Genomic DNA, 57671 nt, shown 5'->3' with positions numbered 1-57671 from the left:
ACAGTTGGGAATCCTCGTGATTGGATTCTTGTTGATACGTAGCGCTAAATTCCTATTGCGCCGGCGCTGGCCAGCGTGGCTGAGTACGTGGGATCTGATGGCACCGCTCTTTTTGCTGTGTGCAATCATCTTGATTCCGGCCGGTGCAGGCATCATTATGCCTTGGCTAGTCATCGGTTGGATGGCGATTGGCATTATCGTAACGCTCATGCAGGCCATCCGTAATCACGAAATTCTGTACAATACTTTTTTCAAAACCTTTTGGCGGTTAACCGACTTATATTGGTTGCTAGGGTTCGGGGTGTGCTTCCTGCTTGTAATTAGTTAGCGAAATGTATAAATATTAATATTTTTGATTATTGAATCAATAATTTAGCTAAATGTAAAGGGCTTCCAGCCGCGGTGAACAGATGTTCGCTGCGGCTTTTTTCAACTTTCGTGGGAAATTTATAAAAATTCGGAAACGTTGTGGTAGAAAGTGGGGGCATGTGGTAAACTTGACAATAGTTACAAATAGGGGGTAATGGCCATGTTCATGGGCGAATTTGAACATTCAATTGATACCAAGGGCCGGCTCATTATCCCCGCAAAATTTCGGGAACAGCTTGGCGAACAATTCGTGGTGACTCGCGGGATGGATGGTTGTTTATTCGGCTATCCCATGTCCGAATGGTCAGCATTGCAAGAGAAATTGAAAGCCTTGCCAGTGAATCGTAAGGATGCACGAGCTTTTGTCCGGTTCTTCTACTCCGCTGCGACGGAGTGCGAGCTGGATAAGCAGGGGCGGATCAACCTGCCCAAGTCCTTACAAGAACACGCTGCGTTGACGAAACAATGTGTCATCGTGGGTGTTGCTAATCGCTTTGAAATTTGGAGTCAAGAACGGTGGGATCAGTTCTCTACCGCCGCCGAAGAAGATTTCGACGATATTGCCGAAAATTTAATCGACTTCGGGATGTAGCTTAGGAAGGGAGAGTGTTCATGGAAGACTTTCATCATGTAACGGTTTTGTTAAATGAAGCGGTGGCGGGACTAGCCATTAAGCCAACGGGCACTTACGTTGACTGCACTCTCGGTGGTGGCGGCCATAGCCAACACATTCTGGAGCAGTTAACGACGGGTCACTTGTATGCATTTGATCAAGACCAAACAGCCATTGATTACAATCAAGAACATTTAAAACAATACATTGAAGCAGGAAAGTTAACGTTTATCAAGAGTAACTTTCGCCAAATCAAAGAAGAACTCAATGCTCGGAACATCACCGAGGTCGACGGGATTCTTTACGACCTCGGCGTTTCTTCGCCACAATTTGACGAAGCCGACCGAGGATTTAGCTATCAGCATGACGCCCCACTGGATATGCGAATGGATCAAAGCGCTAAGCTAACCGCGTGGATTGTGGTTAACGAATGGTCCTTCAACGATCTGATGCGCATTTTCCACCGGTATGGCGAAGAAAAATTTGCCAAGCCGATTGCTCGGGCGATTGAACGTCATCGAGCCACGGCGCCCATTGATACGACAGGCCAATTAGTCGAGATCATCAAGGAAGGGATTCCCGCAGCTGCACGACGGCACGGTGGTCACCCAGCTAAGAAAGTCTTCCAAGCCATCCGGATCGCTGTCAACGATGAGTTGGGGGCGTTAGAGGATTCGCTGGAACAGGCCATTGATTTACTAGCACTCCACGGTCGGGTCAGCGTGATTACCTTTCAATCGCTGGAAGATCGCTTAGTTAAGACGATGTTTCGTGAGAAGTCATCGTTGCCGGAACTCCCCCACGGTATTCCGGTCATTCCTGACAACTTGCAGCCAGACTATCAACTCGTTAACCGCAAGCCCATCACACCGTCAGAAGAAGAATTAGCGGCTAATCACCGTGCACATAGTGCCAAGTTACGCGTTTTAGAAAAAGTTAAAGATTAAAACCAATCACTAAATATTGACATAGGAAGATGATCAATTATGGCGCAAAACAATCTAGCTGAAGCGGTTCCACTAACTGCGGAACCCCAACAACGCCCAAACATAGAACGTCCGCAACGACAGGCGCGACCCCAAGCTCAACCAGCGGGGGACCCTAATCGTCAGAAGTTACCGGTTTCTAAATTTGAAAAGTGTTTGCTGACTGCGTGCGGCTTAATCTTAGCCGTATTAATGGTCTGTGTCGTCTCTGCGAAGATCGCGATGAGCAATACTCAGCACGAACTCCAGAGTGTGAACAATGCCGTGACTACCTATACCAATCGTAATACCAATGATCAACAACAAATAAATGAGTTGCAGAGTCGGAGTCGGCTTGATAAGATTGCTAAAAAGCAAGGTCTGTCTCTCCAAAACGACCGTATAAGGAATGTTAACAAATAATGAAAGATCCAAATAAGCGACAAATGATGAATAAGCGCCCCCGCAGGAACCGGAAGTATGTTGGCCAGTTTCTGTTTTTCCTTTTCATTGCGGTCTTTATCCTCATCGTTGGTCGCTTTTCATATATCTCCATTGGCAAAAATGTACAGAACGTTAACTTAAGTGCCTCCGCGCAGAAACTTTACACAGCCAACGAAACACTCAAGGCGAAGCGGGGGACGATTTATGATGCCAATGGGCAGGCGATAGCCGAGGATACCAGTGTCTACTCGTTATACGTCGTGCTAGATAAACGTCAAAAGAGTATCGACGGTCAGAAACTGTACGCAACGAATAAAGAAAAAATTGCTCGGGTATTGGCTGAGCACTTACCGATCAGTCAAAAAAAGGCGCTCGAAATTCTTAATCCGCGTTCTGGTCATCCATTTCAGGTTGAATTTGGGGCCGCGGGTCAGAATATTTCGTTAACCACCAAACAGAAAATTCAAAAGGAACATTTGAACGGGGTCAACTTTATCCAACAAGAGTCGCGCCTCTATCCCAATGGGACGTTTGCGTCGCATTTAGTGGGGCTGGCGCAACCCAAGACGAACAGTGACGGTCAGACGACCCTCACCGGTTCCATGGGGATTGAGCAGGCCTTTAATAAGCAGCTGACGGGGACCAATGGTTCTCAGAAGATCAAGAAAGATATGTACGGGTATCAGTTGCCCGGAACCAAGCAGAAGTCCAAGAAGGCCAAGAATGGGGATAATGTGTACACCACTCTTGATACGCGGCTCCAGACGTTATTAGAGACGGAAATGAGCAGTGTTCAGGGCCAGGTCAAAGCTAACTCGATGAACGCCGTCTTGATGAACGCTAAGACGGGGGCCGTGCTGGCTGCAACGCAGCGGCCGACGTTTAACGCCACGACCAAAAAGGGAATTGATCAGATCTGGCGGGATACGCTGGTCCAAGATGCTTACGAGCCGGGGTCAACGATGAAGATCTTCACGCTGGCTTCGTCGATTGACAGCGGCAACTACAATGGCAATGCGACCTACCAATCAGGGAGATATGCCATTGGCAACCAGACCGTGCCTGACTGGAATACGTCCGGCTGGGGAACCATCACCTATAACAAAGGGTTTGCGCTGTCGAGTAACGTGGCAATGGCCCATTTGGAACAACAAATGGGGGCCAAGACTTGGAAGAAGTACATCGACCGATTCCGCTTCCTTAAGAGCACGAACTCCGGGTTACCGGGTGAGCTTAGCGGGAGCATTGCCTTCCAGCGGCCCATCGAGCAAGCAGATACCGCTTTTGGTCAAGGGATTCAAGTTACGGTCTTTCAGATGCTACAGGCGTTAACGGCGGTCAGCAATGATGGTAAGATGATGAAGCCGTACGTGATCAGTAAGGTGACGGATTCTAATACGAATAAGACGGTGCAGAAGTATTCACCTAAAGTTATGGGTAACCCCATTTCCGCTAAAACGGCAAAATCTGTCCGAAAACATATGGAAGATGTTGTCTATAAGAGTTATGGTATTGGGAGTGACTATAAAATGAGTGGTGAGCGAGTGGCCGTTAAGACGGGGACTGCTCAGGTCAGCAATGGCCGTGGTTATTTATCCGGCGATGACAACTATCTCTATTCTGTTGCGGCAATGGTGCCGGCGAGCCATCCTAAGTACGTGATGTACATTACGATGAAGCAGCCCCATCTGGGCAGCAAGACGGCGACACAATTGCTGGCGTCGATCATGAAGCCAGTGATGGCCCGCGCCTTACAGGAAGATGCGGAAACCAAGACGACGGCGGAGACCAAGATGCCAAGTGTGACGGGCAAGTCGATTACGTCGGCGACGAGCGCACTGACCAAAGCCGGTGCGACGGTGACGACCTTAGGGAACGGGCGTCACGTGACGAAGCAATCCGTTGCTGCTGGTACCACGCTGTATAAGAATCAACGCGTCTTCTTAAACACTGGCGGGACAGTTGCTTTGCCTAGCCTGACCGGTTGGTCCAAGGGCGATGTGGTAAAATTAGCTCAGATCGAAGGCCTGAAGTTAAACGTCATTGGTGACGGATACGTGACCAAGCAGAGTATCAAGGCTGGAACGACGGTAGCTGCTGGCGCAACACTCACAGTTACTTTGAAACAAAATAAATAAGAATGAGGATTGAGAAAGAGACATGATGAATGTAGGTTTGCCCTTGTTGGGTGGTTTTATAATTACCGTGGCATTTATGCCATCGCTGATTCGCTACTTTAGAGCACGGCATGAAGGCCAAATGATTCGGGAAGAAGGCCCCACTTGGCACGAGAAAAAGTCGGGAACCCCGACGATGGGGGGACTTCTCTATATCATTGCGATCGTGGTCATGACGCTGGCAACTAGCTGGGCGTTAGCACCACATCACGTCTTATCAACGACCTGGATTTTATTGTTCATCCTCGTGCTGTACGGTGCTTTGGGGATGTGGGACGATAGCATCAAGTTGTTCCATCGACAGAATGAAGGCCTCAAAGCCTGGCAGAAACTGCTCGGGCAAATCGTGGGTGCTTTAATTCTATTCTGGGTTTATATCCATGAACAGTTGCCGATGGCGCTTCATATTCCGGGTCTAGGCGAGTGGCACATGGGTGGCTGGTACGCCGTATTTATCATTATTTGGTTGGTAGGTTTCTCCAATGCCGTTAACTTAACGGACGGCTTGGATGGTCTGGTTAGTGGTTTGGCAAGTATTGCCTTCGCTGCTTATGGCATCGTCGCCTATCAACAACATCAGATTAACATTGCTATCTTTTGTTTTGCCGTAGTCGGCAGTCTTCTCGGTTTTCTCATCTTTAATCACAAGCCCGCCAAGATTTTCATGGGTGACACAGGTTCATTGGCCCTAGGCGGGGCTTTAGCGGCAGTGTCAATTCTGTTACATCATGAATTGTCATTGCTGTGGATTGGCCTGATCTTTGTGATTGAGACGGCGAGTGTTATGTTGCAAGTTGCCTCGTTCAAGTTGACAGGCAAGCGGATTTTCCTGATGAGTCCCATTCACCATCACTTCGAAATGAAGGGGTGGAGCGAGTGGAAGATTGATCTCACGTTCTGGGGAATCGGTTTGGTTACCGCGTTGACGGGTGTCTGGACGATCCTTGCAAAGTAACAATTGACGACTAATGGGCTAGCTTGCTCGTTAGGGCGAAGCTAGCCTTTTTTAGATTGGCGGTCACAGTTGAGCGGCTGACGGTTGGGTTTGAGTGGCTATTGCCAATTTTGCCGGCGAATATCGAAGATTTCTTGTAGATTTTGGCAGATTTAGTGAGATCAGCGGTCTAACCTGATAAACTAGAGATAGTGTTAAATTTAGGATACTTATGTTTTACAGGCGGACGAAGTGGTGTGGTGCACCGTCAATCGGTGGCGTAACGACACTAATAGTCCGTGTGAACAATTTATCAAATACGAGTAACGCTAAAAATGAATGGAGAGCGAACGGCTTTATGAAGCAGATCACGACATATGCAGGGAAGAAAGTTCTCGTCTTGGGATTGGCCAAGAGTGGAACTAATGCAGCAAAATTATTAAAACGTTTGGGGGCTACGGTCACCGTCAGTGATGTTCAACCACTGGAGAAGAACCAGGATGCGCAAGAATTACAAGCGGCGGGGTTCAAGGTGATTTTGGGTGAACAAACACCAGATCTGTTAGATGCCGGTTACGACTTAATGGTTAAGAACCCGGGGATTCCGTATGATGTTCCGGTGGTTAAACGCGCATTAGAATTAAAGCTGCCAATTATTTCAGAAATGGAATTAACCGGTGAAGTGGCGGAAGCGGAACTAGTCGCGGTCACAGGAAGTAACGGCAAGACCACCACGACGACGATGATTCAGAAGATGCTGGATCACGATCGTCTGGCGGGACGCGCAGTGTATGCCGGTAATATTGGGGTACCTGCTAGTAAGGTTGCCCAAGAAGTTACCGCTGACGACACGTTAGTTCTGGAAGTGTCCAGCTTCATGCTAGTGGGGACGACTGAATTTCACCCCCACATTGCCGTGCTCACCAACATTTTCTCCAATCATTTGGACTATCACAAGACGCGGGCTAACTACGTGGCAGCCAAAATGAAGATTACGGCTAATCAGACCGCCGATGATTACTTCGTGGTGAACTTTGACAATCCAGAATGGCGGCAGTTAAGTCAGCAATCCGCTGCCAAAGTGGTGCCGTTCTCCCGCTTAGACAATAGCCAAGACGGGGCTTATGAAGCCGATGGCGACTTGTACTTCCGCGGCGAAAAGATTATGGCCGCTAGTGAGATTAAGGTTCCCGGCGATCATAACGTCGAGAACGCACTGGCTGCGATTGCCGTGGCTAAGATTAAGGGTGTCAGCACGGCCGCGATTGTTAGCGTACTGAAGAGCTTCGGCGGGGTGCGTCACCGGACACAATATGTTTTGGAAGCGGAGGGTCGTCAATACTACAACGATTCTAAAGCAACCGATATGGAAGCAACTGAGATGGCCTTAAAGGGCTTCAAAGCACCAGTCGTCTTACTTGCCGGTGGGCTGGACCGTGGCTATACTTTTGAGAAATTAGTGCCATCACTAAAAGCACACGTGAAAGCCATCGTACTCTTTGGTCAGACAGCCAAGTTGCTGGAAGATGCCGCCAAGCAGGCTGGTATCAAGACGATTAAGATGGTTGAGAATGCAGAGACCGGTGTGCCGGTAGCTTACCAATTGAGTGCACCCGGTGATATCATTCTCTTGTCACCAGCCAATGCGAGCTGGGATCAGTACCCGAATTTTGAGGTTCGTGGCGATCGCTTTATCAAAGCTGTGGAGAACCTAACGGGTAAGCAGGAGGAAAAGTAAATGCGACTAATCGTATCAGGTGGGGGTACCGGCGGACATATTTACCCGGCGTTAGCCCTGATTAAAGCCTTAAAAAAACGTGATCCTAACGCTGAGGTCCTTTACGTCGGATCTGAACGTGGATTGGAGAGCAGCATTGTCCCAGCGAAAGGCATTGCGTTCAAGTCTACTAGAATTCAAGGATTTAAACGGTCACTATCCTTGGAAAACTTTAAGACCGTCTATCTCTTTTTAAAGAGTGTTCACGAAACCAAGAAAATCATTCGTGAATTTAAACCGGACGTGGTTGTCGGTACCGGTGGCTACGTGTCCGGTGCCGTGGTGTACGCCGCAAGTCGGTTGCATGTCCCCACGATGATTCACGAACAGAACAGCGTGGTGGGGGTAACCAACCGTTTCTTGAGTCGCTACGTTGATCGGATCGCCTACGTGTTTGACGCGGCGTTGGATCAATTGCCAGCCAGCAAGATGGTGAAGACCGGGAACCCCCGGGCCCAAGAAGCCGCTGAAGTGGTCAGCCACTTTAGTTGGCAGGACTATCACCTGAAGAACGATGTCCCAACGCTGTTAATCTTTGGCGGGTCCCAAGGGGCGCTTAAGATCAATGCGGCAACGGTCGCGGCGATCCCGGCGTTTAATCAACGTGACTATCAAGTGGTCTTTGTCACGGGTCAGAAGCGTTACGACGGGGTGATGGACCAACTGAAGAATACGTCGATTGGTGAGAATGTGGTGATCAAGCCTTACATCGCCAATATGCCAGAAGTGCTGCCGAAGGTTTCAGCCATTGTCGGTCGAGCCGGGGCGACGAGTATTGCGGAAATTACGGCTGATGGGATTCCATCCATCTTGATTCCTAGTCCTTACGTGACGGCGGATCACCAGACTAAGAATGCCCGGTCATTGGCGAATGTTGGTGCCGCTGAGATTATCAAGGAAGCAGATCTGACGGGCGATACACTGGTTGCGAAGGCCGATCAGTTGATGACCGACGAGAGCTTACGTCAGGATATGGCGACGGCTTCTAAGCAACTAGGAGTCCCCGACGCTGCGGACCGGGTCTTAGACGTGGTGCTTTCACTCAAGCGTGACTAGCACGCTAATCCAGTAAGCGGGAGGTGTGCGGCTGTGAAGTTTCGTTTGAACCGCAACGACAAGAAACAACAGGAAACGTTGACGCCCTGGGAGAGTTATCAGAAGAAAGCAGCGGCCCAGCGGCGACAAGCACGTGCGCCTAAATGGATCCATCAGGCAAAACGAATCGGGGATAAGTTGCCGCGGTTGAAACACCAACGCAACCGTAAGCTCGCGCGACGCCTCACGATATTGTTAACCAGCTTTGCCGTGGTCATTGGGATCATGGTGTATCTGATTTCACCGCTCAGTCATTTGAGTTCGGTGACCGTCCGCGGTGCCCACGCGTTAAGTGCTCAGCGGGTCCAGCAGGCGACGCAGGTACGTCCCGGTGATTCGATTTTTAAAGTACTGGGGCACACACAACGGCTGGAACAACAAGCGCCGCGCCGTAATTCTCGCCTGAAGAAAGTGACCATTCGATTTAAACGGCCCAATCGGGCAACCATTCAGGTCACGGAGTATGCGACTGCTGGTTACGTCATGAAGCAGAATCGTTATTACGAAGTTTTAGAAAACGGGGTTGTCAGTGGGCAGTCCGTCACTCAGCCTAAGAGTGGGACGCCAGTGTATGGGAGCTTCAAAAAATCGCAGACCCTTCATCGCATGATTCTCCAGTATGCCAAACTTGATTCGGAAATTAAACGAAATATCAGTGAAATTCATGATGCACCGAATAAGGACGATCCTAACCGGGTCCATCTCTTCATGAACGATGGCAATGAGGTCTATGCTAGCATCCCGACATTTGCCCAGAAGATGGCTTACTATCCGGGGATTGCGGCGAAGATGAAGCAAAAAGGTGTGGTCAATTTGGAGGTTGGGGCGTACTCATACCCCTTTACAAAATAATTCATTTTGATTGCAACGGCGAAAAAGCGTCAATTAGGCTTTTTCAACCCCTAGTAAATGTGGTAAACTGAAAAATAATTAGGGGAAAAAGCGAATTCATGCAGTGTTGATATTAGATTAACTTAGGAGGTTCCTTTTTCTATGGATAATTCAGGGATGTACGTTGGTCTCGATATAGGAACCACCTCAATAAAAGTCATTGTTGCTGAGAATGTTAAAGGGCAAATGAACGTTATTGGTGTGGGAAATGAACGTTCGAATGGTGTCAGCCGCGGAGTCATCGTGGATATTGACAAGGCAGCTGAAGCAATTCAGCGCGCCGTTCGACAAGCCGAAGAGAAGGCCAGCATCGAAATTCACGATGTGATTGTGGGAATTCCCGCAAATATGTTAAAAATTGAACCATGTAGTGGGATGATCGCCATTGACGATCAATCGCGCGAGATTACGGGGCGTGACGTCCAAACGGTCGCCAATGCTGCGTTGATCCAGAGCTTACCACCAGAGCGCGAGGTCGTTGACATTTTAGCCGACGAATTCGTGGTTGATGGTTTTGACGGGATTAAAGATCCTCGCGGCATGGTGGGGGTTCGTCTGGAGATTCACGGGACGTTGTTTACCGGACCGAAGACGATCATGCACAACACCCGTAAAGCTGTCGAACAAGCCGGCCTTAACCTGCGGGGAACAGTTATTAACCCGATGGCTCAAGGTATGATGGTGATGAACGATGGTGAGCAGGACTTTGGGACGATTCTCATTGACCTGGGTGGTGGTCAGTCGACTGCCGCAGTCATTCACGATCATCAGTTGAAATACATTGATGTCGATCAAGAAGGCGGTCAATTTATCACTAAAGATATTTCGGTCGTTCTCAACACATCTCTGGATAGTGCGGAAAAGCTTAAGCGCGATTATGGCTACGCTGATTCGACGCAAGCCAGCGACGAGGATGAATTTCCGGTTGACGTGGTCGGCCAAAGCCAACCAACGCCAATCTCGGAGAAGTATTTGGCCGAAATCATCGAAGCTCGGCTCGATCAGATCTTCCAGCGATTACGTTCAAATTTAGACAAAGTCCAAGCCTTAGATTTACCGGGGGGTATTGTGCTGACGGGTGGCGTTGCTGCGTTGCCTGGCATCACCGACTTGGCAACGGATGAATTTGGCACTAACGTCCGGGTCTATGTCCCAGATCAAATGGGACTCCGGCACCCGTCATTCACTTTGGCACTAGCCTTAGTGAAGTACTTTGGGGGATTGAGTGAGATTGATCTGCTCATCAAGAGCGCCTTAACTGGGTCCACTCAATTAGCCGATGAAACGGATGAGATTCGGTCACGTGAGGCTGCTAAGGAAGCAGCTGATGCAGCGGCCAATCAGTCGATGCAGGCTCCGAAGACCAAAAAACCAAAAGAAAAGAAAAAGCGAACTGAAGGGTTCCGGAAGTTCTTTAGCGACTTCTTCGACTAACGCGAGATGGAGGAAAACACAAATATGGAATACTCACTAGATTCAGCGCAAAATCACGGCGCGAATATTAAAGTTATTGGTGTCGGTGGCGGGGGTAACAACGCCGTCAACCGAATGATCACTGAAGATGTTAAGGGCGTCGAATTTATCGTTGCTAACACTGACGTTCAGGCTCTAGAGGCTTCTAAAGCTGAAACCAAGATCCAACTTGGGCCGAAGCTGACTAAGGGGCTAGGTGCCGGCGCCAACCCTGAAATCGGGGCTAAGGCGGCCGAAGAAAGTGAAGAACAAATCACGGAAGCCTTAGAAGGGGCCGACATGGTCTTCGTCACTGCTGGGATGGGCGGTGGTACCGGTAACGGTGCCGCACCAATCGTGGCTAAAATCGCCAAGGACAGTGGTGCACTGACTGTTGGGGTTGTTACCCGGCCATTTAGTTTTGAAGGCCCACGGCGGGGTCGTTTCGCCGCTGAAGGGGTCGCAGCCATGAAGGAAAGCGTAGATACGCTGATCGTGATTGCCAACAACCGGTTGTTAGAGATTGTCGATAAGAAGACGCCAATGATGGAAGCCTTCCAGGAAGCCGACAATGTCTTACGTCAAGGGGTTCAAGGGATCTCTGACTTAATCACGAGTCCTGGTTACGTCAACTTGGACTTTGCGGACGTCAAGACAGTCATGAAGGATCAAGGGGCTGCCCTGATGGGAATTGGGTCTGCTAACGGTGAAAACCGGACGGAAGATGCCACTAAGAAGGCCATTTCATCACCATTACTGGAAGTGTCAATCGACGGTGCCGAACAAGTTCTGTTGAACATTACTGGGGGCCCAGACTTGTCCTTATTCGAAGCACAAGCTGCCTCACAAATTGTCTCTGATGCCGCAACGAGTGACGTCAACATTATCTTCGGGACCTCAATTGATGAAGAGCTCGGCGATGAAGTTCGGGTGACGGTAATTGCCACCGGGATCGACAAGAAAAAAGAAGAACGTGAAGCCTCACAACACAGTCGAGTAGCTCGGCGTGAAGCCAACCAACCTTCTCACGGTACGGATACGCAAAGTCAATCATCTGCCAAGGATAATGATCAAGATCCATTTGGCAACTGGGATATTCGCGAACCAGCGCACCGGCCAGAACCTAAGCCAAGTTCATCTCGTGATGAATTTGCGGGGGTTGATAAGCCAGACTTTAATATCTTTAACCCAAGTTCAAACAATGATAACGCAGCTGACGATGGTAATAAGGGCGAAGATACGCCACCATTCTTCAAGCGGCGTCGCAAGTAGTTACGTTCCGGTAGTGATCGTTATGAGAGGAGTGGCCAAACATGGCGGAGAAGTTTAGTCTTAGCAAATTTTTCGGTGTGAACGATGATTATGACGACGACTATCAGGAACCTGAAGCTCCTGTAGCAAAATCAACGTCAGCTGCCCCAAGTCGACCGGTAGATAGTCGAAAGGTGGTTGCCATGCGCAATGCAAAACCCAATGCCAGTCACATTGCAATTTGTGAGCCGCGAATCTATTCCGATGCTAAGTCAATTGCCAAGCAAATCACGAGCGGTGATGCCGTGATCGTGAACTTTGCTAGGGTTGATGAGTCTCAGGCACAACGCATCGTGGATTTCTTGAACGGAACCGCATTTGCAGTGGGTGGCGAGATCAAACGGATTGGTGAACAGATTTTTCTGTGCACCCCGCATAACTTTGAAGTGAGCGGAGACGTCGCAGCTAATTTAGGAACGCAGTTTACGAAGTAAAGGAGCGACGCCTTGTTAACAATAGTGAATTTAATATTTCAAGTCCTCGGCTGGGCCGTTAGCGCTTATATCATGTTGATTGTGGTCTACGCGTTAATGAGCTGGTTACCAGGGGCTTACCAGTCAAAACTCGGTCAATTTATTGGCCGGTTGGTCGAACCATTCTTAAGTTATTTTAACTTTATTTCGGTAGGGCCACTGGGGTTTGGTCCGGTTGTTGCCATTATTGTGTTATCACTGGTGCAATACGGTCTACAATACTTACAGTACATTGTCTTGAGTTTACTGGTCTAGCCAGTTGAGGGGAGGTTTAAGACGTGGATGAGAACGTCATGCAACATTTTCGGCCCGACGAGGCACCCTTTATTGATGCTGTCGGTGGCTGGCTGCAACAAGTAGCGGACGAATACCGTCCGGTCCTCACGCATTTCTTGAACCCACGGCAAGTGTACATTGCCACCACGTTAGCGCATCGGGCTGACGTTAAAGTCCAGTTTAGTGGTGGGCATGAGTTGGCAGAGATGCAACGGGCGTTGTTTTACCCGGATTACTATGAGCCTGAAGCGAAGGATTTTGAATTAACCTTGTTGCGGGTCGATTATCCGGTGAAATTTGCGACGTTACATCATAGCCAAATCTTGGGCACACTACTTGGCTCGGGCATCGAAAGAGAAATTCTGGGAGATATTTTGACGGACGGTACCACGTGGCAAGTGGTAACCGAAGCGTCGATGGCAGATTATCTCACAGGTCAGGTGGATCATATTGGCCGTGTTAAGGCGCGATTGGTGATCAGTGAATTTGCGGCACTGATTGCGCCCATTGACGAGTGGGAAGCCGAATCGGCGACCTTATCGTCATTGCGGCTGGATAATATCGTGGGGACCGGTTTCCATTTATCCCGGCACCGCGCGAAGGAACTGATTGAAGGCAATCACGTCCGGGTCAATTGGACGGAGACACTCAAGCCGGATTACGAACTGGATGTTGCCGATATTGTTTCGGTTCGCGGGTTTGGTCGGGTTCGGCTGGACGAGGTTGCTGGTCGTACGAAAAAGGAAAAAATTCGGGTCACCCTAGCGGTGTTGAAGAAATAGATGCGGAGGGAACACAATGGTACTAAGTCCATTAGACATTCATAATAAAGAGTTTGGCACGAAGATGCGTGGTTACAACGTTGATGAAGTCAACGATTTCTTAGATCAAGTTATCAAGGATTATCAGATTACTTTGAATCACAATAAAGACTTGGAAGAACAATTGGATGCAGCTAATGAGAAGCTCAAGTATTTTAACGACTTGAAGGACTCCTTGAACCAATCCATCTTGGTGGCCCAAGAAGCTGCGGACAAGGTTAAGGCCAATTCGCAAAAGGAATCTGAGATCATTATCAGAGAGGCTCAAAAGCAGAGTTCTGATATTGTTTCGGAAGCCACGAATAAAGGTAATCAGATTATGACGGAAGCGTCCAAGCGGGCTAAGAAGTTAGCCGTGGAGACGGATGACTTGAAGAAGAGTACCCGTGTGTTCCGCCAACGCCTGCAAGTCATGCTGGAAAGTCAGCTGGAAGTCGTTAAGTCCAATGACTGGGACAGTTTGCTTAAAGAAGGCTCAATGTCGAGCTATGAGGAAATCAAGAAGGTCGTCGGGGAGCGACTTGACAACGAGGGCGCGCAAGGCGTAAACTCAGACTCATCGCAGTCAAGCGATACAGAGTCAACTGTGACGGAGACCCCGGTACAAGAGGGCCCAGTTACGGATTCGAATGATGATAATGGTGAGACCGTTGTGATTTTCCCAGATAACGATCAACCACATTTTGATCAAAATAACTAATAATGGCGGAGAAATAAGCCAACTAAACGGATGGTACTAGCGAGTTAGCGACGGTGGAAGGCTAACACCCACTCTGTTTAGACGGTATCACTCTCTAAGTCCCATGGCTGAACCGATGGTAGGCTGTGGCGGATGTACCCCGATACGGTACCTTGAGGGAAGGTGCGACCATCGCATCTTCTAAAATTGGGTGGTACCACGAACGACTTCGTCCCTAGCGACGGGTCGTTTTTTGTTTGTCGTTAAGGTGATGTGTAATACTCCCTATGTAGCCGCGAGTGAGTCCAAATTTGGCGAACGGTAAGGCGTTAGGGTAAGGCGCTAGAAATTATCCGGATGGTTGACCGGTGAGCTGAGGCCAGAAACAGCAATGGCTTGAGCTCACCGGTTCACCGACCGTGAGACTAGAGTAATTAGAAGGAGGAAATGACGGTATGCGAGTGAAAGACACATTGAACTTGGGCAAGACCAAGTTCAAGATGCGTGGCAATTTGCCGGTCAAGGAAGTTGAACGACAAAAAGTCTGGGCTGAAAACAAGATTTACGAAGCCCGCCAAAAATTAAACGAGGGGAAGCCAACGTTTATTCTGCACGATGGCCCGCCATACGCCAATGGTCCCATTCACATGGGTCATGCGTTGAACAAGATTTCCAAGGATATCATTGTGCGTTACAAGTCCATGAGCGGCTATCGGGCACCATATGTTCCCGGATGGGATACTCATGGGTTGCCTATTGAACAACAATTGACCAAGGCTGGTTACGACCGTAAAAAGATGTCCACGGCTGAGTTCCGGGACCTTTGCCGCGAATACGCGTTGAAGCAAGTTAACCTGCAGCGTGATGGTTTCAAACGCTTGGGTGTTTCTGCCGAATGGGATAATCCTTATTTGACATTAAAGCCAGAGTTTGAAGCGGCTGAAGTTCGGGTCTTTGGTGAAATGGCCAAGCGTGGCCTGATCTACAAGGGGAAGAAGCCCGTCTACTGGTCATGGTCTTCCGAATCAGCAATGGCGGAAGCCGAAGTTGAATACCACGATGTGACGTCACCATCTGCATTCTATGGTGAAAAGGTGATCGACGGTAAGGGTGTCTTAGACGACGATACTTACCTGGTGGTTTGGACGACGACGCCTTGGACCATTCCTGGTTCTGAAGGAATCACGATTGATGCTGGTATTGAATACGCCGTTGTTCAGCCGGCTGGTGAAGACCGGAAGTTTGTGTTAGCCAACGAATTAGTGGCTGAAAACGCAGAACGCTTTGGTTGGAAGGACGTTAAGGTCTTGAAGACCGTGATGGGGCAAGACATGGACAACATCATTGCCCAACACCCATTCATTGCGGACCGGAAGCTAGTGGTGATGCTCGGCGACTTTGTGACCACTGATTCTGGGACTGGTCTGGTTCATACGGCACCAGGTTTAGGTGAAGATGACTTCAACGTTGGTAAATTGTACAACTTACCAGTCTTAGTTCCCGTAAATGACCAAGGTTACATGACGGAAGAGGCTGGTCCGGATTTCGCGGGTGTCTTCTATGAAGATGCCAACCAAATTGCGTTGGACAAGTTAAAGGCCAACAACGCCTTGCTTGACTACATGCCTTACGAACACAGTTACCCATTTGATTGGCGGACGAAGAAACCAGTCATCTTCCGGGCAACCCCACAATGGTTTGCTTCCGTGGACAAGATTCGTGATGAAATCTTAGCAACCTTGAAGGACGTTAAATTCCAGCCAGACTGGGGTCAACGGCGGTTAGCTAACATGATCAAGGACCGTGGCGACTGGGTTATCTCCCGTCAACGGGTCTGGGGTGTGCCATTGCCAATCTTCTATGGTGAAGACGGTGAAGCCATCATCACGCCGGAAACGGTGGATCATGTGGCGGACTTGTTTGGTCAATATGGCTCTAACATTTGGTTCAAACGTGATGCTAAGGACTTATTGCCTGAAGGCTTCACGAGCGAACACTCGCCCCACGGTGAATTCACCAAGGAAACTGACATCATGGATGTTTGGTTCGACTCCGGCTCGTCTCATCAAGGGGTCTTGGCAGAACGTGATTACCTCGACTTCCCAGCAGATCTTTACCTGGAAGGTTCCGACCAATACCGTGGCTGGTTTAACTCTAGTTTAATTACCAGTGTGGCCGCAACGGGAAAGGCGCCTTACAAGCAGGTTGTCTCCCAAGGATTTACGTTGGACAAAGACGGTCACAAGATGTCCAAGTCCTTAGGAAATACGATTGCGCCTGATGAAATTATCAAGAAGATGGGGGCAGATATCGTTCGCCTCTGGGTCACTTCGGTGGATTCATCAGCTGACGTGCGGGTGGCGACGGAAGGGTTCGTGAAGATTTCCGATAGCTACAAGAAGCTGCGGAACACCATGCGTTACCTGTTGGCTAACACCAGTGACTTCGATCCTAAGACCGATGCCGTGGCTTATGACCAATTGACGTCGGTTGACCGGCACATGCTGTACAAGTTGAACGCCTTCACCAAGAGTGTTGAGAGCCACTACGACAACTTTGACTTCCTGAACATTTACAAGGAATTGATCAACTTTGTTGTCACGGATCTGTCAGCGTTCTACTTGGACTTTGCCAAGGACATCTTGTACATTGATGCCGCGGATAGTCCGGCTCGTCGGTCAATGCAAACGGTCTTCTACCAGATTGCCGTTAGCTTGACCAAGCTGATCACACCAATTCTGCCACACACGGCCGAAGAACTTTGGGGCTTCTTGAAAGAACCAGAAGACTTCGTGCAATTGGCTGAGATGCCTAAGGTCATGGATCTGGACGATGCAAATGAAGTTGAAGATAGCAGTGAAAACTCTGCTTGGGATCACTTCATGAAGCTGCGGAGCCACGTCTTGAAGGCCTTGGAAGAGGCGCGGAATGCCAAGTTGATCGGGAAGGCTGCTGAAGCTCACCTCGATCTGTACATTGACGATCAGACCAAGACGCTACTGGATAAATTGGACGTTAACGTTCAACAGATCCTCTTGGTTTCTGGCTTAGACTTCGCTGCTTTGGATCAAGCACCAGCCGATGCGCTGAGCTTCGATCACGTGGCGGTTAAAGTGACGCCAGCTGCCGGTGAGGTTTGTGACCGTTGCCGGTTGACTAAGGAAGATGTTGGTAGTGACAAGGACTACCCACACTTCTGTGCCCGGTGTGCCGCTATTGTACGGGCCAATTTCCCTGAGACGGCGACAGAAGGTTTCGACGAAAAGTAAACGTTAGGCTGACGAAACGTTAAGCTTAAGTAAAAGATAGAGGGTCGTCACGGCCGTATTCCTGTGAGGGATGCAGCTGGGACGGCCTTTTTGAATGCGATAACCAAGCGGAAAGCAGTGGTACCTGCGGCTTCTGTGGGTTGACAAGGCCCGCCGTTTGCGGTCTACTGGTCAAGCGAGTATAATTTGTGCTATGTATGGGAGGGATACCATGTTAACCGGAAAAGTAAAGAGTTACAGTGAACAACGCGGTTTTGGGTTTATCACGACGCCCGCGGGTGACGATGTGTTTGTGTATTACACCGGCATTCTGGGTGAAGGTGAAGGCTTCCGTAAATTGGAACCGGGTCAGACCGTGCAATTCGTGATTGTCCAAGGAATCCGTGGGCCACAGGCAGCTAAAGTGACTCCGGTCATGACGGGCACTGCTGAGGAGGCTTAACATGGACTTAGAAGAACACGTTGAATCCACCGAGGAACTTTATGACGGTGTGATTGTCAAATTAGAACGACAACAGGTGCGGCTGCCTAATGGGGACACCGCCACCCGTGAGATCGTTCGGCATGCCGGTGCGGTTGGCATCCTGGCACTGACGGATGATCATAAAATGATTTTGGAGCGGCAATGGCGAGCACCGATTGCGGCAGCAACGTTAGAAATTCCGGCCGGTAAATTAGATAGTCGGGATGCGGATAACGTTGAACATGCCGTACGGCGCGAACTCAATGAAGAAATTCGGTACCAGCCGGGCCAGTTAAAACGGATTACTGGGTTCTACTCAAGCGTCGGTTTTTCTGATGAGTACATGACCCTCTTTATGGCGACGGATTTAAAACCCGTAACGACGAAATTACCGCGTGATCAGGGGGAGAATCTGGAAATTTTAACGGTCACGAAGCAAGAAGCGCAGGCCATGATTGAGAGCGGCGAGATTAATGACGCCAAGACGATCACGGCCATCTATTACTGGTTATTGCAGAAGTAGGTGACAGCGATGAATGATGATTGGCAAGATCGCAACGATCAACCCAAGACGCGGGCTGATTACCGCCGTGAACAAGAACAGGCGGAAAAAGACTTTCAAGAACGTGACCGCAAACGGGTACAGGTTGAAAAAGAGTATGCCAGGAAGCATGGGCAGCCCAAAGGTAATGAACCAACTGACGAACCACCCATTGATCAGCGGGTCAATTCAGCCGACGTGAAGCAAAAGCGGCTGGGTCACCGGTTAAACTGGGCGATTTTTTGGTTAAGCGCGATGATTATTATCGTGTACCTGATCTTGTTCCTGTTTCATTAGACTTTAAAATTAGGTAAGTCCTGGCGCCTTACCGGTCGGCAGATATGGGCTGGAACGGTGCGAACACAACTTGAAGCCTCGAAAGTGCCGAGTCGCCAAGCTTGGTTTTCTACTAAGCCAGTAAGAAATTCACTTACTGACTAAGTAGAACGACGTGCCTGAGCCCATATCTGCCGACCTCTCGGCTGACACAGTGTTCCTGAGCAACTGAGGATGATGACTGATAAAATTGTGATCAGTTAGACTCAAATCACTAGGCAGCCGCACTTTTTCAGTTGTTGTTTTGGTAAACCACAATTAGAGCCAGAGTGCGGCCAATTTAATCTAATTTATCAGTGCGAATCCTTATTGATATGGGGATAAGGCAGGTATTTTATTCTTTCAACCTTTAGATGGATAATTAAATAATTAAGGAGCGACAACATCACATGACATTTGGAATTCTTTGCGCCATGGAAGAAGAAATTAAGGAACTACACGAAGCATTGCAGGATGCCAAAACCGTTGACATTCACGGGCTAGAATTTTACGAAGGGACCATTAGCGGTCAAGCGGTTGTCCTGGTACGTTCAGGGATTGGTAAAGTAGAGGCTGGTTTAACGACGGCACTACTCATCACCCAATTCAACGTTGATATTGTGATCAACTCTGGTTCTGCGGGGGCCTTGGCACCTGATTTGACGATTGGTGACGTGGTTGTATCGACGGAAACGGCTTACCACGATGCCGATGCACGGGCATTTGGTTACGAATATGGCCAACTCCCACAACAACCAGCTCGCTTTGCCGCTTCTAAGGAGTGGGGCGAAAAGATTGTGGCCGCAGCCGCTGATACAGGACTGAAGACGAAGCTGGGACTCATTGTTTCTGGCGATCAATTCTTGAATAGTCCGGCTGCGATCAAGACGATCATGGACCACTTCCCAGATGCATTATCTGGTGAAATGGAAGGCGCCGCAGTTGGTCAAGTTGCTCATCAATTTGACGTTCCTTACGTGGTTGTACGGGCTATGTCCGACAATGCGGATAACGATTCAGGTGTTAACTTTGATGATTTTATTATTGATGCGGGACACCGTTCTGCACAGATGCTATTAGCCCTGTTAGCCGCGCAAGACTAACTCGGCCACTCAGGAGGTTTTAAGGGTGCAAGAGATTCATATTGACAACAGCAACGCGGTCAAGGAAATTTACCTGGATAACGCTGCAACAACGCCGATGGCCCCAGAGGTCTTGGCAGAGATGACGGATAAGATGGCCAATGTCTATGGCAACGCCTCGACCCTGTATGGTTTGGGCCGTCAAGCACATACGATTATGGAGAATAGTCGTCAGGTAATCGCCGACAGTATCAATGCGGCGAGTGACGAGGAGATTATCTTCACTAGTGGTGGTAGTGAGGGCGATAATACGGCGATTACGCAGACCGCGGTGGCCCGCCAATCTCTGGGCAAGCATATTATTACCACGGCGATCGAGCATGAAGCTGTGTTGCGACCACTACATGCCCTGGAAGAGCAAGGATTTGAGGTCACCTATCTGCCAGTTGACGAGCACGGACGGATCAGCCTAGATGATTTTAAGGTAGCCCTACGTGACGATACGATTTTGGTCACGATTATGATGGGAAATAATGAGGTCGGTAGTCGGATGCCAATTCACGAGATTGGTGAGATCTTGAAGGATCATCAGGCGTGGTTCCATACCGATGCCGTTCAGACTTATGGGTTGTTAGATATTGATGTTCAACGTGATCACATTGATATGCTGTCAACCTCAGCGCATAAGATCAACGGGCCTAAGATGATTGGGTTCCTTTACAAGCGCGAAGGGATTAACTTTCCTAGCCTGATTAAGGGCGGCGATCAAGAAGAGAAGCGACGGGCCGGAACGGAAAATGTTCCCGCCATTGCGGGCTTTGCTAAGGCAGCTGAGTTGCTAACGCCGGAAGCTAAAGCCGAAAAGCGTGCCCGTTTTCATGGGTTCAAGGAACAGGTCGTTAAGGGGCTCACCGCCAATGGCGTAGACTTTGAGATCAACGGTTCCCTCGAAGGCGAAAACCTAGACCACGTTCTGAACATTTGGATTAAAGGTATTTCAACTTATGTGATGCAGACCAATTTGGATCTAGCAGGAATTGCGGTTTCTGGCGGATCAGCCTGCACGGCGGGGTCAATCGAACCGTCACATGTGTTGACTGCGATGTTTGGCGAGAAGAGCCCCCGGATTGCGGAGTCCATTCGTCTTTCGTTTGGTCAACAGACCACGAGTGCTGAGATTGAGGCTTTTGTGAAGAATGTGACCGCGATTGTGAAGCGGCTCAAGAAAAACCACAGTGAGGTGAAGTAACGTGTTATTTGAAAAGCAGATGCAAGTTGATGGTGATCCAGACGTTTATGAACTGAATCCTAACATCAAGCCGTACGCTTTGAAGGATGTCGGGTTTCAACTGTCCAACGCAGGTAATTACTCGTTAGAGCGTTCTGTGGATCCAACGTCACCCTATAACCGTAACCAGATGCTCCGCGTGGTCGTGGCAAAGGATTTAAGTGGCTTTAAAATGTCAACGACTAATGCTTCTGGCAACCGGCGGGTCAACATCTTTAAGGGTGCGCACGCCGAGGGTAACGTTGAACAGTACCACTTTATTTTGCAGAACCTGATTGACCGCGAGATTTTACAAAAGAAAGCGTAAATTACCAAAGGACTGATTTGAACTGGCAGTTTGCCAGAACAGATTGGTCCTTTTTATTCAGACGGATTTCCTAAGGTGACGAGCCAAGTACTACGGCCTTTCTGAAAGGAAACGCCAGGCTTGCAAAACTAGTGCAAAATGGGTAAACTAGGCAATACTGGATTTATGCGACCTTCAAATCGTAGATTCTCCAGAATCTGAATGAAATGATGGTGATACCATGCAGGACAACAGCCAAACGCGAGTTGTCGTTGGTATGAGTGGCGGGGTCGATTCCTCCGTTGTTGCTTTGCGGCTTAAGCAGCAGGGTTACGACGTGATCGGCGTCTTCATGAAGAATTGGGACGATACGGACGAAAATGGTGTTTGTACCGCCACGGAAGATTATAAAGATGTAGCTAAGGTTGCCTCCGAGATTGGCATTCCTTACTACTCCGTCAACTTTGAAAAGGAATATTGGGACCGCGTGTTCACGTACTTCTTGGATGAGTATAAGAAGGGCCGGACGCCCAACCCTGACGTGATTTGCAACAAGGAAATCAAGTTTAAGGCGTTCCTAGACTATGCGCTTGAATTAGGCGCTGATTACATTGCTACTGGTCATTACGCGCAGTTAACGCGTGACGAGGACGGTAACGCTCATCTGATGCGGGCCGTGGATCAGAACAAGGATCAGACGTATTTCTTGAGCCAGCTGTCTAAGGAGCAATTGGATCGGGTAATGTTCCCAATCGGAGACCTAGTGAAGCCTCAGGTTCGTGAGATTGCTAAGAATGCTGGATTGGCTACTGCGGATAAGAAGGATTCTATGGGAATCTGCTTTATCGGTGAAAAGGGCCACTTCAAGGACTTCTTGAACACCTATCTCCCTGCCAAGCCGGGCAAGATGATGACCGTTGATGGTGAGGTTAAGGGCGATCACGCCGGCTTAATGTACTACACTATCGGTCAGCGTCGTGGCTTAGGTATCGGTGGCGACGGTGAGGACAATGAGCCTTGGTTCGTTATCGGTAAGGATCTGACTAAGAACATCTTGTACGTGGGGAAGGGTTATCATAATCCGCACCTGTACGCTACGCATCTGTCAGCGTCCGACATTCACTGGGTCAACACGATTGATCGCGGCAGTGATTTCCACTGCACGGCGAAGTTCCGGTACCGGCAGAAGGATACTGGTGTGACGGTTCACTTGAGTGAGGACGGTCAACAGGTAACGGTTGAATTTGACGATCCAGCACGCGCAATTACGCCCGGCCAAGCCGTTGTCTTCTACAATGGCGACGAGTGCTTAGGTAGCGCCATCATCGACGCTGCTTATAACAAGGATCGCGAGTTGCAGTTGATCTAGTCCTATCATTAAGTTAAATATTAGGAGAACGCGGGACAAAGAGCGATTAGCTGGTTTCACGTTTCAGCCGGATACGTTCGGAGCTGAAGAGAGGTCGAGACTTTTGTCTTGGCCTCTTTCTTGTTTCTAGGCTTACCCGCACGGGCGACTTTAAAGACACGCGTTCTTCGTGGCTTCAAATCGAGCGAGAAGACTGGTGGTCTGCCAGGCTGAAGCGTCCCCACAGTAGGCGGAATCCCTGACAGCCGGAGTGCGACCAGTTTACACTAATTTGACGATATGAATATTTACCATTGCAAGAATAAAGTAGGCATTTCAGCGGGAAACCTTCAGTTTTTTAGCGTTGATTCTTTGAAAATGAACGAAAAACTGGCATAATGAAGTGATGTGACTGTTCGCATTAAGCGGCAGAAGAGCAGACCCGGCAGCGTACAGCAACGTGGTGTTTAGCTGTCAGTGGTCGCGACGCACGGTTAACTTAAGAGAAGAAAGGCAGGTACCGGGCTTTGAAATTATACTTTGTCCGTCATGGAAAGACACAGTGGAATTTGGAGGGGCGCTTTCAGGGCGCTGGCGGCGACTCTGAGCTCTTAACGGAGAGCTACCAGCAAATGGTTCAAGTGGGACGTTTCTTACGCCATACGCAATTTCAGCATGCTTATTCGAGCCCTATTCGACGTGCTCGTGTGACGGCTCAGCATATCGTTAAGGAACTGCATCAACATGTTCCCCTGACTTTAATGAGTCGGCTTGAGGAATTTCATTTAGGTCAGCTTGAGGGGATGGCTTTCGAAGACGTGAAGGCGCAATTTCCGGCAGAACTGGATGCCTTTCGCAATCACCCTGATCAGTACGATACTAGTCGCATCGGCGGCGAAACCTTTCAGGAAGTTATTGCCCGCATGACCCCCGGGATTCAAACGATTGTGGCTGCCAATCCACAACCACAAGCTAATGTACTGGTGGTTAGTCATGGTGCGGCTCTCAATGCTGAAATCAACGCGCTGCTCGGTACGCCATTGCCGGAGCTGCGAAAGCGTGGCGGCATTCGCAACACCAGCGTGACCATTTTGGAAACCAAGGATGCGGGCCAGCATTTTGAGCTGTTGGATTGGAATAATACCAGTTTCTTGACGGCGGCTGCTTCGCCAACCGATACGATTTAGAGCATGAGGTGATCACAGAGATGACAGAAAAACAGACGCAGGGACGAGAGCAAGATAAGAAGCGTTCTGAACAAATGGTTCACGAATTGGTACAACGGATTAATTTACATCCCGGCGATGCAGATGCCTATTATGAATTAGCCACGGTATTAGTCGACCTCAATTCCTTTGCCCAGGCGGAGGAACTGTTGATGAAAGCCCTAGGGTTATTTGCGGCGCAGGCAGAAGTTGTGGAGAAACTTCATTACGGACTGGGAAACGTCTACTATGCCGCCCAGGACTATCCAAAAGCCATTGCGCAGTTTGATCAGTTAGGTGCACAGTGGAAGGGTGCCGGTTACCTGATGCTAGCGCAAAGCTATATGGCGAGTGGTGATCACAAACGGGCGCTGGTGTTTAGCTTAACCGCCCTGGGAAGCCAACCTAAGGATGTTGCGACGCTGCAAGTTGTCGCAGAGAATTTACTGGCGCTGGGGAATATGTCGCAGGCGGCCCAGTATTACGATCAAGTCTTAGAGTTGGACGATCGTAACGGCCGAGCTTATTTTGACCGCGGACTGGTTGCGATGGTTCAGGGTGAAGACTATGGCCAGTATTTCAAACAGGCGAAGTCTTTGGATCCCCAGTACTTTGAAAAGGGTCAGAAGAAGTTAGCAGATATCGAACGATTTATTCAGACACAAAAAGGGACGACGAAAAAGTAATTGTGAGGAGGAGACGAGCAGATGGCAACTGAATCACTGGATTTATTCGCATCGGACCGGGGTGACCAGGCCGATTATGTGGTTGGTACCGTCAGTGCGGTCTTCTTTGCCAGCCAAGATAGTTTTTATAAAGTGATGTTGGTCAAAGTGTCGGAGACGAGTTTAGATTGGCATGAAGATGAGATTGTCGTGACCGGAAACTTTGCGGACGTCAAGGATGATGTCAGCTACCGGTTTACGGGCAAGAAAGTCGAGCATCCCAAGTATGGCGTGCAGTTTCAGACGGATAATTACCAAAATGAGACGCCGACGTCGCGGAGTGGCGTGATCGCCTACCTCAGTGGGGATGATTTCCCTGGATTGGGTAAGAAAACCGCGGAGAAGATTGTCGACAACCTGGGGACCAATGCCATTGAGAAAATTTTAGACGATAGTGATGTCTTGAAGCCGCTCAGTTTGTCACCCAAGGTCGTGGCGACGCTGGTGAGCCAGTTACAAACTAACAACGGCATGGAGCAGATTATTATCGGCTTGAATGGCTATGGCTTTGGGAGTACGTTGGCAGCCGCCATTTATAATCGTTATGAGGAAAAGACACTCGATGTCATTCATGAAAATCCGTATCAACTGGCTGAAGATATCGCGGGGGTCAGCTTCAAGCGGGCCGATCAAATTGCGACACAGCTAGGCTATGCAGCAGACAAGCCGGAACGGTTGCGGGCCGGCTTGCTGCAGACCTTAACGGATCTTTCCGTGGCGAATGGGGATACGTACACGACGGCCAAGCCGCTCTTGGCGAATACCTTGAGCTTGTTGGAAAACGCCCGCAATGTGCGCCTCAATCCGCAGGACATCGCCGATCAACTGCTAGAATTGGCTAAACAGCAAAAGGTGGTCGGGGATGATCAGCGGATTTACCTCAAGACATTGTATGACGCCGAATGGCAGATTGCCGAGCACTTGCAGCGCTTGCTACAGGGCGGTGACGATGACCAACGGTTTAGTGATGAAGCGATTGCCAAGCAGGTCAGAATTGTTGAAAAACAGGCCGACATTGTGTATGACGAGTCACAGACTGCCGCCTTAACTGCCGCAGTAAAAGCTAAAATCATGCTGCTTACCGGGGGACCGGGGACTGGTAAAACGACCATCATTCGTGGCTTGGTGAACTTGTACGCACGTCTCCATGAGGTTTCTTTGGATATCAACGAGTACAAAGAAAAGCCGTTTCCCATTTTACTGGCGGCACCGACTGGTCGGGCTGCTAAGCGGATGAGTGAGTCGACGGGGTTACCGGCGAGCACCATTCACCGCTTGTTGGGGCTGACGGGACGTGAAGAAGATCTCGATGCCGCGGCTACCAAGGATCTGGAAGGTGGCTTGTTGATTATTGACGAGACGTCGATGGTTGATGTGTACCTGATGAAGACCCTCTTGCGGGCAGTGCCAGTTGGCATGCAGGTGATTCTGGTAGGTGATAAGGATCAGTTACCTTCCGTTGGTCCTGGGCAGGTCTTTCATGATCTGTTGGCCAGCGATCAGCTGCAGAAGATTCACCTGGATACGATCTATCGCCAGGGGGATGGCTCGTCGATTATTTCGTTGGCCCACGCCATTAAGAATGGACAGTTGCCACCTGACTTCACTAAGAATCAGGCGGACCGTTCGTTCATCCCTTGCCACGCCAACCAGGTGGAAAATGTGATTGATCAGATTGTCGCTAAGGCGCATGCCAAGGGCTTTACTGCCAGCGATATTCAGGTGCTAGCACCGATGTATCGTGGGTCAGCTGGGATCGATCGGTTGAACGTGGTTTTGCAAGATATTTTGAATCCACGGCGGTCTGAGCGAACAAAAGAGGTTGAATTTCGCCAGCAGAAATTTCGGATTGGCGATAAAGTACTGCACCTCGTCAATAGCCCCGAAAATAACGTCTTCAACGGTGATATTGGAACGGTTACGGGGATCGATCTGGCAGCTAAAGATAAGAAGATTAAAGCTGACCAATTGACGATTGCATTTGAACAGACTGAAGTGACCTATTCGCGTAATGATTGGAACCGATTGACGTTGGCTTACTGCATGTCGATCCATAAGTCGCAAGGGTCAGAATTCAAAATGGTGATCTTGCCGATGGTGGGTCAGTATAATCGGATGTTGCAACGGAACCTGCTGTATACGGCAGTAACGCGGGCAGCCGATATGCTGATTCTATTGGGGGAACCTAACGCGTTTGCGGCGTGTGTCAATAATCTGTCGGTTAATCGGCATACAACACTGACCATGCGGATTCAGGGCGTGCTGGCACCAGATCAGGCAGCAACGCCAGCAGTTACCGAAGAAACGACGACCAAAGATGAGAAAACAATGGCGAAGCAGGCCACCGATCAGCAAACGCCTTCATCGGCAGCGACTGACCCCGTTCAACCGGCTGATTACCGCTTAACACCGGAGTTAGTGTTAGGTCAGCAGATTGACCCGATGATTGGGATGCAGGGGGTCACGCCCGCTCAGTTCATGGCAACAAATTAAAAGTGCGGCGTGAATCGTTGCGTTTCCAGACAAAGATTGCGATAATGTAAACAGTAAACAAGCACTGTGTGAATTGAATCTGAAGAGCGATTGTGTCATTTATGGATTTGATGCAGCCAGATTAATGCGGCTGAAGATTGCACGGTGTGACCATTAAAAAATACAAATGAACTTGGGGAAAACCCACTGGGAGGCTGTTATGGCAGAACATGTCGAAGCTGGCAGAATGAAAGTTTTTGCACTGAATTCAAACCGGCCACTCGCGGAAAAAATTGCTAAAGCTGCTGGCGTTGAGCTAGGTAAAGCAACGATCAAACATTTTAGTGATGGTGAAATTCAGATCAGCATTGACGAAAGTATTCGTGGTGATCAGTTGTTTATCATCCAATCAGTATCTGATCCCGTCAATACGAATTTGATGGAGTTGCTGATCATGATCGATGCAGCACGGCGCGCTAGTGCAGAGAAGATTAATGTCGTGATTCCTTACTATGGGTACTCCCGAGCAGATCGTAAAGCACGTTCACGGGAACCAATTACGGCTAAATTAATTGCCTCGTTGTTGCAGATGGATGGGGTCAACCGGGTGATTGCGTTAGACCTGCATGCGGCTCAACTACAAGGATTCTTCGATATTCCGGTTGATCATTTGCAGAGTGATCGCTTATTGGCCAGTTACTTTGAAGATAATCCCGAGATGGCGGATGATAACTTCGTCGTGGTTGCACCTGACCATGCCGGTGTGAGCCGGGCGCGCCGGTTGGCTGAGTTGTTGAGTGCGCCGATTGCCATTATTGATAATCGGGATGACACAGAGAACGCGACTCATCCGGATGCGGTTATCGGGGATGTCAAAGGTAAGCGCGCTATTCTAGTGGATGATATTATTGATACGGCGCTGCGGATCACGGTTTCAGCCAAAGCCTTGAAAGCGGCGGGGGCGGCTGATGTCTATGCCTGCGCGACCCACGCCGTGTTATCTGGTCAAGCGACGGAACGGATTGACGAATCACCACTAGAAAAGGTGGTCTTCACCGATTCGATTCAGTTGCCAGATGACAAGAAGAGTGATAAGTTCGTTGTATTGTCAGTCGGTGAATTGTTTGGTAAAGCGATGGATCTAATTTACCACCAAGAACCGGTTGACTCATTGTTCCATAAAGCATTGAAACAACATAAGCAGTAAACGACGAGGGCCGTCACGCTGGTGATGGTTCTTGTTTTGTGTTCGGCTGAGTTGACGCAGTTAAACGCGGCGATTCAGCTAAAATTTAGATAAGGAGCGAGTAGTTTGAGAGGAAAGCATTTTGGAATTTTACTGGGCGTTACGGCATTAGTGATCGGCGGTCTGGCTGCTTGCGGTAAGTCATCAACGTCCAGTACATCGGGGAAGTTAGCGGCGGATCAAGAGGTTAAGTTGGCGACTAAGTCGGAAGTAACGACGTTGGATGTCTCTAAGGCCTCGGATTCGACCAGCTTGACGCAGTTGTACCACACGCAAGAGGGATTGTATCGTTTAGGTAAAAATGAAAAATTGATCAACGCCATGGCCACCAAGACGACGGTCAGCAAGGACGGTAAAACCTACGTCTTTGATTTACGACACGATAATCGGTGGAACGATGGTAAGGCAGTTACGGCACAAGATTACGTGTACTCTTGGCAACGGACGGTTAACCCCAAGACGGCCGCAGAGTACGCGTACCTGATGGCGGGGATTAAGAATTACAGTCAAGTCCAAAATGGGGCGGTGGCGCCTAGTCAACTTGGTGTGAAGGCACTGGGCAAGTACAAGTTGCAGGTGACCTTGAGTAAGCCAGTGGCCTACTTCAAGTTACTGCTGGCCTTCCCAACGTTCTTCCCGCAGGAACAAAGCGTTGTTGACAAGTACGGTAAGAGCTACGGCCACTCAAGCGAGAAGACGGCGTATGACGGGCCGTTTGTGATGACTAAGTGGCAAGGAACCGATCAGAACTGGCAGTTAGTGAAAAATACCAAATTCTGGGACAAAAAGAAGATTACGTTGAAGAAGATGAACTTCCAAGTCGTCGCTGATCCTTCGACGGGACTGAATCTGTATCAACAAAAGAAATTGGATGCGACCACGCTGGACGGGACTCAGGTCGCTAACCTGAAGAACAACAAAGATATGAAGACATTTGTGGGTGGCTCAACCTACTATATGCAGATGAATCAGAAGCGGGTTAAGGCGCTGCGGAATCTTAAGGTTCGTCAGGCACTGTCCATGGCAATTGATAAGCAGCAATTAGCTAAGAATGTCTTGCGGGATGGGTCTAAGGCCCCACTAGGATTCGTCTCTCAAAACCTGATGCAAAATCCTAAGACGAAGGCTGACTTTGCCAAGGATGCCTACGTCAAGAGCGGGGTGACCCATGATTTGAAGCAGGCCAAGCAATTAATGAAGGCGGGACTACAAGCTAGTGGCACTAAGAACCTGCACTTGACGTTATTGGCCGATGATACCAGTGTGACCAAGACGGTCGCGCAGGATATCCAGGCTGATTTGCAAAAGTTACCAAACGTTAAAGTGGCGATCAATACGTTGCCTTACAAGACGCGGTTGAGTCGCTCTAACAGTGGTAATTTTGATCTGGTTTTGACGAATTGGGGGGCAGACTTTGCCGATCCAATTAACTTCCTATCCTTGATGAGCACGGGTAATACCAATAACAATGGTGGCTTCTCTGACGCCGTATATGACAATTACGTCAAGCGGTCAGAAAATCAGGATGCCAATAAGCCGGTTGCCCGGTACAATGATTTGGTTAAGGCTGAAAAGCGCCTGATGACGCAACAAGGCGTCATTCCATTGTATCAACCCGCAACGGTTGAGATGTGGAATGCCAAGGTCACGGGCTATGTTTGGAATCCGGCAGGGATGAGTCGTGGTTACCAATGGATGAAGGTTCAGCAATAAGCCTTAGGCGTTATTGCCGGATTAAAGAGCATAAATAAAATCGGAAGACTATTCTCGTCATTGAGAGTGGCCTTCTTTTTTTGGCCCGCAAAAAAGGAACGATGATGTAGGAATGCAGGGGAGGCTTAGTCGAGTTTGTTTTCATTCGGCGAGTAACTGGCGGAACTTGCAATTGGTCTTTGAAAGTCATCCATTTTGAGTAGCTTTAGTTAAGCTAGTCTAGTGGATTTTTAATTGAAGATGAGCAGGAAATCTTAGCTCGTGTGACCTTACAGTTGGTCGTTCTTATTCAAGCATTCCACCAGTTTCACTGATCAAAATCTACTGCTGTTTGAAAAATAATTGAAAATCAATTGGTTTTGATCAAGGCAACTTAAATCGGCTGGTCAGGCTAGCTTTCATCATTGGAAAAGTGGGTGAATATCGCGAGACTAATATTCACAATTGAAATTATGTATGAAACATGTTATACCTAGAGTAGTCACTATGAAAGCGAATACATAATTTTGGCAAATCTAATGAAAGTTGGAGGTCAACACCATGCAATTTGATGACTTACTTACAGAACAGAGAAACCACCGGTCGACCCACATTGATCGCGAATCAACGTTGGAGATGGTCAGCACGATTAACCGGGAAGATCACCGGGTCGCGCGTGCCGTTCAAAAACAGCTGCCCCAGATTGCGGCGGCGATTGATGCGGCGTATCCCAAGTTCGATCGGGGTGGGCGATTGATTTACGTCGGTGCTGGGACTTCCGGCCGCTTGGGGGTCATTGATGCCACCGAGTTACAGCCAACGTATGGTCTAACCTCTCAGCAGACTTTTGGGCTGATTGCAGGGGGAAATCAAGCTTTAACCAAAACCCTACCTTCAGTTGAAGATTCACCTGAACTGGCGCAAGATGACCTTGCCGCGGTTCAATTGACAGAAAATGATGTGGTGGTTGCGAGCGCCGCCTCCGGTCAAACCCCCTATACAGTGGCGGCTTTGAAGTTTGCGCAAGAACAGGGCGCCATTGGCATCGGCTTTTCCTGCATTGAAGATAGTCCGCTGGCTGAATTGGCTAACTATCCGATTACACCAGTCGTGGGGCCAGAAGTGATTACGGGCGCCACGCTCTTGAAAGCGGGGACAGCCGAAAAGATGGTGCTGAATATGCTCTCGACCGGGATTATGGTGAAGTCTGGTAAGGTCTACCAGAACCTCATGATTAACGTTGTCCCAACAAATGGGAAGACGTTTGAACGGGCCAAGAAGATCATTGCAGAGGCCACGCAAACGTCGACCTTGGCTGCTGAGCGGGCTTTGGATCGTGCCGGCAATAACGTTCCCTTGGCGATTGTTTTGATTGAAACGAAGGGGACGATTGCTGAAGCGAAGAAGTTGTTGGACGCTACTGGTGGTCACGTGTCGCAGGCAGTTAAATTGAGTGACGATGGTCAGCGGGCTTAACGCAAAACTTGACTGGTCCACACCAATTCCTTTATACTCGTAGGGTAGGCATAAAGGGAAGGAATGTGGCAAATGTATTTAGCAGATGAACATCGTTATGAAAAAATTCCAGTGCGGCGTGCCGGAAATACTGGGTTCCAATTACCAGCAATTTCTTTTGGGATGTGGCATAAGTATGGGGAACACGCTAACTATGGTGATACCCGTGACATTATCTTAAAGGCGTTTGATGCCGGAATCTTTAGCTTTGACTTGGCCGCTAATTATGGTCCAGGTTCTTACGAAGCTGAACGACTCTTTGGTGAAGTCTTGGAACGTGAACTGAAGCCTTACCGTGATGAGTTAGTGATCAGCAGTAAAGCTGGGTTCCACATGTGGCCAGGGCCTTACGGACAAATGAGTTCGCGCAAAGCATTGATGGCATCGTTAGATCGTTCTTTGACCCACATGGGTTTGGATTACGTTGACATTTTCTATAGTCACCGGTACGATGCCGAGACCTCACCCGAGGAAACGGCGGTTGCTCTGGATGATATGGTACGCCAAGGCAAAACGCTTTACGTTGGGATTTCCAACTACACTGCGCCCCAAGCTGAAGCGATGATCAAGATCTTTAGAGATCTGCACACGCCGTTCGTGGTGGATCAAGTGTCCTATAACATGTTGAATCAGACCGCTAATGATGATGGCTTGTTTGATATGTTACAACGCAACAATGCCGGCGCGATCGCTTACGGGCCGTTGTGTGAAGGCTTATTAACTGACAAATACTTGGATGGCATTCCTGAAGATGTTGACATTCACTGGTCAAGTGAATTCATCTTGAAGCAGGGACGTGACAAGATGTTGCAGAAGCTGCAAGGACTGAACAAGATTGCTCACAGCCGCGGTCAAAAGTTATCGCATATGGCTTTAGCTTGGTTGTTGCATAACCCAGTGATTACGAGTGTGATTACGGGTGCTTCCAAGCCAGAACATTTGTATGAAAACGTCAAGGCTGTTCAAAACTTGGAATTCGATGAAGAAGAATTACAAGCAATTGATCGGATTTTAAAAGCTTAATTATAACGGGACTAGCGATGTTGTGATCCACAACACCGTTAGTTTTTTAATTAGCGCCTAAAACTTGAAAGATTTATCATATGTAGCACGCGTTTTCGCGACTAAATAGGTAACATAGATGGTTCATGCCGCCTTGCCGTTCGTCAAGCTTTGAGCTAGAACGCTGTGGGGAGGACGGTTCGAGCCATAGAACGGTCTCGAACCTCGCTTTGAGCCGAAAAAAACACGTCTCAAAGACGCCATTTACCAAGAGAATCACTTGGTAAATCCCACGGCTGAGCTCAAATTTGACTCACTCACGGCTACGTAGAGGGCGTCAGTCACAATTGGCTAACTGATGATCTATCAATTGTTTGAGTCATGTTCTATCCGACGACTACCGTAACCGGAGGAGGGTAGAGGTGGAACCGAGCCTGAGGACCGCTCCTCAGGCCGCAGGCGTTCCCCCACAGCAGGCGGAATCTCTGCCAGCCGCAGGTGACTGGTTTTAGTCTGTCAATCTTACGGTTCAAGCTCTAGCAAAGATTTGTAATCTTTTAGCCAGTAGTTAGATCAGCAATCGGTGAAATTCGAGGATAACGAATGGAATTGTGATAAATAACTAAAATTGTTCAGTAATTGACCCGACAGATAGGGTATAATTAACTTAGCGGTTATGACGTTAATGACCCGTTGGCAGAGCATCTGAAAAGTTAAAGATGAATTGGACCAAATAGCTTACGGTAATTATGCACGTACTGCCAAAGTTTTTAATAGATTGTGTGGAGGGTGTTATGACACGGAAAGTAACGATTCGGGATCTGGCCGAAGCTGCTGGCGTTTCTGTCACCACAGTTTCACAGATTTTAAATGGAAAAGGCGAACGATTTAGCATTGATACGCGAACTCGCGTCCATCAGCTCCAAGAAGAGATGGGCTACGTGCCTGATTTTAATGCGCGTAATTTAATTATGCGTTCGGCACAGACTATTGGCGTGATCGTCCCTAATTTAGGGAACCCCTTCTTCAGTATGTTCATCAAAGGGGTGCAATCGACGAGTCGCGATCGGCACTTTATTCCACTGATTTTTGGCGCCAATTATGATGAGGACTTGGAAGGCTATTATCTGCAGGAGCTGATTAAGCGTGCGGTGGATGGTTTAATTATTGCCAGTTCGTCGATTACGGCACCAGCGATTGATAATATTTTGAAGAAGAATGGGATTCCTTACCTGCTGATTGATCAAAATGGTGGCCCCAGCCTGGATAGTGTAAGAATTGACGATCGACGTGGTGGTCAGATTGCGGCTGAACATCTGCTTTCCTTAGGCCATCGCAAAATTGCGGTGGTGATGCCCGCGGCACCGACTGATAACTTGGTCGTCCGGTTAAATGGGTTTAAGCATGATTTAGCACAAGCCGGCGTTAATTTGCCAGAAGAAGCCTATATCATTTCACCAATGACCAAACTTGGTGGTTACCAGGCCACGGCCGCGGTGATCAAGCAGGCGCCAACGGCAGTTTTTGCGGTTAACGATGAAATGGCGTTGGGGTTGATCCGCGGCCTGCATGAGCAAGGAATTCGGGTGCCAGAGGACATTTCGGTTCTAGGCTACGATGACATTGATTTGGATGACTACGTGGTTCCTAAGCTGAGTACGGTGCATCAGCCAGTCGTCACGATGGGAGAACAAGCGACCACGCTACTGATTAACCGGATTCAAAAACGCCAGTTGGACCCACAGACTGTCGAATTGCCGGTTGAATTACGTCAACGCGAGAGTACGGCCCCAGTAAGTAAATAAGTCCGCAAATCAGTAAAAATATCTGAAAAATATTTCAAGTTTTACTTGTAAGCCTTTTCGAAACATGATACGCTAGTAGTAATCTGAAACGGGTTGCCGGGTGTATCGGTAATACGTAAAACGTTTTACGAACGGATAAATGGTTAAGGAGTGGAAGTTAATTATGGCAAACAAAGTAACTGTTCTTGGAAGTCTCAACGTGGATACAACCTTACGGGTTCCCCGGATGCCTTTACCGGGTGAAACGCTGTCAACTGAAAACAAGAGTAGTGCCGCTGGTGGGAAGGGTGCTAACCAGGCTGTGGCTGCAGCCCGCGCTGGCGCTGAAACGCGGTTCATCGGTAAAGTTGGAAACGACGATGCCGGTCGTTTCATGGTCGAATCTCTTCAAGAAGATAAGATCGACACGAGTGCTATTGTCACCGACAAGACGGTCGGGACGGGTTCTGCGTTCATTCTTTTGGATGAAGAAGGTCAAAACAGTATCTTGGTCTACGGTGGTTCTAACCAACAGATCAAGGATGCTGAAGTGTTAGCAGTTGAAGATGAAATTGCTAAGGCGGACTTCTTGATCGCCCAATTTGAAACGCCACAAGCAGCGACTTTGGCTGCCTTTACGGTGGCTAAGCGTCATGATGTGACGACGATCTTAAACCCAGCACCTGCTGCCAAGATTGATCCTGAAATTCTTAAGGTGACTGACTTAGTCGTTCCTAACGAAACGGAAAGTGCCGTATTGACGGGGATTGAAGTGACTGATCGGGCCTCTATGGATGCCAACGCGGACAAGTTCCGTGAAATGGGCGTGAAGAATCTGATTATCACGGTCGGTAGCAAAGGGGCTTACTATGCCACTGAAAAGGAATCTGGTTTCGTCCCAGCTTTCAAGGTGAAGGCTGTTGATACGACGGCTGCCGGTGACACGTTTATCGGTGCATTGAGCTCACAATTGAAGAGTGATTTGAGTAACATCGAATCCGCATTAACCTTTGCACAACGGGCAAGTTCTCTGACTGTTCAAGGTTTAGGAGCAATGCCATCTATCCCAACTTACGACGAAATTGTCGCTGCAAGTCAAAAGTAAGTTTTCTGAAAACACTAACTAAATTAGGCAATCTTTTTCGATTATTTTCGGAAAAGATTGCTTTTTTTTGCGAATTTTTGACAACCGGTTGCAACATCAACGAATCGGTATATTTGATAATACAGCTACTGACAGATTATAAACCCCGCCAAAATAACTTATCAAAGAGTGGTTGCAATATTCCAGTTGAATTGGTATAGTTAGAAAAGTCAAGGAGATGCCGTTGACGATACCGGTTAAATCAACGAATGCATGCGCCAATCAAAAATGGCGGTCGTGAATGGTCCGGCCACCCAAAGTGAGGTTATTTATCAATGTTGAATGAACAGGTTGTACAAAAAGCTGATTTTGATGAAATTGATACGCAAGCCGTGACGGCGGTTCGGATGCTGAGTATGGATATGATTTCGCGTGCTCGTTCGGGTCATCCGGGGTTGCCACTCGGGGTGTCACCAATGGCATATGTATTGTTCTCACGGCATCTACGGATAGACCCATCGTTCCCACAATGGTTCAACCGGGATCGGTTTGTTCTCTCCGCCGGCCATGGCTCGGCAATGCTGTATAGTTTGCTCCACTTGAGCGGCTTTGCACTGAGCAAACATGACCTGATGAACTTCCGGCAAGTGGGGAGTAAGACACCGGGGCATCCAGAGTACGGGGTTACTCCTGGAGTCGATGCGACGACCGGACCACTGGGGCAAGGAATTGGTATGGCCGTGGGGATGGCCATGGCAGAAATGCACTTGGCGGCTGAGTATAACCGGGATCGTTTCGACGTGGTCGATCATTATACTTACGCTATTTGTGGTGATGGGGACCTCATGGAAGGGGTTGCCGCTGAATCTGCGAGCTTGGCAGGTCAGTTAAAGTTAAATAAATTAATCGTTCTTTACGATTCGAATGATATCTCCCTGGATGGTCCGTTAGCCAACGCCTGTCATGATGATGTGGCCGGCCGCTTTGAAAGTTATGGTTGGAATTATCTGCGGGTAGCGGATGGTAATGATCTGGACGCGATTGATGCCGCCATCAACACGGCTAAGAACAATCAATCTGGTCCGACATTGATCGAAGTGAAGACGATCATTGGTGCTGGGAGCCCCCATCAGGGAACGAACAAGGTTCATGGGGCACCCTTAAACGATGAAGACCTTGCAGCGACGCGTAATTTCTACAATTGGGATAATGATCCATTTACCGTGCCAACGACAGTTCGCGATCGGTTCCAGAGCACAGTAAAATCACGTGGTTGGGCGAGTCACCAGGAATGGTCTAATCTAGTTACGCGCTATTCTGAAGCTGAACCAACCCTCTCCGCACAGTTTGCCCAGGGGATCAGTCAGACGTTACCGGCGGACTATACGGCAAGCCTACCAACGTACTACAAGAAAGACGCCTTGGCTTCACGGGCTAGCGGACATGAGATCCTACAGCAGTTGAGTGCGACGTGTCCGAACCTTTGGGGTGGTTCTGCCGATCTCTTTAGTTCAAATAAAACGAACGTGGTTGGCGAAGACCGCTTCAGTCGAGATAACCCGACTGGTAAGAATTTGTGGTTTGGTGTCCGTGAATTTGCTGAAGCGGCAGCGATGAATGGGATTGCCTTACACGGCGGTACCCGCGTTTACGGCTCGACGTTTTTCGTCTTTTCCGATTACATGAAGCCAGCGATCCGGCTGGCCGCTTTGCAAAAGCTACCCGTGATTTACGTCTTCACGCACGACTCGTTAGCTGTTGGGGAAGATGGACCGACGCATGAACCCGTAGAGCAGCTAGCCGCGTTACGGTCGATTCCTGGCTTAGCAGTTTACCGGCCAGCCGATGGTAATGAAACGGTGGCGGCCTGGGAACAAGCCATTGCGGCAACGGATCATCCAACGGCAATCATCTTAACCCGTCAAGGTTTACCAACGTTACCGAAGGCAGCAGCCAAGGTTCGTAGCGGCGTTAAGCGTGGCGGTTACGTCGTGACAGAGGCTCAAAACGAGGCAGAAGGGATTTTGATGGCCTCTGGTTCGGAAGTAAAATTAGCCGTCGACGCCCAGCGACGGTTGGCAGAACTGGGACACGATGTCCGTGTGGTCTCCATTCCAAGCTTTGAAAAATTCAGTGAGCAATCGGCTGACTACCAAGAGAGCGTACTCCCTAAGCAATTACGACGCCGTGTAGCTGTTGAAATGGCTAGCGGTGCCAGCTGGTATCGCTACGTCGGCTTGGATGGGGTTGCGTTGACGCAGGAACATTTTGGTGCCAGTGGTAATGGTGCTACGGTTGTCAAAATGGCTGGTTTTACACCGGAAAACGTGGTTCAGGCTTACCTGGATTTGCAGTAAAAATGTAAAAGTCTACTATAGTAGTATGTTTTGCCACGTTAGTCTTCAATGACCGGCGTGGCTTTTTTTAGAAGACAGTTATCGTTGGGCAGCCATGGTGAAAGTAAGCGCTAGGGCGAAATGAGGATGTTTGCACCGGACGGTCCGCTAGTAGGGCACGACTGCGCAGATTCTATGGAGAAATTGTCACCGATTAGGAAGAAGTGCAGAACAGTCTAGTAACTCGACCAATTTATTGGTAAGATTGGGATAAAGACACTGGAGGCGGTTTTAATGGAGATTCGACGGATTAAGGTTCCCACGGCATTAGTGTGGTCCGCACCGACGGCAGCCACGAAGACTGATCAAACGTACTTGCAAAATGGTGATTTAACGGCCTGGTTGACGGCACTGACGCCCGAAGCGCGGCAACGATTAACTGATACGAACGGCATCGTCACGGAGGCCTTATTTAATGATCGGGTAGTCTTGGATCATCAAGAAGGCGAATGGGCGCATGTCTTTGTGACGCGTCAGGCCAACAGAATGGAACGGCGGGGTTATCCCGGCTGGATTCCCATGGCACAGTTGACGACGAGTGATGCCGAGTTAGAGTATCCCACCACAACTGTCCGGCTGGTCCAACCTACGACCGAGTTAGTAGACGCGGATCAACAGGTTATTTTAGAGTTGCCCATGGGGACAATCTTGACGACAACTAGTCAGGACAGTGAATGGATTCAGGTTGTGACGCCATTAGGCAATGGCCAAATCCCCGCACAAGCAGCACGGCTTAGTGTGAATGGTGTCGATGATGGTGATCGAATCCTAGCGCTGGGACGTCAATTTGTCGATACGCCATACCTTTGGGGCGGGATTACGCCAGCCGGTTTTGATTGTTCCGGCTTTGTCTATGCCCTGCATCGTGCCTTAGGAATCCCCGTACCACGGGATGCCCAGGATCAATTTGCCAATGGCTACCCGGTAGCGCCAGAAGAACTGACGGCCGGTGATCTGGTCTTCTTTGCAACCGATCATGGTACGGGTGATATTCACCACGTGGGCTTGTATGCGGGTGCTGGTCAAATTTTACACGCACCTAAGCCCGGCGGCAAAGTTGAGGAGATCAGTATGGCGAAGTCCGCTTTTGCACCAGAATACGCCGGTGCCCGGCGGTTCTGGCAATAAAGAGGAACTTTGAAGAATTCTCTAAGGTCACGGTGGATTTGGCAGCCGTTGAGGTTAGCGTGCTATACTAACTTCACGGGAGAAGTTAAATTCAAGTGAAAAGAGAGTGCAAATAATGAAATTAAAACGAATGATCTTGAGCTTAGCTGCGGCCGCACTGGTCGTAGGAATTGGCGGTGGGATGGTGGCTCACGCTGACACGACCGATACCAGTACCAGTGACACCAGCAGTTCCGCTACTAGTGGCAGCACGGTCCAGACTAAAGCCTTATCAAAAGCCTATGTGGTTTACGGGGCGGGACTGGCCAGTGAAGATAAGAATAGCGTGGGATCGGCTTTAGGCGTGAAGTCCAATTATAGTGAATTGACGGCGACAGGTAGCGATTACGCTAAATATCTGAATTCAGCCGGGACGACTGATGCCAGCATGATTAGTTCCGTGGCGTTAGCGCCCGCTGATCCCGGTACTGGTGTGAAAGTGAATATTGCTGATTACAATGGTAGTAATAATATTACCGAAGTGACGTCGCAACAGTACGCCATGGTCGCAACTATGGCTGGGGTGAAGGATGTGATCATTACGGTCACCGCCGACAAGTCAGTTTCCGGTGAGTCGGCCTTAACAGGGGTCTATAAGGCTTTAGCTGCTGATGGGTTGACGCTCAACTCAGAGAACACGCAAGCGGCCAACGGTGTGTTAGACGCCACCCAACCAGCGATTGACAATAATAGTAACGATAAGAAGTATCCAGGTAAATTGATGTCTGCCGTGGGGTCCGTATCATCTGATTTGGCTAAGCAACGTCAGAATGGGGACCAACTTGCAACTAAGGCGGATATTGAAGCCATGTTAGAAAAGGCCCTAGCCAAACAAGGAATTGATGGCAAGACGAGCTCGACCCAGATCACTAACATTGCGGTGGCCCTGAGCAAGGTGCAACAGGCGCCAGTATCAACGAGTAAGAGCTACATTAATAACGTGACGAATGTTGCCAGCAATTTAGCCAATAGTATTGGTAACAAAATGGCCAATGTGAAAGATTTCGCCAACAGTGCCGATGCCAAAAAAGCAGAGAACTTCCTCGTTCAAATTTGGCATAAAGTCGTGGCGTTCTTCCAAGGACTATTCAACTAAAAGGATCTAGAACAGCTGATTTACTAACTAACGGGAGGTGACTCCCGTTTTTTTGTTGTAAAAATTTGAATTTCACAAAGTCACAATATTTTCAGATGCTTGTAACTTACAGAAAGCGTTGTCAATAGCAATTTGTATTCTGCAATTATTTTGGAAGCTGCACTTAGTTGATGGCATCAAGGGACAACCTTTGGCTAGAAATAAAGAGCCATTAGAACAAACGTTTCGATGGTGTAAACGCTTAATGCCTGTAAATCAGTGGTTTTAGCAAGCAATTATTGAATTGAAACCTCAAATGGGAACTAACGTTCAACCTTAAAAATTGGTTATGATTTCCTTAATATTTCACAAGGAACTGGGAAAACGTGTGGTACTATTAATTTGTGATTCGTATTTACTATGAACGACTGGCAATACTGATTAATTTTGATTGGGGTCGTCGTTCACTTGCGTTTGAAAAAAAGTCATAAAAGGACGTGTTGTTGAAAATGAGTACAGGACAACGAAAAACAAAAGCATTAGTCGGCGTCGTGGGTGCCGTGGGCGCTCTGGCTGCCGGCGCGACGATTACCGCCAATGCGGATAGTATTCAAGTCAAGCAGGGCGACACCGTTTGGGAACTTTCACAAAAACTAGGGGTCTCCATTGATGACCTCGAGGCGCAAAATTCGATTGATAGTAAGACCGATCTCATCTTCGTGGGACAAAAATTACAAGTCCGTTCCGCCAAGACTAACCAGACTTACTCAGTTAAATCTGGAGATACCTTGTGGGATCTAGCTCAGAAGTACCATGTGTCCGTAGCCCAGCTACAAAAGGCTAACCACATGACCGGCGATGTCTTAAGTGTTGGTCAACAGTTGACTATTCCACGGGGGAGCGTAGCAGCTAAGACCGCTACGGCAGCTGGTTCGACGGCTAACGCAACCACGGGTGCAACGAGTAGTGCTACTCGGCAAACGACGCAAAAAGCTAATGCTGTTCAGGCGCAGATTGTGGCCCAACAACAAGCGGCGGCTAGCAAGCAACAACAAAAGCAAAGTGCTGCTGCGCAATCCAACACCACTAGTTCTGCTCAAACCACGCAGCGCGCAACAACTAAATCAGCTAGTCAGACGACCTCTTCAGCTGCGCAATCCAGTGTCACCAAGAAGAACCACGTTAATGCTAATGCGACGCAGCGCTCACAGGCTGATGCGGTGGCCAGTCAACGTACAACCAGTCAAGCCAGTTCTTCCGTGACGGCACCAGCTAGTTCGTCTAGTGTGACGACCAGCAGTAGCGCTACGACGAGTCAACCAGTGCAACGGTCAACTCGGTCAGCAGTTAGTGCACCTAGCACGTCGACTTCCAGTGCAGCAACACCATCCTCTTCACAAAGTAGTGTCGCAACGCCTTCGAGCTCAAGTACAGTGACACCTAAGACTAACGCGACGAGTTCTAAGTCAACTCAGGCACAGACGGGAAGTCAAAACGCCACGGCGACAACCTCGACTAAGCGAATTCGAACGACGACGCGCTCTGCAGTTAACAAGCAAGCAGCTAAGGCGGCTACGACCAGTTCAACGACTAATTCAGCTAGTTCGTCAGCAGCCGCTACGACCAGCAGCAGTGCTAAGAAGACCACCAATACGGCTGGCTTAACGAGTGGCTCAGTCACTGGGTTAGCGTTGAAGTTATCTTCAGCTAACATTCCTTATGTTTGGGGCGGCTCATCATTAAGCGGGATGGATTGTTCTGGTTTAGTTGCTTACGTTTATAAGAATGCTTCAGGCGTCAATTTGCCACATAATACGGTAGCGCAAGAGGCCTACGTATCGACCCACTCAGTTGCTTCGGCTAAGCCAGGCGACATTCTGTTCTGGGGGTCCAAAGGGTCCACTTACCATGATGCGATCTACTTAGGCAACAATCAATTTGTTGACGCGCCAACACCTGGTCAAAATGTTCAGGTTCATCAAATCAGCAAGTACTTTATGCCATCCTTTGCTGGGACGGTTAAGTAATCGGTTGCAGATTCACAGCTAGCAAAATTCAGTGAAAAAAGTTAAGATAATCGTTAACAAATCCGTTAGCAAGTGGTATGATTCCTTTTAGTCGTTTAAGAAAACGGGAATTAAAAATTTATACTTGTTAAAGGAGTTGTGTAGTGATGAGTAATCGGGTAGAGATTCTGGAAGAGTATCGGCAGGCTAATTCACAGCTAGCCACGTTGAAAGAAAAGGAATCCGCATCTGTTCAAAGTACTGATGAAACTGTACGGATTGAACCACGGTATGGTGAGGAAATGAACTACCTCAGTAATAAGTGCGCTCAGCTAGACATGATTCTGGAAGCAATGGCTGCTTCGGAAGATTAACGATAAATTACTGGTGATTTTTCCAGTGAGTCTCATTGTCGGAAACGATGATGGGGCTTTTTTATTGGCCAATGAGGGGAACTAGGCCAGTTAAAAAGATCCCAACTACGAAAACTCGCAGTTGGGATCTTTAAATGATGATGGGTTAAATTGTGGTATCGAACCAGAACGGATACTGCTTGAGTCCGACGTAGACGTCAAAAAAGCGACCGCCCATTTCTTCGCCGTCTAATTGCCCGTATTCGATGGCCGGGACGGTGAGATGGACATTCGGTGCCTGATAGTAGTGAACGGCCTTAGACGTCAAATGACGCTTAAATATGAGGCGTAACGCTAGCCAAATCAGTTTCGCAAAGTTGGGCTTCTCAATGACAACCAAATGCAGCTGATGATCGGTGATCGTGGCCTGAGGGACAATACCCACGCCGCCACCAAAGTAAGGATGATTGGTGGTAGTGACCAGGAAAGCATTGGGATAGATATCACGTTGATTGCCGACGTGGACGGTTAGGGTGAAGCCCGTCTGATTGTAATAAACGTCCAACGCAGAGGCCAGGTAGGACAGCTTTCCCATGTGGTGTTGGTTCAGCCAAACCTTAGCTTTGGATTGATTCGCTTGTGAGATGATGGCCGCATCGAACCCAATGCCTAAGTTATTGGTGAATACGCCGCGTTCTTGCTTAATGGTTTCATCATAGCTGCCGATATCGTAATTGGTTGCGTGGGTGCACTGAACGATTTGTTTAAGCGCATCCTCCCACTTGATGGCCATGCCGGCGCCTCGGGCAAAATCATTGCCGGAACCAATGGGTAAGTAGGTCACCGGAATCGGGTAGTGACGTGGCTGCTTGGTGAGGCCATTGATGGCTTCGTGGAGGGTGCCATCGCCGCCAACAGCAAGGACCACCCAGTCCTGATGAGGTTCATCAGGTAATTGTTTTGCAAATTGCTCGCTTAAAAGAATCGCATGGTTGGCGTATTCTGAGGTGGCAAGCCGGTAGGAGACTTGGGCGTCGTCGAGTTGTTGTTTAATCTCGGGCCACAAGACCTTGGCACGACCACTTCCTGCGTGCTCATTTAAGATGATATAGAACTGGACACTCACCATACTTCTCCTCTCAATTATTAATCCTCACTATTATAAACGAAATCGACGAAGCTGCCTAGTAATTCTGGCGGAACTTTCCTTAGTTGTAAGGAATAGTGCAATTGAGCGGCGTATTTGGCCGTTCAATCGGTGGTAAAAGGGGAGTAGCGTGCAGCAAAAAAAGCGGCTGAGACCAGCGTCTCAACCGCTTCTATCTATTACTTAGTCATAATAAACATGGGTAAAATCATAGGGTGACGTTCCGTCTTTGCGAAGAGGAAGTTCTGTAAGTCATCGATCACAGCGTTGCGAATCGAGGCTTCAGTTGCCTTCGGGTTACGCATAGCCCGCCGAATGGTCTGGAAGACCCGCCGACGTCCTTCGTTTAGGAGCTCACCGGATTCGCGCATGTAAACAAACCCGCGTGACAGCAGGTCTGGCCCGGCCTTGATCTCTTGATTCTTAAGATCAATCGTTGCCACGACAACCACCAAGCCTTCTTCGGAAAGTAGTTGACGGTCGCGTAAGACGACGTTACCGATATCACCAATTCCAGAGCCGTCGATGTAAACATCGCCAGCAGTGAAGTGGCCAGCGATCCGAGCGGAATCCTGCGTCAGGGCTAAGACATCCCCATTTTGCAGGATAAAGCTGTGATCTAATGGCACGCCACATTGTTCAGCCAGTTCGGTATGGATCTTCAACATCCGGTATTCCCCGTGAATTGGCATAAAGAACTTAGGCTGCATTAAGCGAAGCATGAGCTTTTGTTCTTCTTGACCACCGTGACCGGAAGTATGGATGTTGTTGACCTTGCCGTGAATGACGTTCGCGCCGGCTTCTTCCAGCTCATTAATGACCCGGTTCACAGAGATCGTGTTACCAGGGATTGGGTTACTGGAGAAGACGACCGTGTCGCCAGGTTGAATCGCAATTTGCCGGTGCGTTCCGTTGGCGATCCGTGAAAGGGCCGCCATCGGTTCACCTTGTGATCCCGTACATAAGATCATCACTTTTTCGGCCGGTAGTGACCGAATCGTGTTGGCATCAACTAAAGCATCGTCGGGGATATTTAGGTAGCCTAACTCGCGCCCGTTGACGATGGCTGCTTCCATGGAACGACCGAAGACCGCAATCTTACGACCGTGGGCTAAAGCAACCTCACAGGCCGTTTCGATCCGGGAGATGTTAGAAGCAAAGGTGGCAAAGATGACCCGACCTTCGACTTGGTCAAAAATCTTGCGGATAGATTTACCCACCCACTTTTCAGACTTCGTCCAGATAGGGCGTTCGGCGTTGGTACTATCAGACATGAGACACAACACACCCTCAGCGCCTAACTTAGCCATCTTTTGAAGATCAGGCGGCTGGTTGGTTACTGGTGTTAAGTCGAACTTATAGTCACCGGTTTCCACGATTGTACCGACTGGTGTATGGACGGCAATTCCCAAGGTATCAGGAATTGAGTGAGTTGTCCGAAAGAAGGTGACACTCATCTTCCGGAATTTAAGCACAGTATCATCGTCAATTGCGTGTAATTCAGTCGATTTAAGTAATCCGTGTTCTTCAAGTTTATTCTTGATCAATGCTAAGGCCAGGGGACCAGCATAGACTGGGACGTTCAGGGCCTTTAATAAATAAGGAATACCGCCAATATGATCTTCATGGCCGTGGGTAATCACTAGCGCCTTGATCTTGGCTTGGTTTTCAACGAGATATTGGTAATCGGGGATAACATAGTCGATCCCCAATAGTTCGTCTTCAGGAAACTTAATCCCGGCATCGATTAAGATAATTTCATCTTGAAATTGAATACCGTAAGTGTTTTTCCCGATTTCGCCAAGTCCACCCACGCTAAAGATAGCGGCTTCGTTATTTTTGACGTTTAACTTGTTCATTCATTAAACTCCGTTAACTTGTAATTCGGATTCTGTTGTTCGTAAGCGAGAGTGTTTCCTTCAATCGCTTCAATGAATTCGATATTGTGATCCGTGTGTGCTTCTACTTGGGCCCGAGCTTCAACTTCGGTGTCCGCTTCCAAGTAAAGCGAATGGGTATCCTCGCGCTTAGGATTCCGCTTTTTATCGTTTTGGTAATAAACTTTATAAATCACTGACAAAACTCCTTTAACAAAATAATTTAACTCGTCAGAGGTGCGACGAGTCATGGTCCATCCGAACTGCGGGTTGCTTACACAACAATTAGCACAATTTTAGCATAGATTCAGGTGATTGTATAGAATTACCACTGGACAGCAAAACATGCTATGATTAAGCTAACGTAAAGTGAACGGAGGAGACGCCATGGCATTAATCGTAGAAATCATCATTGGGGTTATCATTGCCATCGTGATATATGAACTAATTCACCGCACCATCGTGCAACGGGCAACTCGAATTGTTCGGCGATCTGCTCAAGACGAAACGGATGTGGCAGTCAAGGCCGCTCTCCAAAGATTAGTCAATGAAGATGTGTTGACGGAGTCCGAATGCCAGATTGAAGCGGCTGAGACCGTGGCCGATGTTTGGGGTCGGGGCGTCATGTCGTTTGAATACAGTTTCCCGGCAGCTTTAGATACGGAACGCCGGCTACCTGAATTGGAGCAGGCGTTTAATCAGGCTCTGGCTAGCTTTAGTGCCGACCATCAGGTGAAATCGGTGGTTAAGGGATCGGCGTTCGTCGTCAGCGATATCTGGGTGTACACTGGTGAATTACATTTGGACGTCGCCTATCTAATGAACGAATCAACTGTCGAATATTTGAAAGACTTGAAAAAATTAGACGATCCAGCTGTGAAGTAACTAAATTGGTCGTATTCCGGCTGCCAGGAATTACCGCCTTACCGTTCGCCAAATTTGAGCTGGAGCGCTGCGGGGAGGACGACCTAAGCCACAGGGCGGTCTTAGGCCTCGCTTTGAGCCGAAAAATCACGTCTCAAAGTCGCCATTTACCAAGAAAGTCACTTGGTAAATCCCACGGCTGAGCTCAAATTTGACTCACTCACGGCTACATGGAAGTCATTAATTACTGTTGGCTAATTGATGATTCATCAGTTGTTTAAGAAATTTTCTACTTAACAACCATCGTAACCGGAATCTCTGCCAGCCGCGGGTTCCTAGTTTCCATCTATTATCCCAGTTGCTCAAACGCCGGTAATGATTTTCACGCTTTAATTCAGTAATAAAAAAATGGTGTTGTCCTCACAAATTGTGAAGGCAACACCATTTTTAGCAATTACTCAATCATAATCGTATCTTCGGCGCGACTGAATGGTTGGTCCTTGTCAATGTGGTCGTAGAAAAGCGTCCCATGCAAGTGATCAATTTCATGTTGGCACACGATGGCTGGATAGTTCTTTAAACGAACTTGGTGTTTTTCACCATTGACATCGTAGTAACGCAACGTGATTCGGTCGTGACGCGGCACGAAGCCGGGCACGTCTTTGTCGACGGATAGGCAACCTTCGCCCTCGGTCAATGCCCCTAGTTGAACCGATTCGGACACGATGACGGGATTGATGATCACATCGGTAAACGGCGACTTACCGTCTTCTTCTGCCGGTGGCACCAAGACGGAGGCCATCTTCTTCGACACACCCACTTGAGGGGCTGCCAGGCCGACGCCGGCGCGTAAACCGTACTTTTTACATTGCTCAGGGTCTTGGGAGACCACTAAGTATTCCATTAGGTCTTTCGCCAGTTGTTGATCCTCTTCGGACAGAGGGAAAGTGACTTCTGCCGCTTCCTTCCGCAGAACGGGGTCGCCATCTCTGACAATATCTTTCATGAGAAACACGAGCATTACCTCCGAAAATTATTCATAACTATTTTACATTCTAACATAACAGATAACGAAAATGAAATGAAAGAAAACGTTTTCTGTACATTAAAAATGACGAAAGCGGATAATCACAAGCGCCAGTAATGTTTTCGGCCAAAACCTTTATTTCCGTTAATGAAAGGGCTTGCAACGGTTGTGAAAAAATGGTACTTTAGGGGTGTAGTCAGGAAACGCAACGTTAACTCACTCTTGTTAACAATTTCATATCAAGTGAAAGGAAAGTGTTACTTATGGCTAATGGAAGCAAACAGATTGTAGACTTTGCCAAAATCAAAGCTACGATGGCCGACCCATACAAGCACCCGGTGCAAGTCATTGACCGGGAAGGGAAGGTTGTTGATCCAGACACGTTGGCAAAATATTCAGATGACCAACTTGTTGACTTCATGAAGAAAATGGTTTGGGAGCGTACGTTACACGAACAAACAATGAACTTCTCCCGTCAGGGTCGCCTCGGATTCTATGCTCCAACTGCCGGTGAGGAAGCCAGTGAAATGGGAAGTGTGACCGCGTTTAAGGAAAACGACTTCTTATTACCTGCTTACCGTGATTTACCACAAATGATTCAACACGGTACAACTGTTGCAAAAGGTTTCTTATGGTCTAAGGGTCATGTTCAGGGGAACCAACATGAAAATCCTAACATGCTCTTCCCACAAATTATTATCGGTGCCCAATACGTTGAAACTGCCGGCGTAGCTTTGGGGATTAAGAAGAACGGCGATGAAGATCGCGTTGCCTTCGTTTACACCGGTGATGGTGGGACATCACAAGGGGACTGGTATGAAGGGGTTAACTTCACCAGTGCCTTCCAAGCACCAGCTGTCTTCTTTGTTCAAAATAATGGTTGGGCAATTTCTGTACCACGGCGTAAGCAAACTGGTGCGGAAACCTTAGCTCAAAAAGCGGTGGCTATGGGTGTTCCTTCTGTCCAAGTTGACGGGATGGATATCGTGGCTGTTCATGAAGTCTCTAAAGCTGCTCGTGACTTTGCGGTTGCTGGCAACGGGCCAGTTGTGATTGAAACGTTGACTTACCGTTACGGTGCCCACTCCTCAGCTGGTGATGATCCTTCTCGTTACCGGACGAAGGAAGAAGAAAAGCCTTGGTTCGACGCTGACCCATTGATTCGGTTACGGAAAGTCTTAACAGACAAGGGTGTTTGGTCACAAGATCAAGAAGACAAATTAGTCGACGAATACAAAGACGAATTTAAGCAAGCGATGAAGGAAGCAGAAGCTGCACCAGCACAAAAGGTTTCCGACTTCCTGAAGTGGACTTACAATGTTCCTACTCCAGCGGTTAAGAAGCAAATTGCAGAATTCGAAGCAAAGGAGTCGAAGTAATCATGGCTAAAATGACGTATATTAAAGCGATCACTTCTGGTCTGGATCAAGTCTTAAGCGACGATCCCAAGACTTTGATCTTCGGTGAAGATGTCGGTAAAAACGGTGGTGTCTTCCGGACCACGGTTGGTCTACAAGATAAGTATGGTGAAGATCGGGTATTCGATACTCCATTGGCTGAATCTGGGATTTTAGGACTCGCCATCGGATTGTCACTTACCGGCTGGCGGCCAATTCCTGAAATTCAATTCATGGGCTTCACGTTCGAAGCGATGGATGGGATTGTTGGCCAATTAGCTCGTGACCACTACCGGTTTGGTGGTCAAAAGAACTTCCCAGTTACGGTACGGACACCATTTGGTGGGGGGACTCATACCGCCGAAATGCATGCCGATAACCTGGAAAACTACTTCACCAGTACCCCTGGGTTACGGGTGGTTACACCAGCCAACCCATACGATGCTAAGGGCTTGATCATTTCCGCTGTCGAAAGCGATGATCCGGTTCTGTTTATGGAAAACTTGAAACTTTACCGTTCAATGAAGGATGAAGTTCCTGATGAAAAGTACACGGTTCCGCTAGACTCAGCTAAGGTGGTTCGCGAAGGTACTGATGTTACTATCGTGGCTTACAGTGCAGAGGTCAACGAATCCTTGACGGCTGCCGATGCTTTGGCTAAGGACAACATCTCAGCTGAAGTCATTGACTTACGGTCACTGTCACCAATTGACACGGATACCATCTTTGCTTCCATTGATAAGACCCACAAGGTTGTTGTCGTTCAAGAAGCACAACGGATGGCCGGTGTCGGTGCCGTCGTAGCTTCCGACATTGCCGAAGAAAAGATCATGTCATTGGATGCGCCAATTGGCCGGGTAGCGGCGCCAGACAGCGTTTACCCATTTGCCCAAGCTGAAAATGACTGGATTCCAAATTCTGATGACATTGAAGCTAAGGTCCGTGAAATCGTTAATTACTAAAAATTACAGTTAACCAATTAATCAGATAAAACTCGATGTGGGAACATCCTGCATTAAATGAAAGAAAGGAAGTTTTCCCATGGCTTATACGTTCAAACTCCCTGAGCTTGGTGAAGGAATGGCTGAAGGTGAAATTTCTTCATGGCTTGTTAAAGAAGGAGACGCCGTTAAGGAAGACGACACGTTAGTCGAAATCCAAAACGATAAGTCTGTTTCGGAATTACCATCACCCGTTGATGGCACGATTTCAAAGATTGTTGCGCAAGAAGGGGATACCGTTGAAATCGGTGACCCACTGATTGTGATTGATGATGGTTCAGATACACCACCTGACTTAGGTAAGGGTGGCGATGAAGCACCAGCTGAAGAAGCTGCACCGGAAGCGCCAGCCGCAGAACCAGAAGCCGCTGCAGCACCCGCACCAGCTGCGCCAACTGGGGTACCAGCCGCTGCAGATCCTAACAAGTTGGTTATGGCGATGCCATCCGTCCGGCAATATGCCCGTGACAAGGGTGTGGATATCACCCAAGTTGCGCCAACTGGGAATCATGGTCAAGTACTTAAAGCAGATATTGATAACTTCAATGGTGCCGCAGCGCCAGCAGCTGCTGCTAAGGAAGCTCCTGCTGCACCAGCTGCCGCAAAGGCCACGGGTCAAGCAATCAAGCCTTGGAACGCTGATCGTCCTGAGTTAGAGACGCGTGAACCAATGTCACCAATGCGGAAGATCATTGCCAAGAGCATGCGGACATCCAAGGATATTGCCCCACACGTTACGTCATTTGATGAAGTTGAAGTTTCAGCTCTGATGGCTAACCGGAAGAAGTACAAGCAGGCTGCCGCTGACAAGGGTATCCACTTGACCTTCCTGCCTTACATTGTGAAGGCATTAGTTGCTGTGATGAAAGACTTCCCTGAAATCAACGCATCAATTGATGACACCACGCAAGAAATTGTGACGAAGCATTACTACAATATCGGGATTGCAACCAATACGGATCACGGGTTATACGTTCCTAATATCAAGAATGCGGACTCCAAGGGCATGTTTGAAATCGCTAAGGAAATTAGTGAAAACTCACAAGCCGCATACGACAACAAGCTTTCACCTGCATCCATGGCTGGTGGTTCCATTACGATTAGTAACGTTGGATCCATTGGTGGTGGCTGGTTCACACCAGTGATTAACCAACCAGAAGTTGCTATTCTGGGGGTTGGCCGGATTGAAAAGGCACCTTACGTCAATGAAGATGGCGACATCGTCGTTGGCCGGATGCTGAAACTCTCCTTGAGTTACGACCACCGGTTGATTGATGGGGCGTTGGCTCAAAATATCTTAAACGAACTGAAAGCATTGCTTCATGATCCAGAAATGCTCTTAATGGAAGGATGACAGAAATATGGCAGATGTTGAAAAGAAGGATACCGTCATTATTGGTGCCGGCCCCGGCGGCTACGTTGCCGCAATTCGGGCTTCTGAATTAGGCCAAAAGGTGACGTTAGTTGAAAAATCTGATACGCTGGGCGGTGTCTGCCTGAACGTTGGTTGTGTTCCTTCCAAGGCGTTGATCCAAGCGGGTCACCGGTTAGAACAGGCCAAAGATGCTTCGACTTATGGGATCTCAACAAGCTCGGCTGAGATCGACTTTAAGAAGACCCAAGAATGGAAGCAAAAGAAGGTCGTTGACCGGATGACCGGTGGGGTACAGATGCTGATGAAGAAGCATCACGTTGACGTGGTCAATGGTGAAGCCGTCTTCTTAAGCGATACCCAATTACGGGTTATGCCAACTGGTGAAAAGCAATTTATGTCGACGGATACGGGACAGACTTTCGAGTACAATAACATCATTATTTCTACTGGGAGTCATCCTATCGAAATTCCTGGGTTTAAGTTTGAAGGTCGAGTCATTGATTCGACTGGTGGGCTCAACCTGCCAGAGATTCCTAAAGAATTCGTCGTCATCGGTGGTGGTTATGTCGGCACTGAACTGGCGGGCGCATACGCTAGCTTGGGCGCACATGTCACGATCATTGAAGGAACGCCATCTATTTTGCCTAACTTCGAGAAGGACATGGTTTCCGTTGTGCTGAAGAACTTGAAGAAGAAGGGCGTTGATGTGATTACCGGCGCCATGGCTAAGGGTTCTAAGCAAGACGACAACGGGGTTGATGTCACTTACGCCGTTGATGGTAAGGAAACGACCATCAGAGCAGATTACTGCATGGTTACGGTTGGCCGGAAACCTAACACGGATGACTTGGGCTTGGAATACACCAAGGTTAAGTTGAACGATCACGGTCAAATCGAAGTTGACAACCAAGGCCGGACAGCTTCAGAACATATCTGGGCGGTCGGTGACGTTGTGCCTGGCGCAGCTTTGGCACACAAGGCCTTTGCTGAAGCTAAGACGGCAGCTGGTGCTATCTCCGGCAAGAAGACGGCCAATGACTGGTTGAGTGTCCCAGCGGTATGTTTCGCTGATCCTGAATTGGCAACGGTGGGTTATACCCAAGCTGAAGCTAAGGACAAGGGCATCAAGGTCAAGACTGCGAAGTTCCCATTTGCCGGGAATGCACGGGCCGTTTCCTTGGATGCACCTGAAGGGTTCGTCCGCTTCGTCTACACGGACGACGACAATAAGAATATTGTCGGTGCCCAAGCGGTTGGCCCAGAGGTCAGCACGATGACGGGTGAATTATCACTCATCGTTAATGATGGCCTGAATGTGGAAGACGTGGCTTTGACTATCCATCCACATCCAACCTTGAATGAACCAATCCAAGAAGCTGCAGATATTGCTTTAGGGTTCCCAACCCACATCTAAAGCGACTTGCGACAACTCTAATTTCACGAAAAGTCACTCCTTTGAGGGGTGGCTTTTTTTATGGGAATGAAGCGTTCTAACTTGCTATCCGTAAAGGTTCACTTATAATGGGACTATGTGATCATTTTCGGACAAAGATGGCTAGAATAGCCAGTTTTAGTAAAGGAGGGTCACCGATGAGGCCAACGTTATTGATACAAGGGAATTTTGAACAGGCCAGTCGCCTGTTACATCAGCTATTGATTACCGACTTACCACTTGATTGTGTTGTGATGCCCAATACGATGGATGATGCACCGCGTTATCAACCGTTGGTGGTGGCTAGCGCACTGTGCCCGCGGCTAACGATTCGGGTTGGCACCGCCACGGATTATGGCAAGGCTACTTGGCTGGTCGTCTTGGATCGTCACGTAGCGGACACACCAATCACCACCATGGTTGCGGAGCTCCGCCTTTTGGTGAAACGGATCGTAGAAAATGGCTTCAATGGCCAATTGATTTTTGCTGGTGAACAGGACGAGTTACTGACTTACTTTGCGTGGAAGTTCTCCGGCTTGTCGGCCAGCCAGATCTGGGGGTTGGGGACCTACCCGTTGACCCGGCTCTTAACGTATCGGTTAGCAGAGCGGTTGGGGGTTGGGGCCACTATGATTCAGGCGACCGTCGTTGGATCGGCTAGCGCGCCAATCGTCGCGTGGAGTAGAACGTACATCGGACCAGCGCCACTCCTCATGTATTTGGCCAATGCCGATGCCGACTTCGATGCCGATGATCTCGGAAAAATGGGGACTTGGTTGCAACGAGAAGCCACGGAGCAACAGGCAACATTACGTTATTTAGCCATTATTCGCTTGCTACAAGCAACTCTGTCCCAGCAACCGCTGATCGCACCGGTCACGAATATTCATGAGGATACACCGGCGTTTGCGGCGGCTTCACCGGTGTTGGTCGGTGAAAAGGGCATTCAACATTTAACCAATTTGGTGTTGTCCGATGAAGAACAACAAGCTTACGCTGAACAAATTGCAGCGATTAGAACACGGTTGACGACAATTGAAAGTCAACAAACAGAAGGGAAGTAGTGTATGACCCAGTCATCGAGTAATTACGAATACCCCCTACAGGCGGACTGGTCAACGGCAGATATTGTGGCCGTGACCACACTGTATCAACGGGTGGAAGACGCCTATGAACTTAATCAGGGTGTGGCAGCCGCGGATTTGCTAGCAGCCTATCGTGGGTTTCAAACGGTTGTCCCGCAGAAATTTGAAGAGAAACAGTTGGGACGAGAGTTTGAGCAAGCATCAGGGTACAGTATTTATCGAACGGTTAAGCAGGCCCGTGAACAGGGCGGTCGAATTAAAATGAAGGGGATGCGTTAGGATAATGAGTGAAGATTGGCAACAGATTGCACGGGACGTTTCATCTTTGTTGCGAGAGGGGCGTCGGCAGGTAATCGCTAAGATGGCCGCGCCAATGACGGTTAGTGAAAAGACCAGTCGGAAAGATTTAGTCACCAATATTGATAAAAGCAATGAGCAATTTTTGATTGCGGGGATTCGTCAGCTGGATCCGAACGCTAAAGTTTTAGGTGAAGAGGGCTTTGGCGATCAGTTAACTAACTTAGATGGTCGTGTTTGGATTGTCGATCCGATCGACGGTACCATGAATTTTGTGAAACAGCACGATAATTTTGCAATGATGATTGGGATTTATCAGGATGGCAAGGGTCAGTTGGGTTTTATCTATGACGTGATGAATGATGTCTTGTACGCGGGCGGTCCAGCTGTCGGCGGTGTTTGGGCCAACGATCAACCCGTGAGTGCCCCGGCCAATTTGGCGCTATCAGAAGGGCTCATTGGCGCCAGTGCACCGTTAGTTGTCCATGACGTGGCGCACATGCAGCAGATTGTTCACGATAGCGCGGGGATGCGAATCTACGGTAGTGCGGGGATTGAAATGATCAATATTCTCTTGGGAAAGACGTTGGGCTACATTTCATACCTCAAACCTTGGGATATTGCTGCGGGACAAGTTCTATTAAACTTTTTGGGTGTTCGAGTCTCAACCATTGACGGCCAGCCGCTCAATATGCTATCATCTAACCTTGTACTAGTAGCGACGGAAAAAGCGCAACGTGATATTCTCCAAATTGAAGAAGATGACGTCTCACTGTGACACGGTCACAGTTTTTTTATGCGGCCGGTCGGTACAGATGGACTTTATTAATCAATCACGCTACAATAAGCGTACTTACTGACGACGTAAGCATGCCGTGATCCATCTAATTCAACAAGCACGAAAGGAAGAAATACACTTGAAATTCAGAGATGATATCCGTAACATTGCCATCATTGCCCACGTTGACCACGGGAAAACGACCCTGGTTAACGAAATGCTTAAACAGTCCGATACGTTAGACGAACATACGTCCATTGGCGACCGCGCCATGGATACTAACGCAATCGAAAAGGAACGGGGCATCACGATCCTGTCCAAGAACACCGCTGTTCGTTACGGGGACAAGCAAATCAACATCTTGGATACCCCAGGACATGCCGATTTCGGTGGTGAAGTTGAACGGATCATGCGCATGGTCGACGGTGTTCTGTTAGTTGTCGATGCCTACGAAGGTACGATGCCACAAACCCGTTTCGTTTTGAAGAAGGCTTTGGATCAACACTTGACCCCTATCGTGGTGATCAACAAGGTTGACCGTGAAGGCGCCCGTCCTTCCGAAGTGGTTGACGAAGTGCTGGATCTCTTCATTGAATTAGGTGCCGACGAAGACCAACTGGACTTCCCAGTGGTTTACGCCTCAGCTATGAATGGGACTTCTAGCTACGATCCAGAATTGGATACGCAAGAACACACGATGAAGCCAGTGTTTGACACGATTGTTAAGCACATCCCAGCTCCAATTGACAACACGGATGAACCATTACAATTCCAAGTTGCGATGTTGGACTACAACGACTTCGTTGGTCGGATCGGGATTGGCCGGATCTTCCGTGGGAAGGTTAAAGTCGGCGATAGCGTTACTGTTATGAAGCTTGACGGTACGAAGCAAAACTTCCGGGTTACCAAGTTGTTTGGTTACTTCGGTTTGAAGCGCTTGGAAATCAAGGAAGCCCAAGCTGGTGACTTGATTGCCGTTTCAGGTATGGATGAAATCAACGTTGGTGAAACGGTGGTTGCACCTGATACGTTGGAGCCACTTCCAATCTTACGGATTGACGAACCAACGCTGCAAATGACTTTCCGGACGAACGACTCACCATTTGCTGGTCGTGAAGGTAAGTTCGTGACGTCACGTCAATTGGAAGAACGTCTGAAGCGTGAACTTCATACTGATGTTTCCTTACGAGTTGACGACACCGACAATCCTGGTGCTTGGATTGTTTCCGGTCGTGGTGAACTTCACTTGTCCATCTTGATCGAAACGATGCGTCGTGAAGGTTACGAATTACAAGCTTCTCGTCCAGAAGTTATCTACAGAACAATTGATAACGTTCGTTGCGAACCATTTGAATCCGTTCAAATTGATACGCCGGACGAATACACGGGTTCTATCATTGACACGCTTTCCCAACGGAAGGGTGAAATGAAGAACATGGAAGCCGTAGGAAACGGTCAAACTCGTTTGACTTTCTTGGCACCATCTCGTGGATTGATCGGTTACTCAACCGAATTCTTATCCTTAACTCGTGGTTATGGGATCATGAACCATACCTTCTCCAAGTACTTGCCAGTTATCAAGAACTGGAACCCAGGTCGTCACAACGGGACTTTGGTTTCAATTAACTCTGGTAAGGTAACGACGTACGCTATCATGGCCGTTCAAGACCGTGGGACCATCTTCACTGAAGCTGGGACTGAAGTGTACGAAGGGATGATCGTTGGTCAAAACAGCCGGGATAATGATATCTCCGTTAACATTACCCGTGGCCGGAACCAAACCAACGTCCGGGCCGCCGGTTCTGAAGATATTGCCAAGGTTAAGACGCCATTGAAGATGTCTCTGGAAGAATCACTGGAATTCATCAACGAAGATGAATACTGTGAAATCACGCCAGACCACGTTCGTCTGCGGAAGCAAATTCTGAACACCAGCGAACGGGAAAAGGCTGCCAAGAAGCGGAAGACCGCTGCTCGGAAGTAATTTCTAAACTTTAAATTAAAGAAAACCGGTAATGGTTGCAGCTTGCTGTGATCATTACCGGTTTTTTAATGACCAGCTGACCGTTAAAAGAACGTTCTAACAGCAGCTGTACTAAAACTAGGCGACCTAGTGATTCCTTCCGCCTTACCATTCGCCAAATTTGAGCTGGATCGCTGTGGGAAGGACGGCTCGAGCCATAGAGCGGTCTCGAGCCTCGCTTTGAGCCGAGAAACACGTCTCAAAGGCGCCATTTACCAAGAAGGTCACATGGTAAATCCCACGGCTGAGCTCAAATTTGGCTCACTCACGGCTGACACGGATGTCCTGAGACGACCGTGATAATGAGTTTCATGGTTGTTATCAGTTAGCTTGAAACTACTGGGCGACCACGTTTTTCAACCGTCGTTCTGGTAGAATACAATCAAAGCCGGAGGAGGCCAGGGATGGAGCCAGCCTACAGCACGGGCAACTTTGGAGACACGTGGTTTGACCCGTACCCCAAAAGTTGGAACAAACTAGAGGGGTATAAATCATGGTTGTTTCAATTGAAAATAAGATTAAAGCTGTCGAAGACTATCTTAGTGATCGTGGTGAATCGTATACAATAGTTGCGACGCGTTACGGTATAGGACGGTATGCTCTTCGTGTTCTAACTGGTATTTATCAAGTTCATGGTCGAGAAAAACTATTGAATCCGCCACACATAACTGGTGAATTCCGTGTGAATTTAGTAGAGTGGAAGGAAAAGAATCATGCATCGTTAGAAGCAACCTGCATCAAGTTTGGTTTCCCGAAGCCTACGTCTGTTTCGAATTG

Annotated in this window: 51 protein-coding genes (1 of these 51 running past the window's edge); 47 read left to right on the top strand and 4 right to left on the bottom strand. The window is 48.6% G+C overall.

Annotated features, from left to right (window positions below):
- From HF569_RS05390 to HF569_RS05210, 37 genes are all read left to right on the top strand, one after another.
- Positions 1-328 carry the 3' portion of a DUF3397 family protein gene (locus HF569_RS05390; RefSeq protein WP_168850072.1) on the top strand. It extends 26 nt beyond the left edge of the window, so only the last 328 of its 354 coding nucleotides appear in the window; its start codon lies beyond the left edge, outside the window; its stop codon occupies positions 326-328.
- A gap of 201 nt (positions 329-529) precedes the next feature.
- A complete protein-coding gene (gene mraZ / locus HF569_RS05385) occupies positions 530-961 on the top strand; it encodes a division/cell wall cluster transcriptional repressor MraZ (RefSeq protein WP_168850073.1) in 432 nt (143 codons plus the stop codon).
- A 20-nt stretch (positions 962-981) separates the two neighbouring features.
- On the top strand, positions 982-1929 hold the full coding sequence (gene rsmH / locus HF569_RS05380; RefSeq protein WP_168901607.1) for a 16S rRNA (cytosine(1402)-N(4))-methyltransferase RsmH: 948 nt from the start codon (positions 982-984) through the stop codon (positions 1927-1929).
- A 39-nt stretch (positions 1930-1968) separates the two neighbouring features.
- Positions 1969-2370 carry a cell division protein FtsL gene (gene ftsL / locus HF569_RS05375; RefSeq protein WP_168901606.1) on the top strand — a complete coding sequence of 134 codons (402 nt, stop codon included), beginning with the start codon at positions 1969-1971 and terminating at the stop codon, positions 2368-2370.
- Positions 2370-4529, top strand: coding sequence for a penicillin-binding transpeptidase domain-containing protein (locus HF569_RS05370; protein ID WP_168901605.1), 2160 nt, complete (start codon positions 2370-2372; stop codon positions 4527-4529). Before ftsL ends, HF569_RS05370 begins: the two co-directional genes overlap by 1 nt.
- 22 nt (positions 4530-4551) lie before the next feature.
- A complete protein-coding gene (gene mraY, locus HF569_RS05365; protein ID WP_168901604.1) occupies positions 4552-5523 on the top strand; it encodes a phospho-N-acetylmuramoyl-pentapeptide-transferase in 972 nt (323 codons plus the stop codon).
- 337 nt (positions 5524-5860) lie between these two features.
- Positions 5861-7240 carry a UDP-N-acetylmuramoyl-L-alanine--D-glutamate ligase gene (murD, locus tag HF569_RS05360; protein WP_168901603.1) on the top strand — a complete coding sequence of 460 codons (1380 nt, stop codon included), beginning with the start codon at positions 5861-5863 and terminating at the stop codon, positions 7238-7240.
- A complete protein-coding gene (gene murG / locus HF569_RS05355) occupies positions 7241-8335 on the top strand; it encodes an undecaprenyldiphospho-muramoylpentapeptide beta-N-acetylglucosaminyltransferase (RefSeq protein ID WP_168901602.1) in 1095 nt (364 codons plus the stop codon).
- A 33-nt stretch (positions 8336-8368) separates the two neighbouring features.
- Complete coding sequence (locus HF569_RS05350) at positions 8369-9226, top strand: cell division protein FtsQ/DivIB (RefSeq protein WP_168901601.1); 858 nt, start codon at positions 8369-8371, stop codon at positions 9224-9226.
- Between the two features lie 141 nt (positions 9227-9367).
- On the top strand, positions 9368-10699 hold the full coding sequence (gene ftsA / locus HF569_RS05345) for a cell division protein FtsA (protein WP_168901600.1): 1332 nt from the start codon (positions 9368-9370) through the stop codon (positions 10697-10699).
- Positions 10700-10723: 24 nt separating this feature from the next.
- The gene (gene ftsZ / locus HF569_RS05340) at positions 10724-11989 is read left to right on the top strand and encodes a cell division protein FtsZ (protein WP_168901599.1); all 1266 of its coding nucleotides are present in this window, start codon (positions 10724-10726) and stop codon (positions 11987-11989) included.
- Between the two features lie 41 nt (positions 11990-12030).
- Positions 12031-12462: a cell division protein SepF gene (locus tag HF569_RS05335; RefSeq protein WP_168901598.1), complete on the top strand. Its 432-nt coding sequence runs from the start codon at positions 12031-12033 to the stop codon at positions 12460-12462.
- Positions 12463-12474: 12 nt separating this feature from the next.
- Entirely contained in the window at positions 12475-12756 is a 282-nt protein-coding gene (locus tag HF569_RS05330) for a YggT family protein (protein WP_168850084.1), read from the top strand.
- Positions 12757-12779: 23 nt separating this feature from the next.
- Entirely contained in the window at positions 12780-13559 is a 780-nt protein-coding gene (locus HF569_RS05325) for a YlmH family RNA-binding protein (protein WP_168850085.1), read from the top strand.
- Between the two features lie 16 nt (positions 13560-13575).
- Positions 13576-14298 carry a DivIVA domain-containing protein gene (locus HF569_RS05320; protein ID WP_168901597.1) on the top strand — a complete coding sequence of 241 codons (723 nt, stop codon included), beginning with the start codon at positions 13576-13578 and terminating at the stop codon, positions 14296-14298.
- Between the two features lie 434 nt (positions 14299-14732).
- Positions 14733-17546 (top strand): isoleucine--tRNA ligase, encoded by a 2814-nt coding sequence (ileS, locus tag HF569_RS05315; protein WP_168901596.1) that lies wholly within the window; start codon positions 14733-14735, stop codon positions 17544-17546.
- A gap of 211 nt (positions 17547-17757) precedes the next feature.
- Positions 17758-17988 (top strand): cold-shock protein, encoded by a 231-nt coding sequence (locus HF569_RS05310; protein WP_168850088.1) that lies wholly within the window; start codon positions 17758-17760, stop codon positions 17986-17988.
- Between the two features lies 1 nt (position 17989).
- Positions 17990-18532 (top strand): NUDIX hydrolase, encoded by a 543-nt coding sequence (locus tag HF569_RS05305; protein WP_168850089.1) that lies wholly within the window; start codon positions 17990-17992, stop codon positions 18530-18532.
- 9 nt (positions 18533-18541) lie between these two features.
- Positions 18542-18847: a hypothetical protein gene (locus HF569_RS05300; RefSeq protein ID WP_168901595.1), complete on the top strand. Its 306-nt coding sequence runs from the start codon at positions 18542-18544 to the stop codon at positions 18845-18847.
- 428 nt (positions 18848-19275) lie between these two features.
- On the top strand, positions 19276-19968 hold the full coding sequence (locus HF569_RS05295) for a 5'-methylthioadenosine/adenosylhomocysteine nucleosidase (RefSeq protein ID WP_168850091.1): 693 nt from the start codon (positions 19276-19278) through the stop codon (positions 19966-19968).
- A 25-nt stretch (positions 19969-19993) separates the two neighbouring features.
- A complete protein-coding gene (locus tag HF569_RS05290; RefSeq protein ID WP_168901594.1) occupies positions 19994-21196 on the top strand; it encodes a cysteine desulfurase family protein in 1203 nt (400 codons plus the stop codon).
- Position 21197: 1 nt separating this feature from the next.
- Positions 21198-21542 carry a DUF1831 domain-containing protein gene (locus tag HF569_RS05285; protein ID WP_168901593.1) on the top strand — a complete coding sequence of 115 codons (345 nt, stop codon included), beginning with the start codon at positions 21198-21200 and terminating at the stop codon, positions 21540-21542.
- Positions 21543-21762: 220 nt separating this feature from the next.
- Complete coding sequence (mnmA, locus tag HF569_RS05280; protein ID WP_168901592.1) at positions 21763-22890, top strand: tRNA 2-thiouridine(34) synthase MnmA; 1128 nt, start codon at positions 21763-21765, stop codon at positions 22888-22890.
- Between the two features lie 506 nt (positions 22891-23396).
- Positions 23397-24056 carry a histidine phosphatase family protein gene (locus tag HF569_RS05275; protein ID WP_168901591.1) on the top strand — a complete coding sequence of 220 codons (660 nt, stop codon included), beginning with the start codon at positions 23397-23399 and terminating at the stop codon, positions 24054-24056.
- Between the two features lie 20 nt (positions 24057-24076).
- Positions 24077-24760 (top strand): tetratricopeptide repeat protein, encoded by a 684-nt coding sequence (locus tag HF569_RS05270; RefSeq protein ID WP_168901590.1) that lies wholly within the window; start codon positions 24077-24079, stop codon positions 24758-24760.
- 21 nt (positions 24761-24781) lie between these two features.
- Complete coding sequence (recD2, locus tag HF569_RS05265) at positions 24782-27292, top strand: SF1B family DNA helicase RecD2 (protein ID WP_168901589.1); 2511 nt, start codon at positions 24782-24784, stop codon at positions 27290-27292.
- 199 nt (positions 27293-27491) lie between these two features.
- Positions 27492-28478 (top strand): ribose-phosphate diphosphokinase, encoded by a 987-nt coding sequence (locus tag HF569_RS05260; protein ID WP_168901588.1) that lies wholly within the window; start codon positions 27492-27494, stop codon positions 28476-28478.
- A gap of 105 nt (positions 28479-28583) precedes the next feature.
- Positions 28584-30230, top strand: a complete 1647-nt coding sequence (locus HF569_RS05255) for a peptide ABC transporter substrate-binding protein (RefSeq protein WP_168901587.1) — start codon at positions 28584-28586, stop codon at positions 30228-30230.
- 540 nt (positions 30231-30770) lie between these two features.
- On the top strand, positions 30771-31685 hold the full coding sequence (murQ, locus tag HF569_RS05250) for an N-acetylmuramic acid 6-phosphate etherase (RefSeq protein WP_168850123.1): 915 nt from the start codon (positions 30771-30773) through the stop codon (positions 31683-31685).
- A 72-nt stretch (positions 31686-31757) separates the two neighbouring features.
- Positions 31758-32747, top strand: a complete 990-nt coding sequence (locus HF569_RS05245) for an aldo/keto reductase (protein WP_168850124.1) — start codon at positions 31758-31760, stop codon at positions 32745-32747.
- A gap of 773 nt (positions 32748-33520) precedes the next feature.
- The gene (gene rbsR, locus HF569_RS05240; RefSeq protein ID WP_168901586.1) at positions 33521-34531 is read left to right on the top strand and encodes a ribose utilization transcriptional repressor RbsR; all 1011 of its coding nucleotides are present in this window, start codon (positions 33521-33523) and stop codon (positions 34529-34531) included.
- 163 nt (positions 34532-34694) lie between these two features.
- Positions 34695-35615 carry a ribokinase gene (gene rbsK, locus HF569_RS05235; RefSeq protein ID WP_168850126.1) on the top strand — a complete coding sequence of 307 codons (921 nt, stop codon included), beginning with the start codon at positions 34695-34697 and terminating at the stop codon, positions 35613-35615.
- A 314-nt stretch (positions 35616-35929) separates the two neighbouring features.
- Entirely contained in the window at positions 35930-37951 is a 2022-nt protein-coding gene (tkt, locus tag HF569_RS05230; protein WP_168901585.1) for a transketolase, read from the top strand.
- Positions 37952-38224: 273 nt separating this feature from the next.
- Positions 38225-39118 (top strand): C40 family peptidase, encoded by an 894-nt coding sequence (locus HF569_RS05225; RefSeq protein ID WP_168901584.1) that lies wholly within the window; start codon positions 38225-38227, stop codon positions 39116-39118.
- Positions 39119-39233: 115 nt separating this feature from the next.
- Positions 39234-40253, top strand: coding sequence for a DUF1002 domain-containing protein (locus HF569_RS05220; RefSeq protein ID WP_168850129.1), 1020 nt, complete (start codon positions 39234-39236; stop codon positions 40251-40253).
- A gap of 488 nt (positions 40254-40741) precedes the next feature.
- On the top strand, positions 40742-42259 hold the full coding sequence (locus tag HF569_RS05215) for a LysM peptidoglycan-binding domain-containing protein (RefSeq protein WP_168901583.1): 1518 nt from the start codon (positions 40742-40744) through the stop codon (positions 42257-42259).
- 146 nt (positions 42260-42405) lie between these two features.
- Positions 42406-42612, top strand: coding sequence for a hypothetical protein (locus HF569_RS05210; RefSeq protein ID WP_168850131.1), 207 nt, complete (start codon positions 42406-42408; stop codon positions 42610-42612).
- A 145-nt stretch (positions 42613-42757) separates the two neighbouring features.
- Here HF569_RS05210 and HF569_RS05205 read toward each other — a convergent pair whose 3' ends face one another.
- From HF569_RS05205 to HF569_RS05195, 3 genes are all read right to left on the bottom strand, one after another.
- Positions 42758-43720 (bottom strand): diacylglycerol/lipid kinase family protein, encoded by a 963-nt coding sequence (locus tag HF569_RS05205; RefSeq protein WP_211089637.1) that lies wholly within the window; start codon positions 43718-43720, stop codon positions 42758-42760.
- Between the two features lie 197 nt (positions 43721-43917).
- Entirely contained in the window at positions 43918-45597 is a 1680-nt protein-coding gene (rnjA, locus tag HF569_RS05200; protein WP_168901582.1) for a ribonuclease J1, read from the bottom strand.
- Positions 45594-45812, bottom strand: coding sequence for a DNA-directed RNA polymerase subunit epsilon (locus tag HF569_RS05195; protein WP_168850133.1), 219 nt, complete (start codon positions 45810-45812; stop codon positions 45594-45596). The genes rnjA and HF569_RS05195 overlap by 4 nt, the downstream gene beginning before the upstream one ends.
- A 190-nt stretch (positions 45813-46002) precedes the next feature.
- Between HF569_RS05195 and HF569_RS05190 the strand changes: the two genes are divergently transcribed.
- Entirely contained in the window at positions 46003-46500 is a 498-nt protein-coding gene (locus tag HF569_RS05190) for a hypothetical protein (RefSeq protein WP_168850134.1), read from the top strand.
- Between the two features lie 433 nt (positions 46501-46933).
- Here the strand turns inward: HF569_RS05190 and def are convergent, their stop codons facing one another.
- Entirely contained in the window at positions 46934-47494 is a 561-nt protein-coding gene (gene def / locus HF569_RS05185; protein ID WP_168901581.1) for a peptide deformylase, read from the bottom strand.
- A 275-nt stretch (positions 47495-47769) separates the two neighbouring features.
- On the opposite strand from def, the gene pdhA reads away from it, so the two are divergent.
- The 9 genes from pdhA to HF569_RS05140 all read left to right on the top strand — a co-directional run.
- Positions 47770-48885, top strand: coding sequence for a pyruvate dehydrogenase (acetyl-transferring) E1 component subunit alpha (pdhA, locus tag HF569_RS05180; protein ID WP_168850136.1), 1116 nt, complete (start codon positions 47770-47772; stop codon positions 48883-48885).
- 2 nt (positions 48886-48887) lie between these two features.
- Positions 48888-49865 (top strand): alpha-ketoacid dehydrogenase subunit beta, encoded by a 978-nt coding sequence (locus HF569_RS05175; RefSeq protein ID WP_168850137.1) that lies wholly within the window; start codon positions 48888-48890, stop codon positions 49863-49865.
- Positions 49866-49944: 79 nt separating this feature from the next.
- Entirely contained in the window at positions 49945-51258 is a 1314-nt protein-coding gene (locus HF569_RS05170) for a 2-oxo acid dehydrogenase subunit E2 (RefSeq protein WP_168901580.1), read from the top strand.
- 7 nt (positions 51259-51265) lie between these two features.
- Complete coding sequence (gene lpdA / locus HF569_RS05165; protein ID WP_168901579.1) at positions 51266-52693, top strand: dihydrolipoyl dehydrogenase; 1428 nt, start codon at positions 51266-51268, stop codon at positions 52691-52693.
- A 176-nt stretch (positions 52694-52869) separates the two neighbouring features.
- A complete protein-coding gene (locus HF569_RS05160; protein WP_168901578.1) occupies positions 52870-53775 on the top strand; it encodes a Rossmann-fold NAD(P)-binding domain-containing protein in 906 nt (301 codons plus the stop codon).
- A gap of 3 nt (positions 53776-53778) precedes the next feature.
- Positions 53779-54075 carry a UPF0223 family protein gene (locus HF569_RS05155; protein ID WP_168901577.1) on the top strand — a complete coding sequence of 99 codons (297 nt, stop codon included), beginning with the start codon at positions 53779-53781 and terminating at the stop codon, positions 54073-54075.
- A 4-nt stretch (positions 54076-54079) separates the two neighbouring features.
- Complete coding sequence (locus HF569_RS05150) at positions 54080-54871, top strand: inositol monophosphatase family protein (RefSeq protein ID WP_168901576.1); 792 nt, start codon at positions 54080-54082, stop codon at positions 54869-54871.
- A 139-nt stretch (positions 54872-55010) separates the two neighbouring features.
- Positions 55011-56855 (top strand): translational GTPase TypA, encoded by a 1845-nt coding sequence (gene typA, locus HF569_RS05145; RefSeq protein WP_168850143.1) that lies wholly within the window; start codon positions 55011-55013, stop codon positions 56853-56855.
- A 532-nt stretch (positions 56856-57387) separates the two neighbouring features.
- Positions 57388-57671 (top strand): helix-turn-helix domain-containing protein (locus HF569_RS05140; RefSeq protein WP_232842571.1); only part of this gene is annotated, 284 nt, incomplete at its 3' end.

Source organism: Levilactobacillus tujiorum, from assembly GCF_012641185.1.
GTDB classification, from domain to species: Bacteria; Bacillota; Bacilli; order Lactobacillales; family Lactobacillaceae; genus Levilactobacillus; species Levilactobacillus tujiorum.
The sequence above is the reverse complement of the archived record's forward strand: the minus strand, read 5'-3'. Positions and strand labels throughout refer to the sequence as shown.

What these genes read in the sequence shown, in the direction of transcription:
- mraZ (WP_168850073.1), top strand. Translation starts at nt 530, where the DNA reads ATGTTCATGGGCGAATTTGAACATTCAATTGATACCAAGGGCCGGCTC.
- rsmH (WP_168901607.1), top strand. Translation starts at nt 982, where the DNA reads ATGGAAGACTTTCATCATGTAACGGTTTTGTTAAATGAAGCGGTGGCG.
- ftsL (WP_168901606.1), top strand. Translation starts at nt 1,969, where the DNA reads ATGGCGCAAAACAATCTAGCTGAAGCGGTTCCACTAACTGCGGAACCC.
- HF569_RS05370 (WP_168901605.1), top strand. Translation starts at nt 2,370, where the DNA reads ATGAAAGATCCAAATAAGCGACAAATGATGAATAAGCGCCCCCGCAGG.
- mraY (WP_168901604.1), top strand. Translation starts at nt 4,552, where the DNA reads ATGATGAATGTAGGTTTGCCCTTGTTGGGTGGTTTTATAATTACCGTG.
- murD (WP_168901603.1), top strand. Translation starts at nt 5,861, where the DNA reads ATGAAGCAGATCACGACATATGCAGGGAAGAAAGTTCTCGTCTTGGGA.
- murG (WP_168901602.1), top strand. Translation starts at nt 7,241, where the DNA reads ATGCGACTAATCGTATCAGGTGGGGGTACCGGCGGACATATTTACCCG.
- ftsA (WP_168901600.1), top strand. Translation starts at nt 9,368, where the DNA reads ATGGATAATTCAGGGATGTACGTTGGTCTCGATATAGGAACCACCTCA.
- ftsZ (WP_168901599.1), top strand. Translation starts at nt 10,724, where the DNA reads ATGGAATACTCACTAGATTCAGCGCAAAATCACGGCGCGAATATTAAA.
- HF569_RS05335 (WP_168901598.1), top strand. Translation starts at nt 12,031, where the DNA reads ATGGCGGAGAAGTTTAGTCTTAGCAAATTTTTCGGTGTGAACGATGAT.
- HF569_RS05320 (WP_168901597.1), top strand. Translation starts at nt 13,576, where the DNA reads ATGGTACTAAGTCCATTAGACATTCATAATAAAGAGTTTGGCACGAAG.
- ileS (WP_168901596.1), top strand. Translation starts at nt 14,733, where the DNA reads ATGCGAGTGAAAGACACATTGAACTTGGGCAAGACCAAGTTCAAGATG.
- HF569_RS05310 (WP_168850088.1), top strand. Translation starts at nt 17,758, where the DNA reads ATGTTAACCGGAAAAGTAAAGAGTTACAGTGAACAACGCGGTTTTGGG.
- HF569_RS05305 (WP_168850089.1), top strand. Translation starts at nt 17,990, where the DNA reads ATGGACTTAGAAGAACACGTTGAATCCACCGAGGAACTTTATGACGGT.
- HF569_RS05300 (WP_168901595.1), top strand. Translation starts at nt 18,542, where the DNA reads ATGAATGATGATTGGCAAGATCGCAACGATCAACCCAAGACGCGGGCT.
- HF569_RS05295 (WP_168850091.1), top strand. Translation starts at nt 19,276, where the DNA reads ATGACATTTGGAATTCTTTGCGCCATGGAAGAAGAAATTAAGGAACTA.
- mnmA (WP_168901592.1), top strand. Translation starts at nt 21,763, where the DNA reads ATGCAGGACAACAGCCAAACGCGAGTTGTCGTTGGTATGAGTGGCGGG.
- HF569_RS05270 (WP_168901590.1), top strand. Translation starts at nt 24,077, where the DNA reads ATGACAGAAAAACAGACGCAGGGACGAGAGCAAGATAAGAAGCGTTCT.
- recD2 (WP_168901589.1), top strand. Translation starts at nt 24,782, where the DNA reads ATGGCAACTGAATCACTGGATTTATTCGCATCGGACCGGGGTGACCAG.
- HF569_RS05260 (WP_168901588.1), top strand. Translation starts at nt 27,492, where the DNA reads ATGGCAGAACATGTCGAAGCTGGCAGAATGAAAGTTTTTGCACTGAAT.
- murQ (WP_168850123.1), top strand. Translation starts at nt 30,771, where the DNA reads ATGCAATTTGATGACTTACTTACAGAACAGAGAAACCACCGGTCGACC.
- HF569_RS05245 (WP_168850124.1), top strand. Translation starts at nt 31,758, where the DNA reads ATGTATTTAGCAGATGAACATCGTTATGAAAAAATTCCAGTGCGGCGT.
- rbsR (WP_168901586.1), top strand. Translation starts at nt 33,521, where the DNA reads ATGACACGGAAAGTAACGATTCGGGATCTGGCCGAAGCTGCTGGCGTT.
- rbsK (WP_168850126.1), top strand. Translation starts at nt 34,695, where the DNA reads ATGGCAAACAAAGTAACTGTTCTTGGAAGTCTCAACGTGGATACAACC.
- tkt (WP_168901585.1), top strand. Translation starts at nt 35,930, where the DNA reads ATGTTGAATGAACAGGTTGTACAAAAAGCTGATTTTGATGAAATTGAT.
- HF569_RS05225 (WP_168901584.1), top strand. Translation starts at nt 38,225, where the DNA reads ATGGAGATTCGACGGATTAAGGTTCCCACGGCATTAGTGTGGTCCGCA.
- HF569_RS05220 (WP_168850129.1), top strand. Translation starts at nt 39,234, where the DNA reads ATGAAATTAAAACGAATGATCTTGAGCTTAGCTGCGGCCGCACTGGTC.
- HF569_RS05215 (WP_168901583.1), top strand. Translation starts at nt 40,742, where the DNA reads ATGAGTACAGGACAACGAAAAACAAAAGCATTAGTCGGCGTCGTGGGT.
- HF569_RS05210 (WP_168850131.1), top strand. Translation starts at nt 42,406, where the DNA reads ATGAGTAATCGGGTAGAGATTCTGGAAGAGTATCGGCAGGCTAATTCA.
- HF569_RS05205 (WP_211089637.1), bottom strand. Translation starts at nt 43,720, where the DNA reads ATGGTGAGTGTCCAGTTCTATATCATCTTAAATGAGCACGCAGGAAGT.
- rnjA (WP_168901582.1), bottom strand. Translation starts at nt 45,597, where the DNA reads ATGAACAAGTTAAACGTCAAAAATAACGAAGCCGCTATCTTTAGCGTG.
- HF569_RS05190 (WP_168850134.1), top strand. Translation starts at nt 46,003, where the DNA reads ATGGCATTAATCGTAGAAATCATCATTGGGGTTATCATTGCCATCGTG.
- pdhA (WP_168850136.1), top strand. Translation starts at nt 47,770, where the DNA reads ATGGCTAATGGAAGCAAACAGATTGTAGACTTTGCCAAAATCAAAGCT.
- HF569_RS05175 (WP_168850137.1), top strand. Translation starts at nt 48,888, where the DNA reads ATGGCTAAAATGACGTATATTAAAGCGATCACTTCTGGTCTGGATCAA.
- HF569_RS05170 (WP_168901580.1), top strand. Translation starts at nt 49,945, where the DNA reads ATGGCTTATACGTTCAAACTCCCTGAGCTTGGTGAAGGAATGGCTGAA.
- lpdA (WP_168901579.1), top strand. Translation starts at nt 51,266, where the DNA reads ATGGCAGATGTTGAAAAGAAGGATACCGTCATTATTGGTGCCGGCCCC.
- HF569_RS05160 (WP_168901578.1), top strand. Translation starts at nt 52,870, where the DNA reads ATGAGGCCAACGTTATTGATACAAGGGAATTTTGAACAGGCCAGTCGC.
- HF569_RS05155 (WP_168901577.1), top strand. Translation starts at nt 53,779, where the DNA reads ATGACCCAGTCATCGAGTAATTACGAATACCCCCTACAGGCGGACTGG.
- HF569_RS05150 (WP_168901576.1), top strand. Translation starts at nt 54,080, where the DNA reads ATGAGTGAAGATTGGCAACAGATTGCACGGGACGTTTCATCTTTGTTG.